The 57,128-nt window shown below is 61.3% G+C and carries 50 protein-coding genes (2 of these 50 cut by a window edge); 29 read left to right on the top strand and 21 right to left on the bottom strand.

Going from position 1 to position 57,128, the window contains the following annotated elements:
- The 3 genes from ctaD to HDF16_RS02355 all read right to left on the bottom strand — a co-directional run.
- Window positions 1-31: the 5' portion of a cytochrome c oxidase subunit I gene (gene ctaD, locus HDF16_RS02365; protein ID WP_184213555.1), read on the bottom strand. It extends 1,658 nt beyond the left edge of the window; only the first 31 of its 1,689 coding nucleotides appear in the window; the start codon lies at window positions 29-31; the stop codon falls past the left edge of the window.
- 37 nt (window positions 32-68) lie between these two features.
- Window positions 69-1,082 carry a cytochrome c oxidase subunit II gene (gene coxB, locus HDF16_RS02360; protein ID WP_184213554.1) on the bottom strand — a complete coding sequence of 338 codons (1,014 nt, stop codon included), beginning with the start codon at window positions 1,080-1,082 and terminating at the stop codon, window positions 69-71.
- A gap of 166 nt (window positions 1,083-1,248) precedes the next feature.
- Window positions 1,249-1,407: a hypothetical protein gene (locus HDF16_RS02355; RefSeq protein WP_184213553.1), complete on the bottom strand. Its 159-nt coding sequence runs from the start codon at window positions 1,405-1,407 to the stop codon at window positions 1,249-1,251.
- A gap of 380 nt (window positions 1,408-1,787) precedes the next feature.
- Between HDF16_RS02355 and HDF16_RS02350 the strand changes: the two genes are divergently transcribed.
- From HDF16_RS02350 to HDF16_RS02325, 6 genes are all read left to right on the top strand, one after another.
- Window positions 1,788-4,190 (top strand): HD domain-containing phosphohydrolase, encoded by a 2,403-nt coding sequence (locus HDF16_RS02350; RefSeq protein WP_184213552.1) that lies wholly within the window; start codon window positions 1,788-1,790, stop codon window positions 4,188-4,190.
- A 35-nt stretch (window positions 4,191-4,225) separates the two neighbouring features.
- Window positions 4,226-5,062 carry an ABC transporter permease subunit gene (locus tag HDF16_RS02345; protein ID WP_184213551.1) on the top strand — a complete coding sequence of 279 codons (837 nt, stop codon included), beginning with the start codon at window positions 4,226-4,228 and terminating at the stop codon, window positions 5,060-5,062.
- Window positions 5,059-5,847: an ABC transporter permease subunit gene (locus HDF16_RS02340; RefSeq protein ID WP_184213550.1), complete on the top strand. Its 789-nt coding sequence runs from the start codon at window positions 5,059-5,061 to the stop codon at window positions 5,845-5,847. Before HDF16_RS02345 ends, HDF16_RS02340 begins: the two co-directional genes overlap by 4 nt.
- Before the next feature lie 2 nt (window positions 5,848-5,849).
- The gene (locus HDF16_RS02335) at window positions 5,850-7,484 is read left to right on the top strand and encodes an ABC transporter substrate-binding protein (RefSeq protein ID WP_184213549.1); all 1,635 of its coding nucleotides are present in this window, start codon (window positions 5,850-5,852) and stop codon (window positions 7,482-7,484) included.
- Window positions 7,481-8,314 carry an ATP-binding cassette domain-containing protein gene (locus tag HDF16_RS02330; protein ID WP_184213548.1) on the top strand — a complete coding sequence of 278 codons (834 nt, stop codon included), beginning with the start codon at window positions 7,481-7,483 and terminating at the stop codon, window positions 8,312-8,314. The genes HDF16_RS02335 and HDF16_RS02330 overlap by 4 nt, the downstream gene beginning before the upstream one ends.
- A 296-nt stretch (window positions 8,315-8,610) precedes the next feature.
- Window positions 8,611-10,440 (top strand): S8 family peptidase, encoded by a 1,830-nt coding sequence (locus HDF16_RS02325; protein WP_184213547.1) that lies wholly within the window; start codon window positions 8,611-8,613, stop codon window positions 10,438-10,440.
- A 110-nt stretch (window positions 10,441-10,550) separates the two neighbouring features.
- Here the strand turns inward: HDF16_RS02325 and HDF16_RS02320 are convergent, their stop codons facing one another.
- Window positions 10,551-11,354: a hypothetical protein gene (locus HDF16_RS02320; protein WP_184213546.1), complete on the bottom strand. Its 804-nt coding sequence runs from the start codon at window positions 11,352-11,354 to the stop codon at window positions 10,551-10,553.
- A gap of 163 nt (window positions 11,355-11,517) precedes the next feature.
- Here HDF16_RS02320 and HDF16_RS02315 point away from each other — a divergent pair, with 163 nt between their 5' ends.
- The 4 genes from HDF16_RS02315 (at window position 11,518) to HDF16_RS02300 (ending at window position 17,426) form a co-directional block, all read left to right on the top strand.
- Window positions 11,518-12,873: an excinuclease ABC subunit C gene (locus tag HDF16_RS02315; protein ID WP_246408588.1), complete on the top strand. Its 1,356-nt coding sequence runs from the start codon at window positions 11,518-11,520 to the stop codon at window positions 12,871-12,873.
- 83 nt (window positions 12,874-12,956) lie between these two features.
- Window positions 12,957-14,441: a methyl-accepting chemotaxis protein gene (locus tag HDF16_RS31520; RefSeq protein WP_184213544.1), complete on the top strand. Its 1,485-nt coding sequence runs from the start codon at window positions 12,957-12,959 to the stop codon at window positions 14,439-14,441.
- Between the two features lie 231 nt (window positions 14,442-14,672).
- Window positions 14,673-15,380, top strand: a complete 708-nt coding sequence (rpe, locus tag HDF16_RS02305) for a ribulose-phosphate 3-epimerase (RefSeq protein WP_184213543.1) — start codon at window positions 14,673-14,675, stop codon at window positions 15,378-15,380.
- 264 nt (window positions 15,381-15,644) lie between these two features.
- Window positions 15,645-17,426 (top strand): outer membrane protein assembly factor BamD, encoded by a 1,782-nt coding sequence (locus tag HDF16_RS02300; protein WP_184213542.1) that lies wholly within the window; start codon window positions 15,645-15,647, stop codon window positions 17,424-17,426.
- 143 nt (window positions 17,427-17,569) lie between these two features.
- Here HDF16_RS02300 and HDF16_RS02295 read toward each other — a convergent pair whose 3' ends face one another.
- Genes HDF16_RS02295 through HDF16_RS02285 form a run of 3 tightly spaced genes read right to left on the bottom strand, consistent with a single transcriptional unit; the run spans window position 17,570 to window position 20,383 of the window.
- Window positions 17,570-18,748 (bottom strand): glycosyltransferase family 4 protein, encoded by a 1,179-nt coding sequence (locus HDF16_RS02295; protein ID WP_184213541.1) that lies wholly within the window; start codon window positions 18,746-18,748, stop codon window positions 17,570-17,572.
- On the bottom strand, window positions 18,745-20,145 hold the full coding sequence (locus HDF16_RS02290; RefSeq protein WP_184213540.1) for a DUF2252 domain-containing protein: 1,401 nt from the start codon (window positions 20,143-20,145) through the stop codon (window positions 18,745-18,747). The genes HDF16_RS02295 and HDF16_RS02290 overlap by 4 nt, the downstream gene beginning before the upstream one ends.
- Window positions 20,129-20,383 (bottom strand): hypothetical protein, encoded by a 255-nt coding sequence (locus HDF16_RS02285; RefSeq protein WP_184213539.1) that lies wholly within the window; start codon window positions 20,381-20,383, stop codon window positions 20,129-20,131. The genes HDF16_RS02290 and HDF16_RS02285 overlap by 17 nt, the downstream gene beginning before the upstream one ends.
- Window positions 20,384-20,679: 296 nt before the next feature.
- On the opposite strand from HDF16_RS02285, the gene HDF16_RS02280 reads away from it, so the two are divergent.
- The 3 genes from HDF16_RS02280 to HDF16_RS02270 all read left to right on the top strand — a co-directional run bounded on the left by HDF16_RS02280 (window position 20,680) and on the right by HDF16_RS02270 (window position 23,237).
- On the top strand, window positions 20,680-21,051 hold the full coding sequence (locus HDF16_RS02280) for a BlaI/MecI/CopY family transcriptional regulator (protein ID WP_184213538.1): 372 nt from the start codon (window positions 20,680-20,682) through the stop codon (window positions 21,049-21,051).
- Window positions 21,048-22,730: a M56 family metallopeptidase gene (locus tag HDF16_RS02275; RefSeq protein ID WP_184213537.1), complete on the top strand. Its 1,683-nt coding sequence runs from the start codon at window positions 21,048-21,050 to the stop codon at window positions 22,728-22,730. Before HDF16_RS02280 ends, HDF16_RS02275 begins: the two co-directional genes overlap by 4 nt.
- Before the next feature lie 120 nt (window positions 22,731-22,850).
- Window positions 22,851-23,237, top strand: coding sequence for a DUF3224 domain-containing protein (locus HDF16_RS02270; RefSeq protein WP_184213536.1), 387 nt, complete (start codon window positions 22,851-22,853; stop codon window positions 23,235-23,237).
- Window positions 23,238-23,316: 79 nt separating this feature from the next.
- Here the strand turns inward: HDF16_RS02270 and HDF16_RS02265 are convergent, their stop codons facing one another.
- From HDF16_RS02265 to HDF16_RS02255, 3 genes are all read right to left on the bottom strand, one after another.
- Window positions 23,317-24,594: a PQQ-dependent sugar dehydrogenase gene (locus tag HDF16_RS02265; protein WP_184213535.1), complete on the bottom strand. Its 1,278-nt coding sequence runs from the start codon at window positions 24,592-24,594 to the stop codon at window positions 23,317-23,319.
- A 245-nt stretch (window positions 24,595-24,839) separates the two neighbouring features.
- On the bottom strand, window positions 24,840-26,015 hold the full coding sequence (locus tag HDF16_RS02260; protein WP_184213534.1) for a lipase family alpha/beta hydrolase: 1,176 nt from the start codon (window positions 26,013-26,015) through the stop codon (window positions 24,840-24,842).
- A gap of 295 nt (window positions 26,016-26,310) precedes the next feature.
- Window positions 26,311-27,165 (bottom strand): hypothetical protein, encoded by an 855-nt coding sequence (locus HDF16_RS02255; RefSeq protein WP_184213533.1) that lies wholly within the window; start codon window positions 27,163-27,165, stop codon window positions 26,311-26,313.
- Window positions 27,166-27,289: 124 nt separating this feature from the next.
- On the opposite strand from HDF16_RS02255, the gene HDF16_RS02250 reads away from it, so the two are divergent.
- From HDF16_RS02250 to HDF16_RS02235, 4 genes are all read left to right on the top strand, one after another.
- On the top strand, window positions 27,290-28,270 hold the full coding sequence (locus tag HDF16_RS02250; RefSeq protein ID WP_184213532.1) for a 3'-5' exoribonuclease YhaM family protein: 981 nt from the start codon (window positions 27,290-27,292) through the stop codon (window positions 28,268-28,270).
- A 263-nt stretch (window positions 28,271-28,533) separates the two neighbouring features.
- Window positions 28,534-29,103: a TetR/AcrR family transcriptional regulator gene (locus HDF16_RS02245; RefSeq protein WP_184213531.1), complete on the top strand. Its 570-nt coding sequence runs from the start codon at window positions 28,534-28,536 to the stop codon at window positions 29,101-29,103.
- Window positions 29,104-29,183: 80 nt separating this feature from the next.
- The gene (locus HDF16_RS02240; RefSeq protein WP_184213530.1) at window positions 29,184-30,047 is read left to right on the top strand and encodes an SDR family NAD(P)-dependent oxidoreductase; all 864 of its coding nucleotides are present in this window, start codon (window positions 29,184-29,186) and stop codon (window positions 30,045-30,047) included.
- A gap of 55 nt (window positions 30,048-30,102) precedes the next feature.
- Window positions 30,103-30,579, top strand: a complete 477-nt coding sequence (locus HDF16_RS02235; protein WP_184213529.1) for a GNAT family N-acetyltransferase — start codon at window positions 30,103-30,105, stop codon at window positions 30,577-30,579.
- Window positions 30,580-30,585: 6 nt separating this feature from the next.
- Here HDF16_RS02235 and HDF16_RS02230 read toward each other — a convergent pair whose 3' ends face one another.
- A complete protein-coding gene (locus HDF16_RS02230) occupies window positions 30,586-31,128 on the bottom strand; it encodes a nuclear transport factor 2 family protein (protein ID WP_184213528.1) in 543 nt (180 codons plus the stop codon).
- A 74-nt stretch (window positions 31,129-31,202) separates the two neighbouring features.
- Between HDF16_RS02230 and HDF16_RS02225 the strand changes: the two genes are divergently transcribed.
- From HDF16_RS02225 to HDF16_RS02205, 5 genes are all read left to right on the top strand, one after another.
- The gene (locus HDF16_RS02225) at window positions 31,203-32,168 is read left to right on the top strand and encodes a polysaccharide deacetylase family protein (RefSeq protein WP_221312429.1); all 966 of its coding nucleotides are present in this window, start codon (window positions 31,203-31,205) and stop codon (window positions 32,166-32,168) included.
- A 198-nt stretch (window positions 32,169-32,366) separates the two neighbouring features.
- On the top strand, window positions 32,367-33,542 hold the full coding sequence (gene aroC / locus HDF16_RS02220) for a chorismate synthase (RefSeq protein ID WP_184213526.1): 1,176 nt from the start codon (window positions 32,367-32,369) through the stop codon (window positions 33,540-33,542).
- A gap of 16 nt (window positions 33,543-33,558) precedes the next feature.
- Entirely contained in the window at window positions 33,559-34,086 is a 528-nt protein-coding gene (gene def / locus HDF16_RS02215) for a peptide deformylase (RefSeq protein ID WP_184214180.1), read from the top strand.
- Window positions 34,087-34,138: 52 nt separating this feature from the next.
- Window positions 34,139-35,068, top strand: a complete 930-nt coding sequence (gene fmt / locus HDF16_RS02210; RefSeq protein ID WP_184213525.1) for a methionyl-tRNA formyltransferase — start codon at window positions 34,139-34,141, stop codon at window positions 35,066-35,068.
- Window positions 35,065-36,420, top strand: a complete 1,356-nt coding sequence (locus HDF16_RS02205) for a transcription antitermination factor NusB (RefSeq protein WP_184213524.1) — start codon at window positions 35,065-35,067, stop codon at window positions 36,418-36,420. Before fmt ends, HDF16_RS02205 begins: the two co-directional genes overlap by 4 nt.
- Here the strand turns inward: HDF16_RS02205 and HDF16_RS02200 are convergent.
- Entirely contained in the window at window positions 36,417-37,421 is a 1,005-nt protein-coding gene (locus tag HDF16_RS02200; RefSeq protein WP_184213523.1) for a PASTA domain-containing protein, read from the bottom strand. The two genes, HDF16_RS02205 and HDF16_RS02200, sit on opposite strands and share 4 nt — an antisense overlap.
- A gap of 49 nt (window positions 37,422-37,470) precedes the next feature.
- Window positions 37,471-38,994: a cation diffusion facilitator family transporter gene (locus tag HDF16_RS02195; protein WP_184213522.1), complete on the bottom strand. Its 1,524-nt coding sequence runs from the start codon at window positions 38,992-38,994 to the stop codon at window positions 37,471-37,473.
- Between the two features lie 233 nt (window positions 38,995-39,227).
- Between HDF16_RS02195 and glgP the strand changes: the two genes are divergently transcribed.
- The gene (glgP, locus tag HDF16_RS02190; RefSeq protein ID WP_184213521.1) at window positions 39,228-41,765 is read left to right on the top strand and encodes an alpha-glucan family phosphorylase; all 2,538 of its coding nucleotides are present in this window, start codon (window positions 39,228-39,230) and stop codon (window positions 41,763-41,765) included.
- Between the two features lie 67 nt (window positions 41,766-41,832).
- Here glgP and ubiE read toward each other — a convergent pair whose 3' ends face one another.
- Together ubiE and aroB are read right to left on the bottom strand one after the other, a co-directional pair.
- Window positions 41,833-42,603 (bottom strand): bifunctional demethylmenaquinone methyltransferase/2-methoxy-6-polyprenyl-1,4-benzoquinol methylase UbiE, encoded by a 771-nt coding sequence (ubiE, locus tag HDF16_RS02185; protein ID WP_184213520.1) that lies wholly within the window; start codon window positions 42,601-42,603, stop codon window positions 41,833-41,835.
- Window positions 42,600-43,721: a 3-dehydroquinate synthase gene (aroB, locus tag HDF16_RS02180; protein WP_348641219.1), complete on the bottom strand. Its 1,122-nt coding sequence runs from the start codon at window positions 43,719-43,721 to the stop codon at window positions 42,600-42,602. Before aroB ends, ubiE begins: the two co-directional genes overlap by 4 nt.
- Window positions 43,722-43,789: 68 nt before the next feature.
- On the opposite strand from aroB, the gene nadB reads away from it, so the two are divergent.
- Complete coding sequence (gene nadB / locus HDF16_RS02175) at window positions 43,790-45,346, top strand: L-aspartate oxidase (RefSeq protein ID WP_184213518.1); 1,557 nt, start codon at window positions 43,790-43,792, stop codon at window positions 45,344-45,346.
- Window positions 45,347-45,509: 163 nt separating this feature from the next.
- Here the strand turns inward: nadB and HDF16_RS02170 are convergent, their stop codons facing one another.
- Genes HDF16_RS02170 through HDF16_RS02160 form a run of 3 tightly spaced genes read right to left on the bottom strand, consistent with a single transcriptional unit; the run spans window position 45,510 to window position 48,641 of the window.
- A complete protein-coding gene (locus HDF16_RS02170) occupies window positions 45,510-47,186 on the bottom strand; it encodes a hypothetical protein (RefSeq protein ID WP_184213517.1) in 1,677 nt (558 codons plus the stop codon).
- Between the two features lie 30 nt (window positions 47,187-47,216).
- Window positions 47,217-47,708, bottom strand: coding sequence for a PepSY domain-containing protein (locus HDF16_RS02165; RefSeq protein WP_184213516.1), 492 nt, complete (start codon window positions 47,706-47,708; stop codon window positions 47,217-47,219).
- A gap of 6 nt (window positions 47,709-47,714) precedes the next feature.
- Entirely contained in the window at window positions 47,715-48,641 is a 927-nt protein-coding gene (locus HDF16_RS02160; protein ID WP_184213515.1) for a TerC/Alx family metal homeostasis membrane protein, read from the bottom strand.
- A gap of 182 nt (window positions 48,642-48,823) precedes the next feature.
- On the opposite strand from HDF16_RS02160, the gene HDF16_RS02155 reads away from it, so the two are divergent.
- Window positions 48,824-49,462, top strand: a complete 639-nt coding sequence (locus HDF16_RS02155; protein ID WP_184213514.1) for a DsbA family protein — start codon at window positions 48,824-48,826, stop codon at window positions 49,460-49,462.
- 44 nt (window positions 49,463-49,506) lie between these two features.
- On the opposite strand, the gene HDF16_RS02150 is transcribed toward HDF16_RS02155, so the two are convergent.
- Genes HDF16_RS02150 through HDF16_RS02140 form a run of 3 tightly spaced genes read right to left on the bottom strand, consistent with a single transcriptional unit; the run spans window position 49,507 to window position 51,849 of the window.
- Window positions 49,507-50,448: a M28 family peptidase gene (locus HDF16_RS02150; protein WP_184213513.1), complete on the bottom strand. Its 942-nt coding sequence runs from the start codon at window positions 50,446-50,448 to the stop codon at window positions 49,507-49,509.
- Window positions 50,445-51,227 carry a twin-arginine translocase subunit TatC gene (gene tatC, locus HDF16_RS02145; RefSeq protein WP_184213512.1) on the bottom strand — a complete coding sequence of 261 codons (783 nt, stop codon included), beginning with the start codon at window positions 51,225-51,227 and terminating at the stop codon, window positions 50,445-50,447. The genes HDF16_RS02150 and tatC overlap by 4 nt, the downstream gene beginning before the upstream one ends.
- Window positions 51,220-51,849, bottom strand: coding sequence for a twin-arginine translocase TatA/TatE family subunit (locus tag HDF16_RS02140; RefSeq protein WP_184213511.1), 630 nt, complete (start codon window positions 51,847-51,849; stop codon window positions 51,220-51,222). Before HDF16_RS02140 ends, tatC begins: the two co-directional genes overlap by 8 nt.
- Window positions 51,850-52,185: 336 nt before the next feature.
- Between HDF16_RS02140 and nadA the strand changes: the two genes are divergently transcribed.
- From nadA to HDF16_RS02120, 4 genes are all read left to right on the top strand, one after another.
- Complete coding sequence (nadA, locus tag HDF16_RS02135; RefSeq protein WP_246408586.1) at window positions 52,186-53,331, top strand: quinolinate synthase NadA; 1,146 nt, start codon at window positions 52,186-52,188, stop codon at window positions 53,329-53,331.
- Window positions 53,328-53,765, top strand: coding sequence for a DUF2203 domain-containing protein (locus HDF16_RS02130; protein WP_184213510.1), 438 nt, complete (start codon window positions 53,328-53,330; stop codon window positions 53,763-53,765). The genes nadA and HDF16_RS02130 overlap by 4 nt, the downstream gene beginning before the upstream one ends.
- 59 nt (window positions 53,766-53,824) lie before the next feature.
- Entirely contained in the window at window positions 53,825-55,828 is a 2,004-nt protein-coding gene (locus HDF16_RS02125) for a hypothetical protein (protein WP_184213509.1), read from the top strand.
- Between the two features lie 175 nt (window positions 55,829-56,003).
- Window positions 56,004-57,128, top strand: partial view of a lactonase family protein gene (locus HDF16_RS02120; protein WP_221312427.1) — the 5' portion only. It continues 141 nt past the right edge of the window; the window shows 1,125 of its 1,266 coding nt (coding positions 1-1,125); its start codon is at window positions 56,004-56,006; its stop codon lies off the right edge, out of view.

Raw genomic sequence — 57,128 nt, 5'->3', positions numbered from 1 at the left:
TCGCCGCGGGTACTGGAGTCTGCGTGGCCATGGGCTTCCTTTCTTCAACGTCTACTTCTCTTTAGCGACTATTTCAAGGTAACGAGGTACGAGGTCACAAGGTCAAGATCGTGTTCGTTCAGGTGCATCGGCGGCATCAGGACACCTGGCTTGAAGTGCGATGGGTCGTCGACAAACGTGCGAAGGTTCTCGCGCGAGAGGGGAACAGCGCCCGAGGCGAAGGTGTCGCGGCTGGCAAGGTGAGTCAGATCAGGGCCGAAGCGACCGTTCGCCACCGTGCCCGCGACCGTGTGGCAACTGATGCAGGCGTTATGCTCGAAGACTGCCTTGCCCTCGACGGCGTCAGGACTTTGCGAGGCGGTCTGCTGCTGGTGCGCGACCCACGCCGCGAACTGCTCCGGGGTATCCGCGTAGACCCGTAGCAGCATCTTGGCGTGCTGGGTGCCGCAGTACTGCGCGCATTGGCCAAGGTACAAACCTGCCGTCTCCGGATCGATCCACATGGTATTCACCTTGTTCGGGATCAGATCCATCTTCCCGGCCAGCCGCGGAATCCAGAAGCTGTGGTCGGTGTCGGCCGACGACATGGTCAAGTAGGTCGGTGTCGGGTGTTTCGGGTCGCTCACAGGCACGTGAAGCTCATTCGCGGTCACGATTCCGAGCTTGGGATAGCGATACTCCCACCAGAACTGGTGTCCGATTACCGTGACGTCGAGGGCCTCCGGAGGCTTGCCCGCGTGCTCCGTGCTGAAGATAACGCGCGTCGTGGCCAGGAAGAGCATGACCGTGATCAAAATGGGAATGACCGTCCACGAGAGCTCAATCTGGTTACTGCCGTACACCTGCGCTGGCTCCTGGTCAGCGTTCGGCGAAGAGGGGCGGTGCCGGAACCGGAACAAAGCGTAGACGAGAAGGCCGCCAACGACTAGGAAGATTCCGCCCGTGATGCCGTAGACCAGCCACGACAGACCAACGACGGAGTGCGCCGGAGTGCCTGCAGGCGCAAAGGTGCTGGTAGGGCTCTGCAGGAAGTCCGAGGTGACGGCGAACGCAAGGCCGGTCGACACTGGATGAATCGGCATATATCTCCACAAAGCCGGTTAGGGTGGAGGTCGCAACGAAGAAACGGACGAAGTTATGTCTACAGTCTAAACTCCTTCGCTGCCATCAGATGTGACTTGCGTCACATGCTGATTGAAAATCCCGAAAAGTTTACGATCAAACCGTCCTCAGCTGCGGGTTCCCGCGTCACCTTACCCCGAGGCCGTCATTAGGGTGATAGTTCGGCGTAGGCGGAATCGGGATCTCCGGCACGGGATGCTCCTTCAACTGGTCGAGCACCACAAGCACCGCCTTCTCCAACTGCGCGTCGTGGCCGGCGGCGACTTCCTTGGGACGCTCCTCCACGACGACGTCCGGCGCTCGCCCCAGGAAAATTAGAAGACCTGTTCCTGGAACAAGTTATGCAACAAGGATCCAGGCTGAATTGCGTTTTAATGCCTAAGTATAAGGTGCGGCGGCAGTTTGCGGTGAAGGAAGGTCTCGTCCGGCTCGCGTTTCGTTACCTGTCGGCCAGTCGCAGTCGCGACGCCCTACAACTAAAGGAACATTCGATTTCGCGGGTCCTTGTGTTCCTCTTGAGGGATATAAGGCTCCTTGCCTCTCCTCCATAGAGTCCCGCACGGAGAAGGCGGTTCGATAACGATCTCAGTCTCACGAACTCCCCGAGGTGTGACCTGCTGCTCCGCGCCAAGATTCTTCTGACCCTGATTGTCGCAAGCGGCGGCTTGAGCCTCTACTTGTTCCGTGGGGGCGCAAGCGGAGACTGGGTCTACTTCTCCGTCTATCTCGTGGCCGTCTTGCTCAGCTCCGGGATGAAGGTCGGCATGCCGAACTCCGACGGAACGATGTCCGTGAACTTCCCGTTCATCTTCCTAGGCATCATTCAACTCTCTCCCATGCAAGCCGTGATCCTAGCGATGATGAGCGTGCTTGCGCAGTGCCGGTTCAAGGTACTCAAGCCCTTTACCCTGATCCAGATCGTCTTCAACGTATCGAATGTCGTAACCGCCACTGCGCTGGCGCGACTCACCTACTCCGCGCTCTTCGCAAAACATATCGCCATCGCCCCATCGCTTACCTGCGCCGCAGTTGTCTACTTCCTTGCCAACACTATCCCGGTTGCGCTGATCATCGCGTGGGACCTCCGTGAAGCTCCCTACAAGATGTGGCGGAACAACTTCACCTGGTACCTGCCTTTTTATCTCGTAGGCGCGATGCTGGCCTTCGCGGTCGACATCATCGGCGAACACTTCGGCTGGCTCACCTCGCTTCTCCTGATCCCCATGGTCTACACCATCTTCCGCGCTTATAACGCGCAGATGGCGATCATCCGGGATCGTGAGCGGCACGCCGTGGAGACCGAGGAACTGCACCTCCGCACCATCGAAGGCCTAGCCATGGCCATCGAGGCCAAGGACCAGAACACGCATCGCCACCTGATGCGCGTCCGAATCTATGTCTCCGAGCTGGGCAAGATGTTGAAGCTTGACCACAACATGATGCAGGCCCTGCTCACCGCATCGTTCCTGCACGACATCGGCAAGCTCGCTGTTCCCGAGCACATCATCAACAAGCCCGGCAAGCTGACTCACGAAGAGTTCGAAAAGATGAAGATCCACCCCGTCGTGGGTGCGGACATCCTGGAGCGTGTGCGCTTTCCTTATCCCGTCGTGCCCATCGTCCGGTCGCACCATGAAGCGTGGGATGGAAGCGGTTATCCCGACGGCCTGAAGGGAACAGACATCCCCATCGGTGCGCGGCTGCTCTCTGTGGTCGACTGCTTCGACGCGCTTGCCTCCGAACGTCCCTACCGCAAGCCGCTGCCGCTGAACGAGGCCATGGACCTGGTTCGTAGTAAATCCGGTATCCACTACGATCCCGAGATCGTCGCCCTGCTCGATGCGAACTATCTACAGCTCGAAGAGCTTGCGCGGCAACAGATTAACGACATGGCCCCGCTGAACGTAGATCTCGTGATCTCACGCGGTCTGGCGCCTGGCGCAGGATTTGCCCCCACCCAGACAGAGAGCATCGCAGCCGAAAAGAACTCCAGGATCCGCGAAGCTGCCGGCAACCATCAGAACTCCCTCAACCTCATCGCCGCGGCCAGCCGCGAAGCCCGCACGATCTTCGAGCTGGGCCAGGTCCTGGGAAGCTCGCTGAGCGCGCGCGAGACCAGCGCCATGATGTCGACCCAACTGCGGCTGCTCATTCCGTTTAACTGCTTCGCCGTCTACATCCGGCAGGACGAAGTTCTGACCACGCAGTATATGGATGGCGAACTCGCTCGCGCCTTCACCTCCCAGCTCATTCCCATGGGAGAAGGTTTGTCCGGGTGGGTTGCAGAGAACCAGCGGCCCATTATCAACGGCAACCCGACCGTAGAGCCTCACTACATCGTCGAGACTGGTCTCTTTACCGCAACCAGCTCCGCCATCTCGATTCCGCTCTTCAATCTCGATGGATCAGTCCTCGGAGCTCTATCGCTCTACGCCGAAGGCAACGCCGCATTCCATAAGGACCATCTGCGCATTCTGCAGGCCACCGAGTCAAAGTTCTCGCTCTCGCTGCAGAACGCTCTGCGCTTCCGCTCGGCCGAGTCCGACGCGAACGTCGATCACCTCACCCAGCTTGGCAACATGCGCCACTTCTTCCAGCAGCTCGACACGCAGATCGAGATTGCGCAGCTCAGCATGCAGAGCTTCGCTCTCGTCGTCTGCGATCTCAACTCGTTCAAGGCAGTCAACGATCGCCACGGACATCTCGTGGGCAACGATCTGCTGAAGCTCGTCGCAAAGGAGTTCCGCCAGTGCTGCCGCGACCAGGACACGGTCGTCCGCATGGGCGGAGACGAGTTCGTCTTCCTGTTTCCGGCGATGGACAGCTCCTCCTCCAAAGCGTGCACCGAGATGCTGGAGAAGGCGGTGCAGCGCGCCTGCATCGATCTCAAGCTCTATAACGATGTCTCGGTCAGCATCGGCCTCGCCTCGTATCCTGCTGATGGCGAGAACGCGGAGCAACTGCTGGGTGTCGCCGACCGCAAGATGTATCGCAGTAAACGGGCCTTCCATGGGAGCCGCTCAGCAGACGAACGAAGTTCTGTGTTGGAGTCGGTCGCTGCAGTATGAACCTGTTGAGCTCCCTTTTCCGTCGGCTACTCCGGATGGCGACGGTAGTCCTGCTGGTGATCGTCGGATCCATCGTCCTGGTCCGCTTTGCCCCCGGCTACCTCAGTGACGCTCGTGAGATGGACGCGCGTTACGCGGAGGGTGCGCGCAATGAGCTCGCAACGGAGGCTGCCCGCAGCGGCTCGGTTGGAGGAATGCTCTGGTCTGAAGTGCGTGGCCTGCTGCGCCGCGACCTTGGCGTCTCTCGCCAGTATGAGGTCCCCGTGGTCGAACTGGTCCGGCCTTGCCTGGCGGTCACCGTAGGCCTGCTTCTTAAGTCGATGATGCTGGCGTGGATCATCGCCGGGTGTACCGCGACGATCTCCAACTGGGGCCGGTCGCCGGTATCGCTTCCGGGCCGGTTATGTCATCTCACATCCACCGTCCTACTCGCTGTCCCGATCGGCGCCATGGCGACGATGTGCCTGTTGGCAGATAGCGGCGGCCCGCTGCTAGTCTTGACCACGCTACTCGCGGCCCGCGACTTCAAGTTTCTCGACCGCATGCTGCGCAAAGCCTGGAACGATCCTCATCTGCTTCACGCGCGCGCTCAGGGAGTGTCCACGCCGGAGTTGATCCGCGTCCACCTGCTGCCGGGAATCATGCCGCAGCTTGGCTCGCTGGCGACGCTCTCGATTTTGACGGCGCTGGGCGCGATGGTCCCGGTAGAGGTAATCTTCAGTACGCCAGGTATCGGGCAATTGGCATGGAACGCAGCGATGAATCGTGACCTTCCGGTCCTGCTTGCAGTCACGGTGATGATGGCCATCGCGGTTACCGCCAGCGGATTTGGTACAGGATCGCGTCCCGCAACGGAGTGGCAGACCGCATGAGATTTCGTTCCATCGCCGGCTGGCTGCTTCTCGCCATGGTCTTGATTGCAACTGCAATCGTCACATCTTCGGGCAAGGCTATCTCAGAGCAGGACCGCAATGCTGTCCTCGAAGGAGCGTCGCATCGGCACCCTGCGGGCACCGACAGCTTGGGCCGGGACAGGATAGTCCGCGTCTCGGCAGCGTTTTTATTGAGCCTCACCGGCGCGGTCGCCGCATCGTTTATCTCGACCGCCGCAGCAGCAGGCGTGGGCTTGCTCGCAGCCTTCAGCACCGCAGGGGTTGGCACACTGACAATGCTCGTCTGCGATGTCTTCCTCGCGCTGCCGTGGCTCTTCCTGCTGATGATGGTGCGATCGATGCTGCCGCTGAGCACCTCGCCAGCGGACTCCGCGCTGATCACCTTCGTCGTGCTCGCGGCGCTGGGATGGCCGGCATGTGCTCGCGCGGTCTATCAAGGGGCGCTGCGGCTCAGGAACTCCGAATGGATGATCCATGCGCGCGCTGGCGGCATGCGTATCCGGCAGATTCCCCGGCAGGTTCTGCCCAACTTGTTGCCTCTGCTGCTGCCGCAGTTCCTCATCTGCGTGCCCGCTTTCGTGGTTGCGGAGGCGAACCTTGGCACGCTTGGCCTGGGAGTTGGCGAACCCCTTCCATCCTGGGGCGGCATGTTGCTTGAGCTCGGCAACTCCGCCATCCTGATGCAGACCGCCTGGGTCTATCTCCCCATCGCGGTTCTCGTCATGGCGTTGCTCCTTCTCGAATCCACCGCGAGGGAGGCGTAGGGATGCACACTCTTCATCTCACGAAGGTCTTCGCGATTCTGCTTTGCACGGCCGTCGTGGCGCAGGTTGCGAGTCCGCAGGCCGCGCCAAGGCTTCCTGGCGAATTGGCGTGGACCATTGGCTACGACCCCAAGTCCTTCGATCCCGCGAAGGTCGATGAAGAGGAGTCGGAGCATGTGCGCTATCTCACCGCCGGCGTCCTGCTTCGCTTCAACCGCTATAGCCAGCAGGTAGAAACTCAGCTTGCAAAGAGTTGGAGCCTATCACCGGACCGCATGACGATCACCTTCGTTCTTCGGCCCGGCCTGGCGTTCTCTGATGGCAGCAGACTCACCGCGAACGACGCCGCGTGGTCGATCCGCCGCGTGTTGCTGCCTGCGACCGCTGCTCCGGTGGCCGAGGAGTTTGTCGAGCCCGCTGGCGTCACAGTCGCGACGCCCAACGATCACACCGTCGTCGTTCATCTCCCCAAGCCCGTTGTCGGCATCGGTAAGGTCTTCGATGAGATCGCCATCGAACCCGCGGGCCGTCCCAGCGAAGGTCGCATCACCTCCGGCCCCTATTTCGTTGCCGACTATCACCGGTCGCAGTACATTCGCCTGCGCAGGAATGAGCACTTCCAAGGCAGGGAAGGCGATCGGCTTGCGCTTGCATCCGCGAACAGCATCCGCCTCGATGTGCTCGACAACGCAGAGAAAGAGATCCGTCTCTTTCAACGCGAAGAGTACGACGTCATCAACGGGCTTGCGCCGGACTACTACGGCCTTCTAAAGCAGAAGTCTCCATCCTCTGTTCGCGATCTTGGGCCGTCACTGAACACGGAGCAAATCTGGTTCAACCAGGCCGCAGCCTCGCCCATCCCCGCATGGGAGAAGACGTGGTTTCAAAGCCAAGCCTTCCGTGTCGCGATCTCGCAGACAATCAATCGCGCAGACCTCGCCCGAGTAGCTTATGAAGGCCACGCGACACCTGCGTATAACTTCATCTCGCCAGCGAACGTGGCCTGGTACAACCACAGCGTCTCCACGCCACACTTCGACGTTGCCGCGGCGAAGGCAGGTCTTGCCCATGCCGGATTCCGCATGAACGCTGGACATCTCGAGGATGCAGCCGGCCATGCTGTTGCCTTTTCGATCCTTACAAATTCAGGCAACGCCGCCCGCATGAAGATGGCGACGCTGATCCAGCAGGACCTTGCCGCCCTGGGCATTCGCGTGACCGTAGTGGCGCTGGACTTCCCCGCGCTGATCGAGCGCCTCATGCACACGCAGGACTACGAGGCCTGCCTGCTTGGCATCTCGAACGCCGATCCCGATCCGAACGCTGCGATGAATCTGTGGCTGAGCTCTTCTCCAAATCACCAGTGGAATCCGTCGGAGAAGACACCGGCAACGCCATGGGAGGCGGAGATCGATAGGGCCATGCAGCAGCAGGCGACCTCGCCGACCGAAGCTGGCCGCAAGCGCGCCATCGATCGCGTCCAACAGATCGTCGCAGACCAGCAGCCCTTCATCTATCTCGTCTATCCGAACGCGCTCTATGCGGTCTCGCCTAAGCTCGAAAACGTCAAGGCAGCGGTACTCAATCCCGGAGTAGTGTGGAACGTGGAAAGCCTCCATCTACAGGGGGCGCGATGAAGAGACACCTTTTGCTGAAGGTTGATCTACAGGCTCGTTACGGGGACCGCGCCGTGTTGAAGGACGTGCGGTTTGAACTCGAGCCGGGCGAAGCGCTCGCGTTGGTAGGCACCAGCGGCGCGGGCAAGAGCACCATCGTCCTCTCGCTGCTGGGGCTGCTGCCCTGGCGCGGTGGCACGGTCAAGGGTGAGGTGCTGCTCGACGGACTGAACCTGCTCACGCTCAAGGAGCGCGAATGGCGCAAGCGCCGTGGCTATCGCATAGCTCTTATCCCGCAAAGCCCCATGTCCGCGCTGAATCCCCCGCTAAGCCTGCTGACCCACTTTGCTCATGCCTGGAAGGCGCACAACAAGGGTGGGCAATCGGTCTTCAAAGAGCGCCTGAATACGGTGCTCACTGAAGTCCAGCTACCTATCGATCCGGAGTTTCTCGCGCGGCGTCCCTCTCAGATCAGCGTGGGACAGGCGCAACGCGTCCTCATAGCGCTTGCGCTGCTGCATCGACCGGCCATCATCATCGCCGATGAGCCCACCAGCGCTCTCGATCCGGTGACGCAGAACCAGATCGTCGAGCTTCTACGGCATCTCACGCGGCTGCACGGGACCGCGCTGCTTTACATCTCGCACGATCTCGTCTCCGTTGTTCAACTATGCGACCGGATGGCTGTGCTCGACGCTGGGGAGATCGTCGAGACACTTGCGGTAAAAGACCTTGGGCTGGCGCGTCATCCTATGACGCGCGCGCTCCTCGGCGCTCTTCCTGTGCCCGTCGATGTCCTGCTGGAATGCCAGAGACAGAGCGGCGTAAAAGAGTTCTCTAAGTCCGCATAAAATCTGCCGGCAATTTCCCAAACTACCTAGGACTTACATCTTTCGGGGCGGTGCTCCCACCTCGGAGCCATTGGTTGCACCAACAGGCATGCACTAGAGTGCAACAGGTAGGAGCAACTGCAAACGATTTCATTCGTTGCCTGGTGAATAGGTAAGTTGCGATCTCTAAGTATCGCCACGACGTGTAGCTGAACGCATCACTGGTCCTTCCAGTCCGCGCAGCAAGCAAACTTCAACGTGTCAGCACGACGAATCGGATATTCAAAGATATCCGGATCAGATATCCAGGAGTACTTATGAATCGCTTGCACCGCCTTCTACTTTCCATGACTGTATTGGTTTCTCTCCCGTCGACCGCCATCGCGTTCGGCCAGGACATCCAGGCATCGAAGCTCTCCCGTGATCTATCTTCGTCCGCGCCTTTTCAGAAGGTCCCGGTCATCATTCAGTACAAGCACGACACGACGCAGTCGCAGGCCGACAGCATTCGCCTGAACGGCGGCTTGGTCAAGCAGCAGATTCACCTCATCCACGGCATCACCGCCGACGTTCCGGTCTATATGCTCTCGTCCGTCGCGAACGATCCCGAGGTCAGCTACATCTCGATCGACCGCAAGGTCAGCGCCCGCGAAGTTCCCTTCGCCGCGCCCGAGTACACCATCGAGCCCATCAACGCACCTTCCGCATGGGCGAAGGGATACATCGGCACCGGCGTAGGTATCGCCGTCATCGACAGCGGCATCAACCCGGTCAACGACCTCTCGCTTAGCCCGCTCCTGCCGGCGTTCCTGAACAACCTGTTGGGCAGCCGGGTCGTCTACAACGAAAACTTTGTAGCAGGTGAGAAGACCACCGCCGACATGTACGGCCACGGTACGCACGTAGCTGGTCTGATCGCTGGTAACGGCTCGAACTCGCTCGGCCTTCGCTACTTCCGCACCTTCTTCGGCTCCGCTCCGAACGCTCATCTCGTCAACCTGCGCGCTCTCGACGCGAACGGCGAAGGCACCGACTCTTCGGTCATCGCCGCCATCGACCGCGCTATTGCTCTCAAGAACGTCTACAACATCCGCGTCATCAACCTTTCGCTGGGCCGCCCCATCTTCGAGAGCTACACGCAAGACCCTCTCTGCCAGGCTGTTGAGCAGGCGTGGAAGGCCGGCATCGTGGTCGTCGTCGCCGCCGGTAACGATGGCCGCGACCTGAACCTGAACTCCGAAGGCTACGGCACCATCAACGCTCCGGGTAACGATCCCTATGCGATCACCGTCGGCGCGATGCGCACCATGCAGACTCCCACCGTGCAGGACGACCAGATCGCCAGCTACAGCTCCAAAGGCCCGTCGTTCATGGACCAGGTAGTGAAGCCCGACATCGTCGCTCCGGGCAACCTGGTCATCAGCAGCAAGTTCCCCAACGATCCGCTCTCGATCGCGAATCCGACCTTCATCACGCCGCTCTCGTTCTACCAGCGCAATGGCAGCGCAACCACTCCGTCGACGACCTACTTCCCGCTGAGCGGAACCAGCATGGCCGCAGGCGTTACCAGCGGAGCTGTTGCCGACCTCATCCAGGCCGCGCCCAGCCTTGGTCCTGACCAGGTGAAGGCGCTGCTGATGCAGAATGCCGATCGCTCCTACTTCCCGCAGACCAGCAGCGTAACCGACAGCGGCATCCTCTACACGGCGAACTACGACATCTTCACCATCGGCGCCGGCTATCTCGACATCAACGCAGCCATCAACGCTGCACGTTTCCACAATGGTAACGTTCCCTCCGGCACCGCGATGTCTCCGATCGCCAGCTTCGATCCCAACACCGGCAACACCTACATCATCACCGACCAGACAGCACTGTGGGGCAAGACGGCACTGTGGGGCAAGGCGGACATCTGGAGCGCTTCGAGCGTCTACGGTGCCACTGCCTTCGAGACGGTCAACGGTCAGACGGCTCTCTGGGGCAAGACGGCACTGTGGGGCAAGGAAGATCCGAACGCCTTCACTGCACTCTGGGGCAAGACAGCCCTATGGGGCAAGGGAACGCCCGATGCGGCGACCGCTCTCTGGGGCAAGGACAGCTCCGGTCCGATCGATCCTTCGGCCTCCATCTCGCCGCTTCTCTACTAAACCGCTTCCATCAATCGCAGAGGCCGCCTTCAGGGCGGCTTCTGTGCGTTGAGACGCTATCGACAAGCCCATCTTCTGCCTTGAGTTATGCGAAGAACTGGAGACAAAAATCAGTCGGCCTTGCCTCGAACCCGCCTCCCAAAGATGAGGCCGACGGTAGTCCCCACGCTGGCGGAGTGGTCCGAAACGCCAAAGCGCATGCCGCCATCGATGCCGACGGTATCGCTGAACTGATGATAGAAACCGCCAAACACATAGGTGCCAGGCGGCGTGTTTGACGCGGAGTTGTTCTGTCCGTACGCCTCGGCGTAGAGACGGGACTTCTCGTTGAGGTGATAGCTCAAAGCAAACGACTGCTGCCCGCCATAGGTGCATCCGGTGGCGGTCTGGCAGTCCGCTTGGACCAGCGAGCTGTTGGCGATGACATCGAGAATACCGTCTTTGAAGTAGTGATGGTTGATCAGCACCGTGATCTGCTGGCCGTAGTTCTGCAGCGAGTGCTGCGAAGCGGTGGGCAACTCCGCCTCGTACTGGATCGCGAGGCCGGGTTTGGGCAGGTGATATTGCTCCTTGAAGAGCTCAACCTTGCCGCCGAGCGTGATGGTGCCGATACCGTTTGTATTGCTCACATCGTCCGACTGGTGGACGAATGGAGACCAGCCAAAGTCAAGACGTAGCCGGTCAAGCGCGGCGTAAGATAGCCCCGCCGCAACCGTCTGCTGATTCCCTGGAACGCGCTGCGGAAAGGCGTCGTAGCCGGTCTCAAACTGCAGCACTCCCTTGTTCTGGATGGACGCCCCGTTGGCGACCGTCGGGCGGGTGGGGCTCAGGCCAATGTCCTGCGCGTAGGCGTCGATGGAAGACGTGGCCGCAATTGCGATTGCAACTAGAAGAGTCTTGAAGCTGTGGCGCATCGGTTTCCTCGGAGTTGTCTGTGGCATGAGATGCGCGGGTTGATGCTGGAGGAGATTATCGCCGACGCCGATGAAATGGCACCGCGGCTACAATCTGTCTGTGGTAGCGAACTTTCAATTCGCGGTAGCGTCGTCGTTTGAACCCTCGCGGGCGGAAGAGATTTTGCGCGCTGTTCCTGCGGTGCCCGGTGTGTTTGCTCTGCGTGGCTTCAAGGAGACGGACGAGCCTTACCTGACGCGCACGGCGGACCTGCGGCGCAGGATGCGGCGGCTGCTCGATCCTCCGGAGTCGCAGTCAAAGCGGCTGAATCTGCGCGAACGCGTGGCGCGGATTGAGTACACCGTGACCGGGTCGGAGTTCGAGTCGTCCCTGGTGCTGTATGAGGCTGCGGCGGCGCTCTTCGGGTTGGCTGAGGCGCGGCGGAGGTTGAAGCTGCATACGCCTTACTTCCTCCGGTTCACGGCGGAGAATGCGTTTCCGCGAGTCTATGCGACGAATCGCTTGAGCAAGCGTGGGTTGGCGCAGATGTATGGACCGTTTCCTTCACGGGCGGCGGCCGAGCGGTACTGCGATGCGGTGCTTGATCTGTTCAAGATTCGCCGGTGCTATGAGGATCTACAGCCCTATCCGGAGCATCCGGGATGTGTGTATCAGGAGATGAAGAAGTGCCTCGCGCCATGCAACATCGCCTGCACGGTGGAGGAGTACAAAGCGGAGGCCGATGCTGTGGAGGCGTTCTTCGCGACGCGGGGCGAGAGCATGCTGGGTAAGATCGCTGCCGAGCGCGAGGTCGCCGCGGAGGCGATGGAGTTCGAACAGGCGGCGGCGCTGCATGAGAAGTATCAGAAAGTAAAGGCGGCCGCTGCGCTGGCAGACGAGCTCGTCAGGCCGGTGCTCGAGGTGCGGGCCGCTGTGGTGCAGAAGGTCGCTCCTGCTTCGGCAGAGGGTGAAGATTTGCAGGAGGCTGCGCTCTTCATGGTGCAGGCCGGATGCATCGCCGGGCCGGAGCGGATGTCGACGCTGGGCGTGCGGGCGGTGAAAGAGCAGACCAGCGTGGGGAGCTCCCTGTTTGCGCAACCGTTGATGCTGCAGGCGGTGCCGCTGGAGGGCTTGCAGGTTGAAGCTGCGGAGAGTCCGGAGATGCGGGCCAATGAGGTGCTGGCGCGGCTCGAGGCAAAGGCGAGTGTGCCGTCGGATATGGCGCTGCTGAGCGATCATCTCTCGCTGCTGCGGCGCTGGTACTACCGGCCGGAGAAGCAACGCGCCGGCGAGGTCTTCTTCCCCTATGCGGATGGTGGATGGCCGGTGCGAAGGATCCTCCGCGGTGCGGCGCGCATGGCCCTGGGCGAGCCTGCGACGATGGCCGATACCGACCGTGAAGGGGCGAAGAAGATCAAGGCGGGGGCGAAGGTTAGAGTGCTCCACGAGGGACGGCCGGATGTGGAGCGGGTGATCGAAGTCGCCGAACACGCCCAGTCGCCAGAGGCATTTACCAGCCGCAGGACAAGCGGAAGATAGAGTTCTCGTTGAATCGCCATGGCTGCTGAAGACTTCTGATGCTCCAGATTGAAAAATCCCGGCAGGAATGCCGATAGAGATGCGTGAAAAACTGGTCTATCTCGCTTCGCATCTCCGCTGGCTTCGCTCTGGTATTGGTCTTTATGGCGAACCTGTGCGGGTTGGCGATCCACACGATGCGCTCCGTGCTGGCCAGCGAGAATGCGCACTCGCGGAGCTACGTGCCCGCGACCCAGATGGCGACCGACTTTGAGCGCGACGTTCTGAACGCCCGCATCTTCTTCATCTACTTTGTGACGATTCAAAAGCCGGGTTCTCTGGACAAAGGCTGGGAGCGATATAACCAGGCAGAGAAGCAGCAGAAGGACTTACTGGCGTTCGTGAACGGCAGTGAAGACCTGCGTGAGCTGAGGCCCGGCGTCGAGCAACTGGGCAGAGATCTTGACGCCTATCGAGTCCCACTGGAAGCGACCCTGAAGATGGTTCAGGCTGGCACGCTGCACGGCGATGCGTACGACGCGCAGGTGAAGGAATGGGCGGCCAAAGGTGCGACGATGGTGGCCGATGCCGGCAAGCTCGAGGTGTTGTGTTCGACGGTAAGCGGCAACTCGACGAAGACAATTATCGGGAGCTTGAATAGCTCGATGACGAATAACCTGGTGATCTTCCTGGCCGGGTTCTGCGCCTCCTGCTTGATGGCGACCGTAATTGTCCGGCAGATCAATTCGAGCCTGCGCACCTTGACGAGCGAGTTGCGGGATGGATCAGAACAGGTCTCGGGTGCGGCGACCCAGGTGGCGGCGGTGAGCCAGGATGTGGCTCGGGACGCGTCGCAACAGGCGGCGATGATCGAGGAGACCTCGGCATCGGCGGTAGAGATTGGTGCAATGGCTACGCAGAGCGCGGAGAATGCGCGTGCGGCGACCGGGCTTGTGATCGACGCGGTAAAGAACACGGAGCATACCGGCCGGGCGGTGCAGGATTGCATCGCCGCGATGAACGCGATCGGACAATCTACCCACGACATTGCGAAGACTTTGCAGGTAATTACGCAGATTGCCTTCCAGACCAACATCCTTGCTCTGAACGCTTCGGTGGAAGCAGCACGCGCGGGCGAGGCGGGAATGGGATTCGCGGTGGTGGCGGACGAGGTGCGCAGCCTGGCACAGCGCTGCTCGGCGGCGTCGGAAGAGATCTCGGTGCTGATCGAGCAGTCGTTAGGAAATGCCGCTGATGGCAAGACAAAGATTAGCGTCCTGACGGATGCGAGCAGGGGAGTGAGTTCGGTCTTTGCGCAGTTGAAGCCGCTGGTCGAACAGGTTGTCGGCAACAGCCAGGAGCAGAGCCACGCGATCGATCAGATCGGTCGCGCTCTACTTAAGATGGAGCAGGCGACGCAGAAGAGCGCTGCTGCGGCAGAGGAGAGTGCTTCGGGTGCGGAAGAGTTGAATGCACAGTCGGAGCAACTAAGGATGTTGGCGGAGGGGCTGGGGCATCTGGTGGATGGATCGGGTTCGGAGAGCGCGCCGCGTGGGGGCGGGCGTGCTTATCGGATGGCAGTTTCGTAGTTCGCTGCAATCCCACATATGGCGATAAAGCTGCCAGATATGGGGCACCCTGCAGAACAGGCATAGAGTTCGTCCATGAGCTAACGAGAAGAAGCAGATCCTCCTCTGTGCGGAGGATGACAAAGGTTGGGGTGGGGGCAGACCGCTGTGGGAAGGGTTCATACGCCACTGGTACACTTCGGGAGTTGGTGGAGGAGTTGTTTTCCACGGAATTCCTGAGGAGTACGAACGATGGTTGAGCTGGCGTTTTCGATATTGGCGGCGGACTTTGCGCATCTGGCGGATGAGATTGCCGCAGCGGAGCGGGGCGGCGGGACGATCGTGCATGTGGACGTGATGGATGGGCACTTTGTGCCGAACATTACCTTTGGGCCGCCTGTCGTAAAGGCCGTGCGGAAGGTGACGAAACTGCCGCTCGACTGCCACCTGATGATCGAGAATCCGGACGCGTTCATTCCGGAGTTTGCGGCTGCGGGGGCGGACATGATCTCTGTACACCAGGAGGTCTGCAGGCACCTGCACCGGACACTGCAGTTGATCGCCGATCACGGCATGAAGCCTGGGGTGGTGATCAATCCGGGGACGCCGGTGGACTCGCTGATCGAGGTGCTGCCGATGGTGCATCACGTGTTGGTGATGAGCGTGAACCCGGGATTTGGCGGGCAGAAGTTCCTGCCGTTTTCGCTCGAAAAGATGGCGTATCTCGCCGAGTTGCGGCACGAGATGGAGCTGAACTTTCGCATAGAAGTAGATGGCGGAGTCGCTCACGATACGGTGGGTTCGGTCGTCGAAGCAGGAGCGGAGATGCTGGTGGCAGGGTCGGCGATCTTTGGGCCGGGCGGCGCGGAGGCGAACGGGAAGAGCTTTCTGGAGGCCGCGCGCGAGGCCGAGGCTCGGATGGACGAGGAAGAGGATGGGCACGATCACTCGCATGGGTGAGAGTTCGTGGCGGCCCACTCATCGCGATGAGGCGGCGATGAATGGGGCACAGCATTGGTGGTTCGACTCTCACATCTCAGAGCCGAGATGTGGAGCACCCGATGATGAAGCCGCCCGACGCTTCGCTCAGGATGACGGTTCTGTGGGATTGACGGTTTTACCGGAGTCGGGGTTTTCGGTTCAGCAGGCAGGCACGAGTTGCCTCGGAAGATTAGAATGGTGTCATGTTTCGCGCCGACGCGCGGGGCAGATGGAGTGGATTGGATGACGAGTTCCCGTACCTTTTTCCCTAGTTTGAGAGCAGCGGTCGCTGCAGGCTTTGTCGTGGCAGGAATGATCAGCGCTTCGGGCGTGTTGCGAGCGCAGGATGCGGCTCCGGCACCGGCCGCGACGACACAAGCTCCGGCTGCAGATGCCCCGCTGGCGCCGGTTTCGGCCCCGGGACAGATTGTCCCCAAGACCAAGGCCGACAAGAAGAAGGCCCAGGCAGAGAAGAAGGCGGAAAAGAAGGAAGAGAACAGCAAGGCAAACAAGGTTGTGCAGTCGAAGGATACGCGGGCTGCCTTCAAGAAGGGCAAGAAGATCGATCCGCTGGCGGGCAAAGACGCGTCGCTTCCGGACAAGCAGCTGTATGACAAGGCGGTCGATGCGACCAAGCATGGCCGATTCGACCTGTCACGGCTCGATCTGCAGACGCTGCTGAACACCTATCCTGACTCGCAGTACCAGATGCGCGCGAAGCTGGCGATTGCCGACTCCTGGTACAAGGAGGGCGGTACCGCAGCCTTGACTCAGGCCGAGCAGGAGTACAAGGACTTTATTACCTTCTTCCCGAACGCTCCTGAGGCCGCAGAAGCGCAAATGCGCGTAGGCGATATTTACTTCCGGCAGATGGACAAGCCCGACCGCGACTACGCGAAGGCTGTCCACGCGGAGCAGGAGTACCGGACGATGCTGCAGCAGTTCCCGGACTCGACTCTGGTGCCGGACGCGAAGCAGCGGCTGCGCGAGGTGCAGGAGGTCCTGGCGACGCGTGAGAGCACGATTGCGGAGTTCTACTCGACGCATTCGAACTGGCCGGCGACGATTGCGCGCTACCAGACGGTGGCGGACACGTATCCGCAGTACAGCCACATGGACGACGTGCTGTTGGGGCTGGGAGATGGATTCGAGGCCGAGGCGAAGTATGTGCGCAGTCTGAAGCTGCCCGAGGCTGGAAAGGCGCGGCTGGAGAAGGTGTACGACGACCAGGCGATCGCGGCCTACTCGAAGATTGTGACCGAGCACGCCGCTTCGCGCGGAGTGGAAGACGCGAAGGATCGTCTGATTGCGCTGCATGCCGACATTCCGAAGCCGACGGCGGAGCAGATTGCGCGGAGTGAAGAGATGGAAAACAGTCGCGCCCAGTACAAGATCACGGACCGCGCCCGGCTGTTGGTCATGCACCAGCCCGACGTGGTGACGGCAGCTAGAACGGGCGATCCTACGCTGGTCGATCCGAAGCCGACGGTGGCTCCGGATGTGACCCGGCAGATTGTGAAGGACTTCACGCTGGCGATGAATCCAAATGCGCGGCCGGCGACGGCTCCTGGTGGTGCGGCTACTGGCGACGCGGCGGCTCCGGTGACGGACGGATCGGGTACCCCGGCTCCCGCTGCAGACACTGCGGCTCCGCTGGCGTTCCAGGATGTCCCAGCGGCGGGGACCAGCACTGGCGCATCGGGATCGACGATGACTGTCGCGCCGGTAACGAATGGCGGCGGAGCCCCGGCGGCTTCGGCAGGCATCGAGATTGTGAGTCCCGGCTCGAGTGCTCCGATTGATGGGATGAAGGCGGTTGGGCCAGCGAATAACACGCCGCTGCCTGCGATCGAAAAGCCTGCGGACGCTCCGGACACCGTGAACGACATTCAACCCGGACAGGCTCCGCCTGCGGCAGCTGCTCCGGCGAACGGAAAGAAGGCGAAGCCGGAGTTCGATAAGAACGACGAGTCGTCGAACAAGCACAAGAAGAAGAAGGGATTGGGGAAGATCAATCCTTTCTAAGAGCAGGGTTTAGGGAAAAGGGTATAGTGAAGGGCCGATCCGGTATGGGTTGGCCCTTTTTATTTGGTTTCCGGTTCGATTTCTGGCTCGGAGACAGGATTGAAGCGTGGAGGGCGAAGCCGTCGCTCAGAGTCGAAGTTTATTTATAGGTGAGTGAGGGTGTGGAGGAGGGATTCCCAGAGGTCGCCGTAGTGGTCCCAACCGCCTAGTTGATGCACTCGTGCGAGGGCTGCGGAGCGCATTGCCAGTTGGAGGGCGGGGTCGTCGGCCAGATGCTGCATGCGGTCGGCGAGGGCCTGGGTGGGATTTTCGGTCCGCGGGAGAATGAAGCCTTCGATACCGTTGGTGAAGAGGTCTTCAGCGCCGGTGGCGGGGGTCGCGATGACGGGGCAGCCGCACGCCATGGCCTGACCCTGGACGAGAGCGAGTCCCTCCTCGATGGAAGGCAGGACGAGAGCGTGGCTGCGGGCCATGAGGCTGGCTAGCTCGGGCTGTGGAAGGGAGCCAGTGAAGGTGACGTCTTCTGTAGGGAGACGGGGGAGCAGGGGGCGGATCTCGTCTGAGATATGGCCGACTATGGTGAGGTGCTTATGCGGGTGGCGCAGGGCGGCGAAGGCATGCAGTAGGTACGGGATGCCTTTGCGGAGGCTGACGCCGCCGGCGAAGAGCAGGTGGAACTCTTCTTGTGACGGAGGCTCAGGGGCAGGGGTGAACTTGTCGAGGCGGACGCCGTAGGGGATGACGTGCACTTTCTCGGCGGGGACGCCCATCTGGATGAAGGATCGGCGGGCTACGGTCGAGGGGACGGTGATGGCGTTGGCCTGGGCGTAGATCGCCTCTTCGCGGACGAGGATGTGGGGCTTGGCGAGGGGCAGAGGGAGACCCCAGCGTTTGTACTCGGCGTGAACGACTTGATCCTGGAAGCGTTGGTGGGTGGAGCCGCGGTCGCAGATAAAGACCCCGCCGTGGCGCTGAACTTCGGCTCCGGTGAGGAGGCCCGCACCGGATATGGCGATGAAGGCATCGGGATAGCCCTGCGGGTCACGGGAGAGATGGAAGCGGGTGTAGCGGTCGAAGGTGAGGGCGTTCCAGGCGGCGAGTTTGGAGAGGAGCGCGGGAGGGGCGTGGCCGGTGCGGCCAAGGATGTACTCGGAGGTGTGGAACGGAGGAAATGTGCGGACGATGGAGTGGGGTAGGCCTTCACGCTTGAGGCGGGCCCAGGGCCAGGTGGAGTAGATGCGTTGAAGGTGGCCTCGGCGGCGGAGCTGGTGGGCGAGCTCGAAGTGGTGGAAGACACCGAAGACGGCCTGCACTACCTTCATGCTTTGGCCTTGAGGGACTTTACGAGCTGGGCGTGGTCCTTTTCGGTCTGGTCGGCGTAGGTGGAGGCGAACTGGAGGATGGCTTCGTCGAAGCGCTCGGAGTTGCCGATGTAGCCGGCGAGAAGAGCGCAGTCGCCGCCCCGGGCGTGGCCTCTCGCTAAGAGTTCTCCACACACAGAGGCATATTCCATGAGGCCGGCGGGCTTCAAGGTGGTCATGTCGAGCGAACCCTTGTGGTCGTTGAGTTGGCGGACCAAGTAGTCGCGGCCTTCGATTTTGGTCCAGCCTAAGAAGGGGTCGGACTGGAGCTGCATCGCGCGCTCGCCCTCTACTACCCGGCGTCCCTGGTGATAGGTCTTGAGAGCGTTTCGAGTGACGTAGGGTGCGTAGGCGGAGACGGCTTCTTCTTTGATCTGGATGAAGAGGGGATCTTTGCGGCCGTTGCCTTCGAGGTAGACGCAGAAGTCGCGGAGGCCTACGGAGCCGGTGCCGACGACCTTGAAGGCGACGTCGACGACACGGTACTGGGCGAGGAAGCGGCGGCGCTCGGGAAGGAGGGTCTCGGCGTAGGGAGTGAGCGAGGCGATGACCTTCTCCGCTTCCTTGCCGGTGACCCGTTCGAGGACGGGCGGATTGTGGCGGAAGATGCGCTGGCGGGGATGAGCGGGGATGGGTTCGGTGAGGTTCAGGAGGTTGGTAAGGGGGGTGCTGCGCTTGGCGGCGAGAAGGATGGCGGAGACAGGGCCAACTTCTCCAAGGCGATGGACCTGGAAGCGGGCGACCTCAAGCACGGGCATGGTGGAGAAGAGCTGCATCATGCGGCGGTAGCGGGCGAGGAAGGCGGTGGCGGCTTCGCGGCAGTGCTGGTTGGCGACGGCAGCTTCGCGCCCGGCGAGGATGAGCGAGGTGGCCATGCGCTTGACGTCCCACTCGAAGGGGGCCACGAGGGTCTCGTCGAAGTCGTTGATGTCGAAGACGAGGCGGCCGTCCGGGCCGGCGTAGGCTCCGAGATTGCGGACGTGAGCGTCGCCGCAGAGCTGGGTGAGCAGTCCGGTGTTGGGGATGAGTGATAGGTCGTAGGCCATGACCGGGACGGCTCCGCGAAAGTAGGCGAAGGGCGAGCAGGCCATGCGCTCGTTCTTCAACGCGATGAGTTTGGGGACGCGACCGCGAGTGGACTTCTTCAGGAGATCGAGGGGTTCGTGCTTGCGATCTTTAACGGACCAGGCGGCGTGGGCGATGCGCTTCATCTGCTTGCGGCGGGCCTGGCCGAGGGCGATGCGTTCGCGCACGGTCCGGTAGGTAGCGTGGCCTGGGAGTGCGGGTATCGGAGTGGAGTCCGGGGTGGCTGCGGGTGCCTCAATGTTCGCTTTAGCGGGCTTAGATTTCGTGGTCATGATTGCCTGATTTTCCGGCGCCCTTGTTGGGGCGGGACATGTTGGTTTCGACGCACTTCTCGGAGACGCGGACGGGATTAGCGCACTGGCCTACGGCGGCGCGGGTGAAGGCGCGGTAGAGGCGCTGGACGTCAACCTTCTGACCGGCGCGGACCTCGCGATCGACGGCGGCATGCATGGCCGAGAGGAGTTCGGGGCGGAGCTCATTGAGGATCTTGTCGATGTAGATGTAGGGCAAGGAAGCTCCGGGTGTTGCCTGTAAGAACGATACAGGGTTCGCGGGTAAGGGTTGGTGATGAAGGCGGTTCGTGCTTCGCACGAATGTCCCACCTTAGCGATAAGACTGCATGGATGGGCACCCGCAGCGGTGGCTGAAAGGCACGGAGGCTATGGAGGTATGGGTGGTGTGGCGGGTCCTTCGACTCCGCTGCGCTCCGCTCAGGATGACGGAGTGGTGGGAGGTGAGTCCTAAATTTTTAGTTGACATGGCGAGATGGCCGGGCGTAGTGTCCTAATCAGTTAGGAGAGCGGGCGATGGGTGACGAGGTTTTGACCAAACTAGAGCTGCAGATCATGCAGGTGATCTGGCGGCGGGGCGCAAGCCTGGTGGCGGATGTGCAGGAGGGGCTGGAGCAGGAGCTGGCCTATACGACGGTCCAGACAGTGCTGAACATCCTGGTGCGGAAGGGCAAGTTGAAGCGCGAGTTGGAGGGGCGAGCCTTTGCGTATAGCTCGGCGGTGAGCGAGGAGAAGGCGCTGGGGACGGCGGTGCGGGACCTGGTGGACCGGATGTTTGGCGGATCGAGCGAGGAGCTGGTGATGAGTCTGATCAAGAGCCGGCAGATCGATGCGAAGAAGATTGCGGAGTTGAGCAGGCGGCTGGAGACGGAAGGCGGCGGCAAATGATCGACTCATTGATAGGCTTGTTGCGGCAGGGCGAGTGGGTGGCGCTGGGGTATCTCGCGAATGCGGTTTGGCAGGTACCACTGGTATTTGCGGCGGCGTGGATCGCGGCAAAGTTGGCTCGACGGACCGGGTCGGCGTTAGAGCACCGGGTGTGGGTGCTGGCTCTGTTGCTGGAGGCATTGCTGCCCGCAGCGCATTTGGATTTGAGGGCAGGGTGGGAGTGGATGACTGCGCTGTTCTCGAGGCGATCCGGTGCTCATGAGGGCGCTGTGGGACTTGTGGTGGGAGCTGGCGCTGTTAATGGAGACGGGCTGCGACTGCCGAGTTTCTTACTGGTGGGTCTGGCTTCGATCTTTGCGGCGACGGTGGTTTACTTTGTGGCACGACTGGCTTGGGGTGCGTGGCGGACGGAGAGCATGCGGAGGCGGGCGTTGCCTTTGGTGTTGGAGGGCGAGGCGGCTCGGGCCTGGCGGAGGTGCGGCGGGTTAGCGCCGGTAGTGGAGTTAAGGGTTTCGGGAGTGGTGTCGGGGCCGGTGACGGTGGGAATCTCGCAGCCTGCGGTGTTGGTGCCGGTGGGGTTTCTGGAGAGCGTGGAATCGAGTGATCTGGAGGCGGTGCTGGCGCACGAATTGGCCCACGTGCGGCGGTGGGACTTTGCGAAGAACCTCCTGTACGAGGCAATTTCAGTGGCCGTGGCGTGGCATCCGGTGGTGTGGATGACTCGGGCTCGGGTGGCGGAGAGCCGCGAGATGGTCTGCGACGCGATGGCCGCAGAGGCGGTCGCGGGGAATGAGAACTATGCACGATCGCTGCTGAGGCTGGCCGCTATGGTCGCCGATGGAAGTCCGGCGAAGACACTTCACGCCATCGGGATCTTCGATGCCAACAGCTTTGAGAGGAGAGTTATGAACCTGACGAAGAAGCCTGTGGAGATGCGGATCATGCAGCGGGTAGGAACGGTTGCTGCGTGTGCGGTGATGGTGGTGGCTACTTGCGCTGCGGCGCTGGCGCTAAGGGTTGAGGTGGGGCCGGAGATGCAGGCGGTTGCGGCTGCGGGCGGAGCTGATCCGCTGAAGGTCGACCAAGGGAAGTTGACGCACACGAGTCAGAAAATGCCGGTATATCCGGCGGAGGCAAAGGCGAAGAAGGACACGATCAATGGGCCGGTGGTGCTGGCGGTGACTATCGGCAAGGACGGCGCGGTGGAGCAGATCAGTGTGAAGAAGAGCCTGCGTGCTGACTACGATCGGAGCGCTCTGGATGCGGTGAAGGACTGGCGGTGGCAGCCGTATCTGCTGAACGGAGAGCCGGTCGAGGTGGATACGACAGTGACGGTGACTTACTCTCTCGGGGATGACTCCGAGGGAGAGCCGCTGATCCAAAAAGTTACGGCTTCAGCTCAAGGAACACCGAACCATCTGCCGAAGATCATTGGGCAAGTGGACCCTGAGTATCCAGCGCAGGGAAGGGTCGACAAGGTGAATGGTACGGTCGTTGTCGGAGTGACCGTGGGCTCGGATGGCGCGGTGAAAGAGACGCATATTGTGGATAGCCTCCGTGATGATTTCGACGAGAGTGCTCAAAAGGCGGTGCGGCAATATCGTTTTGAGCCGGCGCTTGCGGATGGCAAGCCGGTGGAGGCGAAGGTCCAGGTCCAGGTGGACTTTCGCATCTACTGATCGCACAAGACCGCAGGTTTGGGTGATGTAGGATAAGGCTCCATGCGGAGCCTTATTTTATTTTTGGTGGCCTGTGCGATGTTGCCGATTGGAGTGGCCGCACAGGTGAAGGAGAGTGCAATGCATCATGCGCGAGGGACGTTTACGGTGAAGATTGTGCCGCTTACTCCAGCACCGGCGGAGGGGTTGGGGCGGTTCTCGATCGACAAGGAGATCCATGGTGACCTTGAGGCGACGACCAAGGGTGAGATGTTTTCGGGCGGTGATCCGAAGGCTGGTGCGGCAGGGTACGTGGCGATTGAAGTGGTGACCGGGACGCTTGGCGGGAAGCATGGGAGCTTTGCGCTGCAGCAGATGGCTACGATGAGTGCGGCGGGGATGGAGATGAAGGTGGTGGTGGTTCCGGGATCGGGGACCGGGGAGTTGAAGGGGATCTCCGGGACGTTCGTGATCACGATCGCGGAGGGGAAGCATTCGTTTGATCTGGAGTATGAGTTGCCGGGGTGAGGGGAGGGCGGTTCGTGCTTCGCGCGAATGTCCCACCCATGGCCAAAGGCGAGCCATGGATGGGGCACCCGTTTCTTCGCTACTGCGGGGTTAGGCGGAAGAGCTTGCCGTTGTCGCCGAGGACGTAGATGAAGCCTTCCGGGCCTTGTCTCACGTCGCGGATGCGGCTGTGCTGATCGAGGAGCAGCGGCTCTTCGGAGACGACTTTGGTTCCGTCCAGGACGATGCGATCGACCATCTCCGAACGCAGGCCGCCTACGAAGAGGTTGTTCTTCCACTGCGGGAACTTGTCGCCGGTGTAGAAGAGCAGACCGGATGGGGCGATGACGGGGTCCCAGTAGTAGAGGGGCTGCTCCATGCCGGCGTGCTCGGTGATGCCGGCGCCGATGATGTCGCCGGGGTAGTCGATGCCGTGGACGATGACGGGCCAGCCGTAGTTCTTGCCGGCCTGGGGCTGGTTGATCTCGTCGCCGCCACGGGGGCCGTGCTCGACCTCCCATAGCTCGCCGGTGGCGGGGTTGATGGTGAGGCCCTGCGGGGTGCGGTGGCCTCGCGACCAGATCTCCGGAAGCACGCCCGGTGTATGCAGGTACGGATTGTTCGGCGCGGGCTTGCCTGCGGGGGTGATGTGGATCATCTTGCCGAGATCGTTGTCGAGCTTCTGTGCGTAGTCCCATGGTGGGGACTGGGAGCGGTCGCCGATGCTGACGAAGAGATCGCCCTGGCGATCGATGGTGATGCGGCTGCCGGCGTTGACGGCGTGGTCGCGCGGCAGGGCGGGCTTGGCGCGGAAGATGACGTTGACGTCGGTGAGGGCGAGCTTGGCTTCGTCGAGCTTCGCTTTGCCTACGACGATGGCGCTGGTGTCGTGGTCTTCGGCCTCGTTGAAGGTGAAGTAGATCGTGTGGTTCGATGCGAACTTGGGATCGAGTTCGATGTCGAGGAGGCCGAGCTGCTTGATCATCAGGACTTCAGGGACGCCGCTGAGCGGAGCGGATAGGGCGCCATCCTGTGAGACGATGCGGATCTTGCCTTCCTTCTCGGTGACGATCATCTTGCCGTCGGGAAGGAAGCCGAGGCCCCAGGGGCTGTGGAGCTGGTCGGTGATGAGGGTGACCTTGGGAGCGGCGGTCTGGACGTAGGGCGCGCGGGTCTGGCCGGGAAATGCGGGCTTGTCGCCCTTCAATTCTGTGGAGCGGTGGTCGATGGGCTGGCCGGGGTTGAGGTCGGGCTTGGGGGAGGAGAAGTCGGTGAAGCCGGGGCGGGTTGGATCTGGTGGCTTCGCGGTAGGTTCCTGTGCGAGGGCGGTTCCGGCGAGGGCAGTTGCTGAGAGGCAGAGGATCAGGTGCTTGAGCATGAACTTCCTTTTACGACAGCGATTGAGGGTGATGAAGTGCGGGTTTTTGCTGACGGGAGATTTTAGCAATGCGTGGGTGGTGGCGTCGTGGTGCGACGAATTGCTGGGTTGAGGACGGGGTGAGGGGGGTACGTCCCACCTATGCGATGAGACCGCATGGATGGGGCACCCGGGCATTTTGCCGGAGTGAAGGGCAGACGAGGATTTTCTGCGTGAATGACAAACCAAGAGGCAAAGGCTAAGGGTTAGTTTTGGGGTTCGCGGAGGGGGACCTGGCGGTCGATGGAGAAGGAGACCTTGAGCGAGGCACGGCCGGTGCCGAGGCAGACGAGGAGCTTCTTGCTGGGGCCTTTGAAGCTGTAGTTGATGTGGGCGAGGCCGTTGGGGTCGATGTGGGTGACGACGGGCGGGCTGGGGCTGATGTCGTGGACGTCGACGGTGTCGATCAGCGTCGCGGTTGCCGAGACGACACGCTCGTGGAGGGTGGGGTCGAGGGCGACGGGGACCTGGAGGTCGGGGCTCTGGCTGGCCTGGGTGCAGGTGGCGGTCAGGCCGCCGACGATGATGTCGCGGGGGACGACCTGCTCGTCGAGGACGGGGTTGTCGCGGTAGACGCGGCGGAAGAAGTCGTAGGCGGCGGTGGCGCGGTTGATGGGGCGGACCATGGTGATGTGGTCGGCGGGGATCTCCTGGGGTGGGGTGGTGACGTCGCAGCCGTAGGTGGCGCTGAAGTAGCTGACGACGCGGGTGTGGGGCTTGAAGAAGCGGATGAAGCCCTCGTCGTCGACGGTGTCTTGCGCTTCATAGGCGCAGAAGCGGTGGATGGTGTTGACGGTGTCGTGGCTGCGCCAGTTGTGTTCGAGCTGGGTGAGGAAGTTGTTGCTGCTGGCGTCGCTGAGGTCGTTGAGCAGCGGGTCTTTGTCGTAGAGGGAGGCGATTCGCGCGACGGTAGACCCCTCGTGCGGGGTGCCGTAGGAGACGATGAAGCGGACCTTTGCGGCGTCGGCGGGGTGACGAAGCAGCATCTCTTCGACGAGGATGCCGCCGAGGCTGTGGGCGAGGAAGACGACCTCGCGATGGTCCCAGACGTGGTCTTTCTGAAGGTTGCTCCAGAGGAGGTCGGCGAGTTGGACGCTGGACATCTTGCCGTTCGAGGCCGGGGAGGGGTACTCGGCAACCTCGACGTCGGAGTAGGCGAAGCGGGGGTCGGAGCGGATGAGGTCGGGCCAGAACGTGCCGTTGGCGGCGCGGAAGCTGTTGCGGTCGCCGTGGATGCCGTGGACAAAGACGATGACTCGGGGATGAGGCTGGCCGGGGGGCGGTGGCGGAGGGGATTGGGCGAGCGCGACGATGGCGCTTGCAAGGAAGACGAGGATGAGAGCGAGTGAGCGTGCGGTGATGGAGCGGCGGTGTCGGTTCATTGGGGTGGTGGGTTAAGGATACAGCGAGGTGTGTTTGGTCGCATTCCCATATCTGGCAATGAGACCGCCAGATATGGGGCACCCGGCACCCACTCACGTGTCGACGTTGGTACCTAGTCCTACGGCACCTTCCTCAAACCTTTTCCCGTTGCGACAATCTCGAATGTTCCGTGCCCGAACTTCGCAGCGACATTTTCCTTGTGACGCAGGGCATACAGAATAAGAGAGAACCACGTCAGTCTTTCGATAGAGGATTTCATCCCGAGCCATATGGAAAGTGAAGAAATGAAGGCCATCATTTCTTCACCGCCGGTGCCGTTTTCGCAATCGGAGCTGAAGCAGCTTGCAGGTTGAATGATTGGAAGGCAAGAGTCAGCTCACTAATCTCATCAACCTTTGGTGATAGCTTCGCAATCATCGCCTCAGCCTCCCCTGAGAGTTGATCAAGCAATTTGGGGATGTGTTCGACAGCCCGGATTCTCAGTTGGCGCGGAGCATCCGCGAATGCGGAAAATGTTTCATCTGGCTCGCCGGGATCGCCCCGCATCCCGGAGGAAGACCGCAGGGCTACACCCCATCTGCTTCCAATTCTTACGTAGCCTAGTTGTTCCCGCGACCAATTGCCATCCTCGTCTTCAATTTCAGAAATCGTGACCCACGTAGCAACGCCAAGGTTTAGTCGCTTGAGAGCGGCGTCAATCTGTTCTATTTGGGTGGTGAGTTGGTCGCTGACCTTGTTTAGTCTGGCCGCACTCTCTGCAAGTCTTAGTAGGGCGGGAGAAGGCGTTGCTACTTTTGCAGCTTCCGACTCTACTTTGTCGGCTATCGCAGGTAAGAGCTTGATGGTTATATTGCCCCCACCCCTCTCTTTGAGTGCAGACTGCATTAATTGCATGGCTTGGGCATTGAATAGTAGACGGAGCATAGCCGCTGAAAGCTCGGTCTGGATTTCGAGCGTGCTTCCAACTAGAGAGAGGGCCGCATTCTGAAGCATATCGGATGCTTGCTGGTGGCCTGTCGCAACAGCGAGCGCGCCGACGAGTAAATCCTTCGCGGATTGCGGAGCTATGGGTTTTGCAATTGAACGAATCGGCAGCTTGGCGACACTGCCAGCCACACCTGCAACTTTCCCATCATAAATAAGAGACATAAAAAACCTCTGGGCACGCCTTCACTACTGGAGGCAAACTTCCGTCTACCTCTACTGATCCAATCAGAGCACCTTACTCCGAGGGTGTCAACGAACATTTGCGAACGTACTATCCTGTCTATCTATGAAAGATTTTTTTATTGCGGATGCGGCGAAGTTCGATAACGAGTCGGTGACGAGCTACTTTGTGCTGTCGTCGCTGCAGGTGAGAGAGAAGAAGCAGGGTGGGCAGTTTCTGGCGCTGATGCTGGCCGACAAGACCGGCACGATGGAAGCGCGGATGTGGGACGAGTTTGCCGACTCGCTGGCTAGCTGCGCCGAGGGCTGCTATGTGAAGGTGCAGGGGCAGATCTCGAAGTACCAGGGGAAGTACCAGATCACGCTGAGCAAGATGCGGTTTGCGGCGGAGTCGGAGATCGATGCGGGGGATTATCAGCCTTCGACGCGGTATGACGTGGACGAGATGTGGGCGGAGCTGCGTGGGTATGTCTCGGCGTTCGCGAATGAGGATTTGAAGCGGCTGGTGTTTGCGTTTCTCGACGATGAGGAGATTGGTGGGGCGTATCGCGTGGCTCCGGCGGCGAAGTCGCTGCATCATGCGTGGCTGGGTGGGTTGCTGGAGCATGTGTTGACGCTGGTTCGCGTGTGCCGCGCTACAGTCCCGTTTTATCCCGAGGTGGATGGAGAACTGCTGGTGACGGGGGCGATTCTGCATGACATTGGGAAGATCAAGGAGCTGGCGTGGAAGAGCAGTTTCTCCTACACGCTTGAAGGACAGATGATCGGGCACATTTCGATTGCGCAGGGGATGCTACGGGAGAAGCTGATTGGGCTTGAGCCGTTTCCGGCGAAGCTGCGGGTGTTGGTGGAGCACATGATCCTGAGCCACCATGGGAAGTATGAGTTTGGATCGCCCAAGCTGCCGATGACGCCTGAGGCGATTCTGCTGAGCGCGCTCGATGACCTTGAGGCGAAGATGCAGAACATGCGCGCGGAGTTCGCGAAGGAGCTGGCGAATGGTAAGAGCGGCTCGGGGATGACGGAGTGGGTGAGGAGTATGGATCGGCCGCTGCTAAATTCGAAGGCGTTTTTGGCGGACGAGTAAGGGGCTGTGGCCGACCCACCCATGGCCGAAGGCGAGCCATGGATGGGGCACCCAGTGCTGAGGTGGGGGAAGAAATGCGGGGGTCTCTCCACTGCGCTTCGCTTCGGTCGAGATCACTTTTCTTTGAAGCGGAGAGCTGTGGCGAGACCCACTCATCGCTCTGCCACCCCGGGGAACAAAGAACGTTCGCCGGGGACCCCGGACGCCGCGATGAATGGGGCACAGAAGTGAGTACAGGGTGACGGCTGGGATAGCATCGGGATATGGCTAGGGCTAAGAGTCCGGAGAAGCGGCAGGCGATTCTGCAGGCGGCGGCGCGAGAGATTGCGGCGTCGGGACTGGGTGCTTCGACGGCAAAGATCGCGAAGGGTGCGGATGTCGCTGAAGGGACGCTGTTCACTTACTTCGCCAGCAAAGACGAATTGTTCAATGAGCTCTACCTCGAACTGAAAGGCGAGGTATACCGACGGATCAACGCTGAATTTCCTTACAAGGCAACGCTGCAAGTACGCGCTCGACATGTGTGGACGGAGTCTTTGAACTGGTCTATCGAGAGGCCGGAGGAGCGCAAGGCGTCCGTGCAGTTGGGCGTTTCGGATGTGGTTACCGTCGCGACGAGGGAACGGATCGGGTCGCAACAACGCGGGGCGGTGGAAGAGACGTTGGGCGAGATTGCGGCTCGCGGCGTCTTCAAGGATCTGCCGCCGGGGTTTGCCGCGTCGGCGATGGGTGCGATGCAGGATGCCGTGATCGACACGGTCGCCAGGAAGCCGCGGCAGAAGGCGGTCCTCGTCGAAAAGGGGTTCGACGCCTTTTGGCGGATGGCAAAGTGATTTTTAGCCCTGAATGTTCTGCCTGAATAAATGAGCAACCACTCGCTCATTTATGAATCTGATCTTCAGGGGGCCAAACAATGGCTAAGGTCTGGTTGATTACGGGAAGTGGAAATGGGTTGGGACGCGATATCGCGGAGGCTGCGCTGGCGGCGGGAGACAGTGTGGTTGCGGGCGCGCGGCGGCTGGAAGAGTTGGACCCGCTGGTAAAGCAGTACGGCGAGCGCATCAAGCCGGTGAAGCTCGATGTGCGTGAGGAAGATGCCGCGAAGGCTGCGGTGCAGGCGGCTGTGGACACGTATGGCCGCCTGGATGTGCTGGTGAACAATGCTGGCTATGGCCACATGGCTCCGTTTGAACAGATGACGTCGGAGGAGTTTCGCGACGTGGTGGAGACATGCTTGTTCGGCGTGGTGTACACGACGCGTGCGGCGGTGCCGGTGATGCGTAAGCAGAAGAGCGGACATATCTTCCAGGTGTCGTCGATCGGCGGTCGGCTTGGGATGCCGGGAAACTCGCCGTATCACGCGGCGAAATGGGCTGTCGGGGGTTTCAGTGACTCAGTAGCGATGGAGGTCGCGCCGTTCGGCGTGAAGGTATGCACGTTGGAGCCGGGCGGCATCCGCACGAACTGGGCGCAGAGGGCAGGCGAGAGGTCGCCGGAGCTGCTGCCGGAGTATGAGCCTTCGGTGGGCGCGATTTATAAGCTGTTGGCGGAGGTTCGCGACCATACGGAGGGTGATCCGAAGAAGATTGCCGAGGTTGTGGTGAAGCTGGCGAGTTCGGAGGATGTTCCGAAGCGGTTGATCCTGGGCAGCGATGCTGAGACCTGGGTGAAGGGTGCCGAAACCGCGCGCGCGGAAGAGGCGGCGAAGTTTCGGGAGTTGACGCTGTCGACGGTCTTTCCGGATGCTCGAAAGTTTGAGGGCCTGCACAATCAATAGAGAATGGAGCCGGGCGCTGGGCGTCCGGCTCCATTGCTGGAGGAGGTAGTAGAAGATGATTCAGGATCTGCACGGGCTGGATTTTGGTCCGATTCTGGCGCTGAACAACGAACATGCGATGGAGACTTCGGAGCTTGATGCGTCGAGGCTGAAGGCGCTTCTTGATATGGCTTGTTATGCGCGTGGCGTGGATGGAGGCGCGACTGCGCTCTTGATCGCGCTCGACCAGGAAGCAGGGTATGAGAATCCGAACTTTGCGTGGTTCAAGGCGGCATACGAGAGGTTTGTGTATATCGATCGCGTGATTGTGGCCGATGCCGCGCGTGGGAGGGGCATCGCCAGAGCGCTCTATGAGGATCTGTTCTTCTTCGCGAAGGATTCGGGGCAGGAGCGTGTCGTCTGCGAGGTGAATCTTGATCCGCCGAATGCTGCGTCCGATGCGTTTCATGCAGCAATGGGCTTTGAGGCGGTCGGGCAGAACACGATTCACGGCGGAGCCAAGACGGTTCGGTACTTTGCGAAGGTTTTGTAAGGGCCGCTACTTCGCGGGATGGGGTTTTACGCCGGACCAGGTCCAGCCCTGCATCTTCCAGCCGGTTGGTTCGAGGTGGAGGACTACGGTGATCTGGCCCTCCTCTTGGAGTGGCTGGCCGTGTTCCTTGTAGTAGTAGACGGTGGGCATGATGACGTAGGCGAGTGTGCCTTCGACCTCGATACGGGAGGGGTCGCCGGCGGTGACCTTGCCTTCGGTGACGCCGGTGGCGGTGGCGTGCTTGTCGTAGTCGGCGGCCCAGTCTTGGACGGCGTGGGGGCCGGACCAGCGGTGCGGGGCGAACTCGTCGACGATGGTGATGACGCCGGGCGCGTAGGCGGCGAAGGCGGACTTGGTGTCGCCGGTGTTGAAGCCGTCGATGAACTGGTGGACGGGCTTGGTGAGTTCGGCGGGGGTGGCGGCGAAGGAGGTGGCGGGGATGAGGATCAGCGAGAGCAGGATGAGGATGGTCTTTTTGATGGGGTGCTCCTTCAAGGATGGTGCGGGCTGATTCTGGAGAAGAGTTTCATAGGTGTTGGGTCGCGTCAATCTTTTGGCCTGTCCGCGCGGCGGTGGCTGCTTCCCACGTTGCGAATGCTGCCGCCTACAATGGCAGGATGCGGGTGCTCGTTGGATGTTGGCTTCTTGCTGGGGTTGTCGCGGCGCAGGGACAGATGCGTTCGGTTGCGATAACGGTGGACGATCTTCCATGCGCCAACTGTGCGCCGATGAACGCGGATGGGACGCCCCGGCACGGCGTTCTTGTGGAGACGAATCGGAAGCTTGTGGCGGGATTGGTGAAGGCGGGTGCTCCCGTGACAGGTTTTGTCATTACGCGGACCGCGGAGGAGGCTGGCAAGTCGGGACATGAGGCGCTGGATCTCTGGCTGGACGCTGGTTTCGATCTCGGAAGTCATAGCTATTCACATCCAAACTTTTCCGAAATTTCGGCGGAGGAGATGGAGACGGAGATCGCCCGTGCTGACTCGTACCTCTATCCTCTTCTCGCTGCGAAGGGGAAAAAGGTCAGATTCTTTCGTTTTCCCTACAACAGCACGGGAGACACGCAGGCCAAGCACGACTCCGTCGCGGAGTTTTTGAAAGTGAGCAACTACGGCCACCAGGTAGCGGCCTGCACGATTGATAATTCGGACTACGTATTTGCTGGAGCGTATGCCGTGGCCGTAGGGAAGAACGATATGGCGACGGCCGAGAAGATTCGGCGTGAGTATCTTGCTTATAGCGCGACGAAGATTGATTTCTATGCAGCGTTGAACCGTCGCGTGCTTGGCTATGAGCCGCCTGAGGTGATGTTGTTGCACGATAGTCTGCTGAACGCGGACAGCGTTCGGGATGTGCTCGAACTATTCCGCAAGCGTGGCTATAAGTTTGTATCGCTCTCTGAGGCGCAGAGCGATCCTGCTTATGCGATTCCGGATACCTACGTCACGAAGTATGGCCCGATGTGGGGATATCGGTGGGCGCAGGAGAAAAAGCTTGGGCAGCTCTGGATAAAAGAAGAGGAGCCGGAGGAGTGGGTTGAGAAGTATGCGAATGGGGATGCGACGGGTGTGCCGGGCAAGCCTTGATGGCGACCGAAGACTTACCCCAAGGGCTAAAGCCCGCTCTCTTCGCTCGTTGAAATGCCAAGGCTAAAGCCTTGGCTTACCTGGAAGCAAAAGGAATCTTGCCTGCGAGCAAACGACTTCGTGTGCAGAAATTATCGTTACAATTGAAGTTTGGGGTTGGCTTGCCGGCACGGCTGGCGGGCGGGATAAGAGAGATTGATGCTTCGTTTTTCGACTGCGGGAGAGAGCCACGGGGAGAGCCTGGTGGCGTTGGTGAGTGGGCTGCCGGCTGGGATTCCGGTGGCGCAGGAGTTTGTGGACCGCGAGCTTTGGCGGCGGCAGCAGGGGTATGGGCGCGGCGGAAGGATGCGGATCGAGCGGGACTCGGCGCACATTTTGAGCGGCGTACGGCATGGCAAGACGATCGGGTCGCCGGTGGCGATGACGCTTGCCAATAACGACTGGAAGAACTGGACGGAGATTCTGCCGGTCGAGACGGGCGACGCGGAGAAGCATAAGGCCGTGGCTTCGCCGAGGCCGGGACACGCGGACCTTGCGGGGGCTCTGAAGTACGACTTCAAGGATGCGCGGTATGTGCTGGAGCGGGCTTCGGCTCGGGAGAGCGCGGCCCGGGTCGCCTGCGGGGCGCTGGCGAAACTCTTGCTGAAATCGCTGGGGATTGAGGTTGGGTCGCATGTGATCCGCGTGGGTAAGGCGGAGTTAGGCCGCGATGCTTCGTGGGCGGAGATTGCGGCGGCAAATGCGAAGGAAGAGGTCTTCTTGAACTGCGTTGACGCCGAGGCTGAAGCTCGGATGAAGGCCGAGGTGGATGTCGCGCTGCGGACGGGCGATACGGTTGGCGGCGTGTTTGAGGTTGTTGTGCATGGGCTGGCTCCCGGTGTCGGAACGCACGTCAATTGGGACGAGCGTATGGATGGGTTGCTGGCGCAGGCGGTGATGAGTCTGCAGGCGGTGAAGGCTGTGGAGCTTGGCCGCGGAGTGACGGCGGCGGAGTCGATGGGGTCGACCGTGCATGATGCGATTGCGTATGAGGGGGCGGATGAGGCGTTCACCAAGTTCTCGCGGGAGAAGAACAATGCTGGCGGGATCGAAGGTGGGATCTCGAATGGCGAGGATGTTGTGGTGCGTGGATATCTGAAGCCGATCTCGACGCTGCGGCGGCCGCTGGCTTCGGTGAGCTTCGAGACGCGCGAGGCGACCAAGGCGGCGTATGAACGCAGCGATGTTTGTGTGGTGCCGGCGGCGGGAGTGGCGGCGGAGGCGATGGTTGCGCTGACGATTGCTCGGCTGGTGATTGATAAGTTTGGTGGGGATTCGCTGCGGGAGTTGAAGCGGAACTACGACGGGTATTGCGAACAGATACGGAATTTCTAAAGTGACGACGAAGAAGATGGCGAAGAATCCGGTGAAGATTCATGAGGTGGTGAAGTATCCCGACCCCGTGCTGGCGAAGCGCGGCGAAGAGGTGACGGTCTTCGACGCTGCGTTGAAGACACTGGTCAACGAGATGTTCGAGTCGATGTACATCGCGCAAGGGATTGGGCTGGCTGCACCGCAGATCAATATCTCGAAGCGGATTACCGTGATCGACGTCAGCTTCAAGAAGAACCCGAAGGACAAGATCGTGTTGATCAATCCGGAGATCGTCGATCGCACGGGCAAGCAGCTTGAAGAAGAGGGATGCCTGAGCCTGCCCGATATTCGCGAGAAGGTGAGTCGCGCCGAGTGGGTGAAAGTAAGAGCTCAGGATGCGGATGGGAAGACCTTCGAGATTGAAGGGACGGAGCTGCTGGGGCGGTGTATGCAGCATGAGATCGACCATTTGAATGGGGTCTTGTTTATCGACCATCTGAGTCGGTTGAAGCGCGAGTTGGTACTGCGGAAGATCAAGAAGATGCAGAAGAATGGCGAGTGGTAGTGGGGCAAGGTTTAGGGTGTAGGGTTCAGGGTGTAGAGAGAGCGGTGAGACCTTGAAGCTCGTATTTTGTGGGACGCCGGCGTTCGCGGTACCGGTGCTGGAGGCGGTGATCGCCGCCGGCCACGAGGTTGCGCTGGTGGTGACGCAGCCGGATCGCGCGGCAGGGCGTGGGCTGGAGGTGCATCTTTCGCCGGTCAAGCAGACGGCGCTTGCGCTCGGGATCGCGGTGACTCAGCCGGACAAGATTAAGAACAATTTGGAGCTTCGAGAGCGGCTGGAATCGATTGCTCCGGACGCGATTCTTGTCGTGGCCTATGGCCGGATCATTCCGCAGTGGATGCTGGAACTGCCGCGGTTCGGGAACATCAATCTGCATGGGTCTTTGTTGCCGAAGTACAGAGGTGCCGCCCCGATTCAGTGGGCGGTGGCGAACGGCGAGTTGGTGACGGGCGTGACGACGATGGTGCTGGAGGCGGGGCTCGATACCGGGCCGATGCTGCTGGCGCGGACGGTGCCGGTGGCTGAGGAAGAGACTTCGGAAGACTTGTTTGTCTCGCTGGCGGCGATCGGGGCGGAGTTGATGGTCGAGACGCTGGCGGGGTTGGAGGATGGCAGCGTGACGCCGGTGGAGCAGGACCACTCGTTGGCGACGCTTGCACCGATATTGACGCGCGAGGATGGACTGATCGATTTCTCGCGGACGGCGAGGCAGAGTTACGATCGGTGGCGTGGATTTCAGCCGTGGCCGGGAGCGCATACGACTTTGCGGGGAAAGAAATTGATTGTGCATAAGATGAAGGTCTTTGAAGGCGGCGGTACTGCGGCGGGGGAGCTGCTTGTGGATGGTGATCGGTTGATGGTTGGATGCGGCGAAGGCTCGGCGCTGGAGCTGGTCGAGGTGCAGATGGAAGGCAAGAAACGGATGGCGGCGGCGGAGTTTCTGCGCGGATACCAGGTGAAGAGTGGCGAGCGGCTGGGATGAAAGAACAGGTAAAAGGGATTAGGGATAAGGGAGTGGGGAAGCCAAAACCGCCGGTGAGGGGAAGACCGGCTAGTGCTGGGCCTACGCTTTCGGCTGAGGAGGCGCTGGCTAAGGTAACGCCGGCGCGGCGGGCGGCGTTCGAGATTTTGACCCTGGTGGGACAGAACAAGGGACATAGCGATGAGCTGCTGCACTCGGCGCTGACGGATGGGTTGTCGGGCGAGGATAGGAACCTTGCGACCGCGCTGGTGATGGGCGTGCTTCGGTGGCAGATTGCGCTCGATGCTCGGATCAAGACGCTGCTTCAGCGTCCCGATCAGAAGCTGGCGGAGCCGGTGGCTCTGGCGCTGCGCATGGGCGCGTTTCAGTTGCTGCACATGGATAGGATTCCGGCCCATGCGGCTTTGAGCGAGAGTGTCGAGCTTTGCCGCGCGGCGGGTGAGCCGCATGCGACAGGAATGGTGAATGCGATCCTGCGTAAGGTGGCTTCTGCACAGAAGCCGAGTGCCCGGATATTTGAATCGACGGCTGCGTTTGCGGAGCGTCTCGGGCATCCGAAGTGGCTGGTGGACCGGTGGGTCGCGGCGTATGGGCGTGAGGCGGCGTTGAAGATCTGCGAGGCGGATCAGTTGGAGCATCCGGCGGGATCGATGTTTGCGCAGGTTGGCGGCGAGATTCCGCTGATGGATGATGGGTCGCGGCTTGTGGCGGAGCTTGCGGCGGCGGCTGTGCCGGGGGCGAAGCGGGTTTGGGACTGCTGCGCTGCTCCGGGAGGGAAGACGCTGATTCTGGCGCTGCGGGAGCCAGAGGCGGAGATCTTTGCGACCGACGTGAGCACCAAGCGGACGGCGCAGATGCAGAGCCGGATGAAGCGATCGAGCGTGGCGGAGAAGGTGAAGTGCTTCGTGCTCGATGCGGCGGTTCCTGTGCTGAAGAATGACGAGAAGTTCGATCTGATCCTGTGCGATGTGCCTTGCAGCGGGACGGGGACGCTGGCCGAGAATCCGGAGATTCGGCATCGGCTCAAGCCTGAGGAGTTTCTAAGACAATCCGACCGGCAGAAGCTGATTCTGAAGGGGGCCTTGTCGCGGCTGGCTGAGGGTGGGCGGCTGGTGTATTCGACTTGCTCGCTGGAGCCGGAGGAGAACGAGCGCGTAGTGGAGGCGGTGCTCGCTGATAGCGGATTTAGGCGGGTGGCGGTGGAGGGGTTGGTAAGTTCATTGCTTGATTCGGGTGTGGTTTCGGGAGAATTAGGGTCGGTGGTGCGGGATGGGGCTTTGAGGACTCTGCCTGGGGTGCATGGGTGCGATGGGTTCTATGCAGTGGTGGTGGAGCGTTCTGGAGCCATCTAATGGCTTAGGGTGACTTGGATCTTGTCGTTGACGGTGACGCGGGCACCGGCGGCGGGCTTTTGCGCGATCACGGTGTCGATGGGCGTGATAGGAGCTATCGGCGCGATCGGGCGGATGGGGGCTGGCTGACCGTTCAGAGTGGGAGCCGCAGGTGAAAAGCCGCCAATAGGTGCGACGGATTTTACCTTGCCCTGGACGACATTCATGCTGTAGATCTTGAGGCCCATGGAAGAGACGCGGGCCGAGGCTGCGGTGAGGGTGAGGCCGATGAGGTCGGGCATCACGTAGGCGTCGGCGTTGGGCTCTAATGCGGCCAAAGCCGAGGAGCTGGCGTCAGCGTCGCTGGAGGCAGGCTGGGTGGAGCTGGTTGTGCCGGGGGCGTCGTCGAAGGTGGCTACGCGGGGTTTAGGAGTGGGGATTGCCTCGCTGACTAGCAGGCTGATGCGGGGGCCGTCCACGCCGGCGGCGTCGGGCGTGGGGGATTGCGAGACGACGATTCCGGGAGGGCCGGGCGATGGGACGTAGGCGATGGTGCCGAGGTTGAGGGAGAGGCGGCGGATGGTGACGGAGGCCTCGCGTTCGGTCTGGCCGACTACGTTGGGGATGGAGACCTTTTGTGGGCCGATGCTCTCGGCAACGCGCAGAACCCAATCGCGGCGGACCTTGGTGCCGGGCGTGGGGGACTGCGAGAGGATGTGGCCGGAGGGAATCGTGGTCGAGTAGAACTGGCTCTCGAGGTCCATGTTGAGGCCTAGGCCTTCGGCGAGCGCACGGGCTTCGTCCACGGTGAGGCCTGAGACGCTGGGAACCTCTACCTCGCGACCGTGGATGGCGAGGCGCATGGTGATGAAGGCCGAGATCATGGCGACGGCAATCATGGCGAGAGCGCCGAGAGCGATGTTGAAGAAGCGACGCATGGTCGGGATCAGGATATCGTGCCGGGTGAGGCGGTGGAGGGAAGATCGTGAAGCGGTGATTGTGGGACCGGTTTGGATTCTCACATCTCAGAGTCGAGATATGGGGCACAGATTGTGACTGCGCGAGGCAGTGTCAACGCTGGTTGTCGGTGGCGGGTTCGGGGTGGATCAGGAGGCGGCTGACCTCAGGGGAGTCGAGTTTGAAGGCGTTTTCGAGCGCGGTGATGATGGTGTGGACACGGGACATAGGGAGGTCGTCCGGGAGGGTGCAGTGGCAGGTGACCTGAAGGCGGCCGGGATGGGGGCTCGCTGAGTCAGCATGGCTCGAGTTATCGCTTAGGCGGGTGACGATCACGTCGTGAACGTCGAGGATCTCGGGGAACTCGGTGGCGACGTTGCGGAGGCGGTTCTCGAGCAGGCGGTCGCGGTCGAGCGAGGCGGGCCGCTCGATGGTGGCGGGCTCGCTTTCGATGTGGGTGAGGATGGTGGCGATCGCTGGGATCTCCTTGCGCATCTCGGCTTCCAGTTGGGTGACGAGGGCGTGGGCGGCGGAGAGGGTCATGGTCTCGTCGACTTCGAGGTGCTGTTCGACGCGGAGTGCGCCGTCGTATTGCTGTACGCTGACGTCGTGGATGTTCAGATTGGCACGGGCGGCGACCGCGCGGATGCGATCGTGGACGCTCTCTGCGAGCGAGGCGGTGGGGACGGAGTGAACGACGACGTCAGCACCGGGAAGGACGCGCTGGACGGCTTCGGTCGCGGCCATGGTGATCTGCTCCGACCGCTGGAAGGTGAGGTTGCGGGGCATGCCAAGAGTGAGGTCGGCGAAGTAGCTGGAGCCGGAGCGGCGGGTGCGGACACGGTCGACGGTGAGGACGCCGTCGATGGCGGCGAGGTCGCGGATGAGTCCGTCGCGGACCTCGCGGCGGGTCTGTCCGCTGGCATCGGCGGGGGTGGCGTCGAGCAGGGCATCGACGGTTTGCGTCGCCAGGTGCCAGCAGACCTTGGCGATGATGACGGAGACGACGAGGGCGGCGATGGGGTCGGCGAACTCGAGCCAGGGGAGGTGATAGTGCTCACCGGCTGCGGTTGCGGCGAGGCCTAGCAGGACGGCAAAGGAGGACCAGATATCGGTGCCGAAGTGGAGCGCGTCAGCTTCGAGGGCCTCGCTGCCGTACTGGCGGGCGACCTTGCGTAGGTTGCGGGAGCGGGTGAAGTCGACCGCGATGGAGAGGATGAGGACCAGGAAGGGCCAGATGGAGAGGGTTACGGCGAGATGCTCGCGGGCGATGATGCGGCGGAGGGCCTCGGCGATGATCCAGAGGCAGGAGGCGAGCATGAGGCCGGTCTCGACGAAGGCGGAGAGGCTTTCGACCTTGCCGTGGCCGTAGTTGTGGTCGGCGTCGGCGGGGCGGTCGGAGACCTGGACGGAGAAGAGGGTGAGCGCGGCGGCGACGCAGTCGATGCCGGAGTGGGCGGCTTCGGACAACATGCCGAGCGAGCCGGTTAGCAGGCCGGTGACGAGCTTGAGGATGGTGATGCCGAGGGCGGCGATGACCGAGGCCAGGGCGGCGGAGCGCTTGTGGGACGCGCGTTCGGAGTCCGGCGAAGTTGCCGGGGGCTTCGGCGCGAGTTTGTCCGGCGCAGCCACTTCCATAGCTCGATGTTACAGGGTCAAAAGTTCCGGGCAGAAGTCGGCGTCCGGTCTGTATTGTTATTTACCGGACCGAATCGGCCGTAGTATCGGTCATGTGCGAGGCGAGAGACAAGGTGAGGCCATAGAGTCGCGCGAAGTACAAAGGCTAAATCCACTACGCCGCGCGATGGGCCCGCGCGGCTCCGGTCGAGATGACGGGTTTTGGGTTCCAACTGTAGCGATTGTGAGGGTGTGTGAAGACGAACGAAGGCGTGAACGGGGATTTGGAACGCAAGGGATTTGGGGATCTAAAGGACTTGGCGCTGAACCTGCACTGGTCGTGGAGTCGGGCGTCGGACGAGCTTTGGGAGCGGTTGGACGCGGAGTTGTGGGAGACGACGCAAGATCCATGGGTGATCCTGCAGACGGTTTCGAAGGAGACGATTACGGCGGCTCTTGGCGAGCCGGAGTTCTCGGGGCGGCTGGCCGAGGTGCTGGCGGGCACCCGGGCAGCGTATGCGGGAGATGCCTGGTTTCAGAAGACGCATAAAGATTCGGGGTTGAAGGCGGTAGCGTACTTCAGCATGGAGTTCATGTTGAGTGAGGCTCTGCCCATTTATTCAGGCGGCCTGGGCAATGTCGCAGGCGACCAGATGAAGGCGGCCAGCGACCTTGGTGTTCCCGTAGTAGGAGTAGGCCTGCTATATGGGCAGGGATACTTTCGTCAGCAGTTCGACAGCGCGGGGCGGCAGCGGGCGCTGTACCCGGTGAACGATCCGGGGCAGTTGCCGATTCGGCCACTGCGGCGAGCGAATGGCGAGTGGCTGAGGCTGAAGGTGCCGATTCCAGGGGTGACGATCTGGCTGCGCTGCTGGGAGGTCTCGGTGGGTCGGGGGAAGCTGTACCTGCTGGACAGCAACGACTTTGCGAATGCTCCTGAGCACCGCTGCGTTACTAGCCAGTTGTACGGCGGCGACGCGGAGATGCGGCTAAAGCAGGAGCTGGTGTTGGGGATTGGTGGATGGCGGCTGCTGCGGGCGATTGGCATCCAGCCCGAGGTGTGTCATCTGAACGAGGGTCATGCGGCGTTTGCGGTGCTGGAGCGGGCGCGGAGTTATATGCAGGATCACGGCGTGGGGTTTGACGTGGCGCTGAGTGTGACGCGGGCGGGGAACCTGTTTACGACGCATACGGCGGTGGCGGCGGGGTTCGATCGCTTCGACCCGGAGCTGATTCGGCGCTATATGACGACGTATGCTTCGCGGCTGGGGATCTCGATCAACGAGTTGCTGGAGATGGGTAGGGCAGACACCGGGGCTCCGGAGCCGCCGAACTCGAAGGAGCCGTTCAACATGGCGTACCTGGCGATGCACGGGAGCGGCCAGGTGAACGCGGTAAGCAAGCTGCATGGCGAGGTGAGCCGGGAGATCTTTGGGCCGCTGTTTCTGCGCTGGCCGAAGGAGGAGGTGCCGATTGGCTCGGTGACGAACGGAGTGCATGTGCCGACGTGGGAGTCTGAGGCGGCGGACAAGTTGTGGAGCGGAGCGTGCGGTCAGGGCAGATGGCTGGGGACCCCGTGCAGTGCGGATGATGTACGCGGCATGAGCGACGAGGCCCTGTGGTCGATGCGGACGGAGTGCCGCAAGGGGCTGGTGGCATGGCTGCGGGAACGGTATGCCCGGCAGCTTGCGCTGGACGGCGAAGATCCGGCTATGGCGGCGTTCATCTTCCGCGAGGACGTGCTGACGATCGGATTTGCTCGGAGATTCGCGACGTACAAGCGGCCGGACTTGCTGCTGCATGATCCGGAACGCCTGCTGCGGCTGCTGACGAATCCAGAGCGGCCGATGCAGCTTGTGCTGGCGGGCAAGGCGCATCCGGCGGACATGGCGGGGCAGGCGCTGATCGAGAAGTGGAACAAGTTTCTGAAGCGCGAGGACGCGCGGACGAAGATCGTGTTTCTGAGTGACTACGACATGCGCGTGGCCAAGGAGATGGTTCAGGGGATCGACCTGTGGGTCAACACGCCGAGACGGCCGTGGGAGGCTTCGGGCACAAGCGGGATGAAGATCCTGGTGAACGGCGGGTTGAATCTATCGGAGCTTGATGGCTGGTGGGCGGAGGCGTATGACTCCGCAGTTGGTTGGGCGCTGGGCGATGGCAAGGAGCACTCCCAGGATCCGGCGGTGATCGCAGAGCAGGACGCGATTGAGGCGGACGCGATGTACCGGACGCTGGAGACGGAGGTTGCGGCGGACTTTTATGCGAGAGAGGGCATCGCGCCGCCTGCTCGGTGGGTGGCCCGGATGCGGGAGAGCATGGCGCAGATGACGGAGCGGTTCTCGGCAGCGAGGACGATTCGCGAGTATGCGGAGGAGCATTACATTCCGGCGGCGAAGGCTTATGCGTCGCGGTCGGCGGATGGCTCGGCGATTGGGGTGGGGATGGCGGCGTGGCGGAGTGAGATCGATAAGAAGTGGGCGGGCCTGCGGTTTGGGGCTTTTGAGATGACGGCTGTGGGTACTCGGTACGACTTCAAGATCGAGGTGTTTGCCGGGGAGTTGAGCTCGGATGCGTTCAAGGTGGAGGTGTATGTAGCACGGGGGTGGGCGGTAACGGTGCAGCCAGTATTGCTGGCGCGGAGTGAGGAAACGGGAAGCGTTGGGGCGACGGTGTTTACCGGATCGGTGGCGGCGGATCTGCCGGTAGAGGCCTATATTCCCCGGGTCGTGCCGTATTTTGCGGGGGCTTCGGTGCCGTTGGAGGCGGGGGAGATTTTGTGGCAGCGATGAACTTGTGGCGGACCCACCCATGGCCAAAGGCGAGCCATGGATGGGGCACCCGGTTGTGAGGCGAGGCTTAGGGCTTGGTGGCGCGGTAGAGGCCGGCGGTGCCGAAGGTGTAGCCGGTCCATTGCGCGTCTTTGAAGCCGGCTGCGGCGATCAGTTGTTTCATGCGCGGCGGGCGGGGAAAGCGGGCTACGGACTCGGGCAAGTAGGTGTAGGCGTTGCGGTCGCCGGAGATCATGCCGCCTAATTGGGGCAGGACTTTTCTGAAGTAGAGGGAGTAGAGCGCGCCAGTGAGGCCTTCGGGCTGGTTGCACTCGAGGATGCCGATCTGGCCGCCGGGGCGGAGGACGCGATGGAGTTCGGCCAGGCCCTCTTCGTAGTTGGCGAGGTTGCGGAAGCCGAAGGCGGCGGTGACGAGGTCTACGGAGTTGTCGGCGAGCGGAAGGTGGAGAGCGTCGGCTTCTATGGGGATGATGTTGTGGGGGGCGAACTTCTGCGCGCCGCGCGAGAGCATCTGGTGGGAGAAGTCGAGCGCGAGAATAGGCGCGTCTTGTGTTGACTTGGGCCGGTGTTTGTAGAGGGCCATGGTCATGTCGCCGGTGCCGCAGCATAGATCGAGGACGATGGCTTCGGGGCGGGCGAGGATACTGCGGAAGTTGCGGGCCGCACGCCACCACCACCACCGGTCGATGCCGACGGAGAGGATGTGGTTCAGCTTGTCGTAGCTGGGTGCGATGGTGTCGAACATCTGCTGGACTGATTGCGCAGCGAGTTGATCGGTCGAAGTGCCGGTGGGGCGGGCGCCGGTGGAGAGTTCATGTTCGGGCTTTGCGGCAATCATGTGGTTTGGGACTTCATCAGGGAGAGCATCTCGTTGGCTGCGGTGAGGAGTTCAGCGTCGGTGACATCGAAGGCGATCTCGGTTGCGCCGATGCCCTTGGCGAGGACGAAGGCGCGTTTGCCGCTGCGGGTCTTCTTGTCGCTGGATGTAAGGGCGACTAGCTTTTCGGCCTTCGCAGTGAAGCGTGGGAGCGGGCCGTACATCAGGATGGTGGCGATGATGCGGTCGGCTTCTTTTTGCGTGACCGTGCCGCGATGGAGCGAGACGTAGGTGGCGGCGATCGAGCCCCAGCCTACGGCTTCGCCGTGCAGGAGCTTTTTGTAGCCGGTAGCGGCCTCGATGGCGTGGCCGAGAGTATGGCCGAAGTTGAGGATCATGCGCAGGCCGGACTCGCGCTCATCTTTGCTCACTACGTCGGCTTTGACGCGGACGGAGGCGGTGACTACGCGGGTTAGAGCGGCGGGGTCACCGGAGAGGATGGCTTCGGAGTTCTGCTCCATGTAGCGAAAGAGCTTGGCGTCGTAGATGATGCCGGACTTGATGGACTCCTGCAGTCCCGCCCGCAGCTCCGCAGGGGGCAACGTTGCCAGGGTGTTGGTGTCTGCGAGGACGGCTAGCGGGTGGTGGAAGCTGCCGATGAGGTTCTTGCCGGCGAGGAGATTGACGCCGGTCTTGCCGCCGAGCGCGGAGTCGACCTGGGCGAGCAGCGTGCTTGGGAGCTGCACGTAACGGATGCCGCGCATATAGATGGCGGCGAGGAAGCCTGTGATGTCACCGATGACGCCGCCGCCGAGGGCGAGCAGGAGCGAGTCGCGGTCGGCGCCGGATTCGGCTAGCTGCTGGGCGAGCGATTCCACACTGGCCATGCGCTTGTGGCGCTCGCCGGGCGGAAGGAAGAGGACGGTCGGCGACTCTTTGAAGGACGACAGGACGGTCTTCGACCAGAGGCCCCAGATTTCGGGAGAGGTGACGATGAAGACCTTCGGGAGCTTGCCGTTGGTCAACTTCAACAGGCGCTTTTCGAGAGTGTTGAGGAGGCCTGCGGCTATGACGATCTCGTAGCTGGCGGAGGGTGTTGTGAGTGATACCGAGGTCGAGCATGATGTTTGTTGCGGCACAGTATCTTCCATCTTAACCCAGCGGCTTGGATGGGGCCCACATCTTCGAAGCAGAGTAGCATCTTGGTATGGAAGAGGTTGGGTTTCTAGTGATAGGTGGCGGGATCGCGGGGCTTAGCGCGGCAGTCCGGCTGGCGGCGGTGGATACGGTGCTGGTGGTGACCAAGGAAGAGCTGGCGGAGTCGAATACGGCTTATGCGCAGGGTGGGATCGCGGTGGCGATGGGCGGCGGCGGGGATGTCGCCGAGCACCTGGAAGACACGGTGAATGCGGGCGATGGGCTGGTGAATCGCGAGGCCGCGGCAGTGCTTGTAGAGCAGGGTCCGAGGCGTGTCGAGGAGCTGCTGGCGTGGGGGACGGAGTTCGATCGGGCGAGCGCTGCTGAAGGTGGCGGACTGCTGCGGACGCGTGAGGGAGCGCATAGCCGATCGCGGATTCTTCATGCGAACGGCGACGCTACAGGTCGTGAGATTGCCGTTTCGCTGCTGCGCCATGCGCGGGAGACGAAGGGCATCACGCTGATGGAGTTCACGACGACGGTGGATCTGATCACGGAGGTGATCGACGGCGTGAAGACGGTGGTGGGAGCGGTGCTGCTCGACCGCGAGGGCAAGCTGCACAACGTGTATGCGCGGGCTGTGTTGATTGCTAGCGGAGGAGCGGGGCAGGTCTATAGCGATACGACGAATCCGGCGGTGGCGACGGGTGATGGTATCGCCATGGCGTACCGTGCGGGGGCGGCGCTGAGTGATATGGAGTTCTATCAATTCCATCCGACGGCGTTTGCGAAGGAAGGCGCGCCGAGGTTTTTGTTGAGCGAAGCTCTGCGTGGCGAAGGGGCATGGCTGCGCAATACGAAGGGCGATTGCTTCATGCACAAGTATCACGAGATGCTCGAGCTTGCGCCGCGCGATGTCGTGGCAAGGGCGATCACGCGCGAGGCACTGGATGGGCCGGTGTATCTCGACATGCGGCATATCAAGCGGGACATGAAGGCGCGATTTCCGGGGATCTCGAAGTTCCTTGAGGGCTATGGTCTGGAGCTTGCGAAGGACCTGATTCCGGTGCGGCCTGCGGCGCATTATTTGATGGGTGGGATCAAGACCGACGTGGATGGAAGGACATCGTTGCCCGGTTTATTTGCGGCGGGTGAGGCGGCTTGCACGGGAGTGCATGGAGCGAATCGGCTGGCTAGCAACTCTCTGTTGGAGGGGCTGGTGTTTGGGGCTTTGGCGGCGGAGGCGATGATGCAGGAAGAGGGGATCAGGGATCAGGGAGAAGTGGCGCTGGCTGAGCCGTTGGTTGAGCTGGACACTGCGAAGGTGGAGGCCTGGATTTCTGACGTGCGGAAGATTATGTGGGAGGATGCCGGTCTGCTGCGCGAAGCCGAAGGCTTGAAGCGGGCGGAGACGCGACTCGATGCGCTGGTGCGAGGGATTCCTCGAGGGTACTCGCGACGGGCGGTGGAGGCTCGGAGTTTATTCACGGTGGCGTTTGTGATTGTGGCTTCGGCGCTGGGACGCGAAGAGAGCCGGGGGGCGCATTATCGGAACGACTTTCCGCAGAGGGATGCTGTGGGGCTGCATTCTGTTATGGAGAAGGGGAAGTTGTCGTTTGTGGCGTAGAAAGATCGGGTGGCGAGATCCCACTCATCGCGATGGTGCTGCGATGAATGGGGCACATGGGATTCGTGGCTGAAAGGGTCTAAAAGTGGTGGCTGGCGAGCAGTGTGGCGGGTCCTTCGCTTCGCTCAGGATGACGGCTCCTGAGTGTGCTCGAATCCAGAAACTAGACGGAATAGGGGAAGGTGCCTTCGGTCGGCGACCACTTGTAGGAGCGCATAGAGCCGTCCTGGACAGACTTCCATGTTTGGGGCGTGGTTGAGTCGATGACGTTGGCGGGCTGGGCTTGAGAGGTTCCAGCGGCGGCGATGGCGAAGGCTTCCGCGATGGCATTGCGTTGTTCGTTGCCGATGGCGTTGGGGCTGGGTGAGATGAAGAGACCGGTGCCACTGCGGGCGAGAAGATCCATCCATTGCTTGTTGAGCTGCCACGGGATGTCGTTGGTGATGCCGACGCAGTCCGCGTCGACGGAGAAGAAGGTGCGGTCCTGGGCGACACGGTAGGCGAGGGTGTTGATGCCCATGCGGCGGGTGCGCTCCCAGTCTTTGCCGCTGGTGTCGTCGCCGGTGCGCTGCATCTCGAAGATGCCCGCGGAGAGGTGGCCGACGGTGTTGCAACCTAGCAGGATGGTGTGGTCGCCTGCGGCGGTGCGAAGGGCCTTGTAGTAGTCGAGGAGGATCTCGGCGTTGGTGCGGGTGCGATCGTTGAAGTGCCAGCCCGGGATGGTGGGTGATGGGCCCATCTGGGAGCCCCACTGGCCGAGGAGATCGTAGGTGGAGAAGTCGTGCTTGACCAGTTCGTACTTCCAGTCGACGACTTCTTTCATGATGGCGATGGCCTTCGCGTGCGCTTCGGGGATGGTGATGTCGTAGGCGAGCTCGTCGCCTGGGGAATGGAAGTGTTTCTGTGGCAGTAGCAGTCTGGAGTTGGCGGCTGCGGGGGCGATGGTGGGCCTGATCCAGATGCCGGGGCGGACGTTGTGGGAGCGGATCTTTTCGGCGAGCTTCGCCATGTCGGGGAAGGCCGGATTGCTGCGCCAGCCGTCGTCGATGACGGAGAAGGGGCGTGGTCCTGTGCGCGGCGCTAGATCTGCGACCAGGGCGGTGTCGCGGAGGATGCCCGCTTCCGTGTTCTTGCCATAGGCGTAGTACCAGTCGTTTGTTCCGTAGATCGGGCCGCTGGGCAGACGTGGCTTCGGACACATCTGGCGGCAGAGAGCGGCGATGGACTCCGTTGGGGGTTCGCCGGGGATGCCGAAGCGGGAGACGATGGTGGCGGCGTGGAGTTTGCGCTGGCCGAGCAGAACGCCGGAGCCGCCGTTGCTTACGTCGAGCCAGAGTGAGACGCCGGATGGGTCGACCTGCCAGAAGCAGAAGGCGCTTGCGCCGGTGCGGACGCCATAGGTGTGGGTCGTCTTTGCAGCGGGATCGTGCGTGGCGAAGTACCACGGGAGCACTCGTTCCGGGACCATGGTGCGGAAGGCGAGGTCGCCGTAGCTGCGTTCCCATGCGTCGCCTAGGTAGAGAAGGTCGGGGGCGACTTTGAAGTTCCAGCGGAGATGAATGCGGGTAAGCAGAGTGGTAGGGGCGGTAATGGAGATGGCCAAATCGTGGGATGAGGCTTCGGTGCGGAGTTCGATGCCGGGCGCCTGCCAGAGCGCGGCGTTTCGGGTGAGGGGAGTCGCGCTCGTTGACGATTCGGCGTAGACGGCGGCGTAGTCAGGGATGCGGAGAATGTTGAAGAAGGATGGCGGCGCGGCTTTGATAGTGGTCGCGGATGCGAGGGGAGTTGCGGCTGCGGCTGCCGCTGCCCCGAAGAAGGTGCGTCGCGAGATGGGGTTCAAGGGCACACCCTCGTTTCTGGTGGTGGGTCGTTAGAAGAGTAAGAGGAGCAGCGGGACTGCGATTCCAGTGACGAGCAGGGCGGTGACCCATGACTTGCTTCGGTTGTACTTGTAGGCCATGTAGATGCCGGTGAAAGTGGAGATGACGAGGCCGATGGAGACGAGCAGGAAGAAGAGCTTCATGGGGAGAAGGTTCTTCGGCTTGGGGGCGGCTGCATCGGGCTGCGATGCCGGCTTCGACGCGGATGGCGATGATAAATCAGCGGGTTTCGCGGGTGCTGCTGCGGGAGCGGGTGGCTGGGGCCTGCGAACGGGGACGACGAGCGTCTGCTTCTTGTGCAACTGGCCGAGCTTTACCAGCCATGCAGGCGGCTTGTAGTCACTGCCTTTGGTGGTCTCGTGCAGGCTGAAGGTCTGGAGCGCGCCGGTGATCGCGAAGAAGAGGATCGCGGGAGAGATGAACACGCCGAAGTAGAGATGGATCTGGCGAAAGAGTTTCAGGGTAGAGGCTTTGGATGGCATGTCTCACTAGATTTTAGCTTCGGCATGAGGCTTTGCGGGCATTAAGAGCGAGAGGGCGATGCAGACGCCGAGGAGACCTACGATGACACCGAGCGAGATCATGGGGCCAATCTCGAACCATGCTGAGCCGAGCATCTTGATAGCAGCGAAGGCGAGGACGGCGGCGAGGCCGTAGTGCAGGAAGCGGAGTTTTTCAAGCATGTTCGCGAGCAGGAAGTAGAGCGATCGCAGCCCCATGACCGCCATGATGTTTGACGTATAGGCGATGAAAGGGTGGCGAGTGATGGAGAGCACGGCGGGGATAGAGTCGAGGGCGAAGACGACGTCGGTGAACTCGATGGCGATGAGGGCGAGGAAGAGCATGGTCATCATGCGCTGGCCGTTCTCGCGCACGAAGAAGTGGTCCTGCCGCAGACTGACGGGGTGAAGCTTTGCGACCCACTTGATCCAGACGGGCGTGGTCTCTTCCTCTTTTTCGTGAGGGAGGACGAGGCGGACGGCGGCGACGAGCAGGATCGCGCCGAAGATGTAGCCGATCCAGTGGAAGTGATCGAGCAGACCTACGCCTGCGGAGATGAAGGCTCCGCGCATGACGATGGCGCCGAGGACTCCCCAGAAAAGGACTTTGGGCTGGCGGTGCGGCTCGATCTGGAAGACGCGGAAGAGGAGGAGGAAGACGAAGAGGTTGTCGATCGATAGGGCTTCTTCAATGGCGTAGCTGGCGAGGTATTCGACGCCGCTGGCGGAGTCGATGGTGTGGAAGATGAAGGCGGCGAAGCCGAGGGCGGCGGCGACCCAGAGGATGGTCGCGGCGACAGAGGTGGACTGGACTTTGGATGGGCCTCGCCAGCGCGAGTAGACGAGCTCGAGCGCCAGCAACGCGAGGATGAGGAGGTGAAAGCCGATCCAGTGGCTTAGCGGGGTCGCGACCATGTGTCTTTGATGGTATCGCGTGGGGTTCGTTGCTATGGAAATGCGAAATGCGGGGTCTCTCCACTGCGCATTGCGATGAGTCGCAATGCTTTGGTCGAGATGACGATTCTTGGGTTGGCAATTTTCCGCAGAAGCCTGCTCTTCGCCTTGATGTATGTCTTCGCAGAGATAGAATGGTCGCTATGTATCGTGCCCTCATCGCCTTCGCCGCCATCTTCTGCACGCTGCCCCTTGCCGCGCAGACTTCGATGGGTTCGTTGCCTCCGACACACTTCAAGGACACTTCCCTCCTCAAGCCACCAGCCGGAGCGAAGATCGCCATTGTCGAGTTCGAAGACCTTGAATGCTCCGCTTGCGCTCACGCTTCGCCTATCGTCAAGACCGCCATGGATCGCTATAGGATTCCGCGCGTGCACCACGACTTCCTTATCCCGAGCCATAGTTGGTCGCGGACCGCCGCCATCGACGCGCGGTACCTCGAAGACAAAGTCTCGCCCGCAGCTGCGGAGAGCTTCCGCCGCGACGTCTTCGCCAACCAACAACTAATCGCGGGCGTAGATGATTTGCAGCAGTTCACGCGCAAATGGTTTCAATCGCACGGCCAGCAACTGCCCTTCGTTGTTGACCCCTCAGGCCGCTGTGCCGCCGAGGTTCAGGCAGACTGTACGTTCGGGGTACGCGTCGGTGTTTTCCGTACACCTACCATCGTGGTGGTCACGGCCAAACGATGGATTGAAGTCACCGACCCGACTCAATTAGACGCAGCCGTCGACCGCCTTCAGGCAGACATGAAATCGCCCGCGAGATTTGATCGTAACTAAGAGAATTTTCGCTTCGCGCGTAGTGACGGCATCTCGAGAGCAAATTACTTGCGCTGGTCGATGAGGTGGATCATCTCAAGGAATAAGTCAGCGGAGGTTTGCAGGGACTTCGCGCTGATCTTGTCCATTGTGTCCTGGGCGGTGTGATGGTAGCCGTCGGGGAGTTGAGCGGTGTGGGGGCCATAGTCGAAGTCGCCGATGTCGAGGACGGGGACGTTGCGCTGCTTGAAGGGCAAGTGATCGTCTAGCTCGGTGGTCGAGGACTTGAAGACGTTGCTGCTGTGGCCGGTGTTCTTCGCGGCGGTGGCTAACAGATCGCTGAGCCACGGGGTGGAGTTGCCCTCGCGAGGGATGTTGAGGTCCTTGTCGCCGATCATGTCGGCCAGGAGGAAGGACTTGATCTTGGTGATGGTCCCGTCTTTTGACCACTTGGCGGCCAGGTGGCGCGTGCCGTAGAGCGAGTCAGAGTCTGACCACTCCTTGATAGCCTCTTCGCCGTCGTCGAAGACGATCCAGACGCTATAGCCCTCGGGTGGGTGGGCGCGGAGGTAGTGGGCGATCTCGATGAGCAGGGCGGAGGTGCAGGCACCGTCGTTGGCGCCGACGAAGTTGATGTCCCTGAGCGGGTAGTTGGTCTCGTAGTGCGAGGCGAGGACGATGACGCCGTCCTTCTTACCCGGGTAGCGCGCGATGTAGTTGCGCATGGGCACCATGCCGATGGGCGTGGAGGCGACGAAGCTGTCGGTTTCGAAGGTGCCCTTGGCGATCTCGGGTGCAAACTGGCTTTTGATGAAGGCCTCGGCGGCGGCGTGGTCGGGTGAGCCTACATAGCGATGCGGCGCGGCGTTCACATACTGCTGGGTGAGGTTATAGATGGCCTGGCCGCTGATTGCGCCGGTAATCTTCGACTTCTGGGCGGAGCAGGCTAGGGTCGAGAGGACGCAGAGGGAGATGGCTAGCTGGCGGAGTCTGACGGCGAGAATCATGCGGCCTTAGGTGTTTCTTTCTTCTTGGTCGGATTGACGATGAAGGCTGCGACTACGCCGACCATGTAGAGCACCAGCATCGGCAGGGCGAAGAGGCACATGTAGATTGGATCGGGCGACGGGCAGATGATGGCCGCTACTAAGAAGATCAGCAGGATGGCGTAGCGGATGTGCTTGAGCAGGAACTTGCCGTCGACGATGCCGAAGAGGGCAAGGAAGAACATCAGCACGGGAAGCTCAAACGTCACGCCGAGTGCGAGGACGATGGCGAGGAAGAAGCCGGTGTAGTCCTCGATGGTGATGATGGGGTTGAACTTTCGGCCGAAGTCCACGATGAGGACCTTGAGCATGCCGGGCAGGACGAAGTGGTAGCCGAACCATGCTCCGCCGAGGAAGAGGGTGACGGTGGTGCCCATGAAGGGGACAATATACTTCTGCTCGTGGCGGTAGAGGCCGGGGGAGATGAAGAGCCAGAGCTGATAGAGGATGAAGGGGCTGGCGAGGATCGCGCCACCGTACATCGAGGTCTTCAGGTAGAGGTTCAGGCCGTCGGTGGGGTGGGTGAAGTTGAGCTTGATGTGGAGCTGGTCGAGCGGGGCCTGGACGATTCCGTAGAGGCGCTCATGAAAGGCATACGCGATGCAGAAGCCGATGAGCAGATAGATGACGGAGTGAATGATGCGCTTGCGGAGCTCGTCGAGATGCTCCATGAGGGTCATGCCGGGAAGGTCGACGCGGTCGGTGACGGCGGTGCGGGCCTTGTCGATGAGGTCAGCCATGGAGGGACTCCTCGGCGGTGTTTTCGCTGGTCGTAAGGCCGGCGGTGTCGGTGTGGCCGTTGGTGTAGCGGTTCGGGCGTTGCTCAGAATGCTCATGCTCTGCGGCTGCCGCGGGCTCTTCGTGTGGGATGGAGTCGACAAGCGGTGCGATGGAAGATGAGGCGAGCGTTGTGGTCCGCGGCTGCGGCAGGCCCGTGGCGGGCGGCATAATCTTCAGGTCACCCGAGACGGCAATGGGGAGCGGTTCCACTTCGCCGATGGGGACTTCGGGTGTGGCTTCGATGGACGCTGCTTCGGGGCTGTCTGTAGGAATAGAGCGGAGCTGCGGGTTGTCTTCGGGGCAGTCGTAGGCTGTCGTACCAGGCTCTGGCGTTACAGGATCGGTTCCGAGGACGGGTGCCGGCGGCGGTGCAGCTGCCTCAATCTTGGCGATCTCTTTCTGGCGGTCGGCCTGCTCGGAGAGACGCAGTTCTTCTTCCATCTGCATGCGAAATTCGTTCGAGGCGCGGCGGAACTCGCCCATGAGCTTGCCTAGCTGGCGAGCGATCTGGGCAAGGCCCTTGGGACCGAAGAGCAGAAGACCTAAGAGGATGATGACGGCGCTGTCGCCGAGACTCGGCATAATCTTCCTATGATACGGGTTCGAAAGGGACTCAACAAATGTGGCAGGAGTGTTGCCAGAAGATTATGCGATGATGAAAGTGGGCGTGCTGGCAATGCCAGATTCGTGCATCGTTTCGGTGGCGACCTCGTCTAAAGTGTACGTTCGGCAGAGGTCATCGGACTTCTGACGGACGAGTAAAGGGTTGCAACATCCCCGTGGGTTGGGTGCTTCGTGTTCGGACTTCGAGCATGGGTACAGCGAATCCACTGCAACCGCGCAGTGAATGCTTTCAACATCCCCGTTCTCGAGCGGCTGCAGCTATGCAGGGCTCGCTGGACTGAAGGCGGAGTTACTTTGATCGATCTACTGGAAGAAGCCCCGGCAATAGCCGAAGGCGCAGCTACAGGGGAGAATTGTTCCCTCGACCACTATCTTTCCCAACCCGACCACACGATGGACGCGCGGATTGCTGCGGCGCGAGCGAAGCTTGGAACCGATGTCGTTTTGCTGGGACACCACTATCAGCGCGACGAGGTGATCCGGTTCGCGGACTTTACCGGCGACAGCTATAAGCTCTCGAAGATTGCTGCTGAGACTCAGGCGAAGTATATGCTGTTCTGCGGCGTTCACTTCATGGCGGAGACGGCGGACATTCTGGGCAAGCCTTGGCAACAAGTGATCCTGCCTGACTTAAACGCGGGATGTTCGATGGCGGACATGGCAGAGATTGGTCAGGTTGAGGACTGTTGGGACTCGCTGGAGCGGGTTGGGCTGACGCATGAAGGCGGATTGATCCCGCTGACGTATATGAACTCGGCTGCGAATATTAAGGCGTTCTGCGGCGAGCGTGGCGGGCTGGTGTGTACTTCGTCCAACGCGCGAGGAGCTTTTGAGTGGGCGTTTGCTCGCGGGGAGAAGATTTTGTTTCTTCCGGACCAGCATCTTGGGCGGAATACCGCCTTCGCGATGGGGATTCCGATGAGCGAGATGGTTGTCTGGGACCCGTATCAGATCAACGGCGGTGTGATGCCGGACCGTCTGAAAGCGGCGAAGGTGATCTTGTGGAAGGGACACTGCTCTGTCCACCAGAGGTTTCTGCCGGAGCATGCCGATCGCGTGCGTCGCGAAGAGCCGGGGATGCAGGTGATCGTGCATCCGGAGTGCCGCTGGGAGGTCTGCCAGAAGGCGGATGCGATTGGATCGACGGAGCGGATTATCGATGTGATCGATAAGGCGCCGGAGGGTTCGAGCTTCGCCGTCGGCACGGAGATTCATCTTGTGAACCGGTTGGCTAAGCGGTTTGCGCCGCTGGGCAAGAAGGTCATCACGCTGGACGATTCCGGATGCCTGTGCACGACGATGTACAGGATCTCGCCGCAGCATCTGGCGTGGACGCTCGAGAACCTCGTCGAGGGCCGGGTGGTGAACCGTATCAAGGTGGATGACGATGTAAAGGAATGGGCGAAGGTCGCGCTCGACAGGATGTTGGAGGTCAAATGAGTAAGACGTTCACGTTGTCCGAGGCGCAGACGCTGCTGCCGGTGCTGGAGTCGCTGCTGCGTGGCGCGCAGAAGATGGCGGGGAGGGTGAGTGAGCTGGAGAGCGAGATGCAGGAGTTGAATCAGCGAATCTTTCTCTCGGGTGGGATGCACGTCGATGTCGTTGCCGCCGCAAAACGCCGTGGGGAACGGGAGAAGGCGATCGAGTCGACGAAGGAGACTTTGGCGGAGATCGACTCGATTGGTGTGCAGGTGCAGTCGCTTGAAGATGGGCTGCTGGACTTTCCCTGCATGGTGAGTGGGGATGTGGTGATGCTGTGCTGGAAGATCGGCGAGCCGGGCATCAGCCACTGGCATGGGCTGGAAGAAGAGTTCAGCGAGCGGAAGCCGCTGGACGCGCGCTTCGACAAGAGTGAGCGGGAGCGGCTGAACTGAATCGACCGTGATAGGCTTCGGCTGGGTTCCCTTACTCCAGTTTGCCGAGGTGTGCACCGATGAAGCTCTCACTCGCGCTCGTTTGCCTGCTCTGCCTTGTTCCAACATTGGCTCGGAGCCAGAAACAGACGCAGGAGGCCGCGCAGAGCAAAGCGAGCGATCCGTCTGCCGCTCTACGAAACAAGAGGGACTTCGTCTTCATCCTGGAAGACGATGCGACGCACCAGCCGCTTGCGGATACCCAGGTGGATCTTGAGGCCACAAGTAGCGATGGAGCTGTTGCGCCGATTCCGGGCACTACGGATTCTGCGGGGACGATCTCCGCGTCGCTGAACCCTAAGCTCACCTATTCCATCACTGTTCACGCGGTTGGCTATGACGACGTGACCGAGAATTGGAGCGCTTCGGGATTATCCCTGGAGATTCCACTGCACGCCAATCCGAATGCGGTGCGCAGCCCGTACCTGCAACCGCAGCAGGAGCCGGAAGTCTCTGACAGCGGCCAGGCTCCTCAGCCTCAGCCTCCGGATATCAAGGCGCAGATTCGCACCTTCCTGGTGGGGCTTTTCTTTGTAGTGCTTCCGGTTGCGGGCTTCTTTGTGTTGCGCGAGCTTGCGGTGCGAACGGTTCACTTCTTCATGATGCGGCGTGGGGCTCCGAAGCTGGCCACAGCGCCGGTTGAAGAGCCGGGGCCGACGCCGGAGGTGATGCCCGGCTTCCTGGAGATGAATACGCTGAACGGGATTCTGCTGAGTGGTCCGGCGGAGGCGCGGGTGCTGCGCGCTGAAGGAACAAGCGGACGCAAGCTGAAGATCTTTGAGTTGTCGCTGCTGGTGCAGGTGTGCGGGCTGGCGTGTGCGGTAGGTTTGATCGCGTGGCTGATGCCCACGGTCTTTGCGGCCGACATCATGCAGATCGGAATAGGGTCGGCGGCGCTGCTGGTCATCGACGCCCTGCTGGCCTTCTATGCGTGGACTACGTGGCTGCAGGGTGCGCGGCTGGTGGAACTGCTGGCGGGGCTCTCCGTGGTGGCGACGATTGCGATCACCGTGGTTGGGCTGCGCGAAAAGATTCCAGTGTTTCTCGTGATTCCAGCGGTGGTCCAGATTGCTTGCCTGGTTCAGGGGTTCCGCAAGCTGCGCGGGGATGCGCGGAAGGATGGCAACAGAAAACTGGTGATCCTTCGGGTCTTTGGGTCGGACAAGAATACTGCGTTTACGTTTGGCAAGCTGATGGAGCAGTGGCGGTTCATCGGGTCGTTTCTGACGATCGTGGACCCGGCTTATATACGGCATCGGTTCTCGGTATTGGCCAGGGGGAGTGAGGGCCGGTCGCTGGGTGTGACGCTGACGGTGGGTACGCTGGCGGCACTGGCCGACCAGGGGGCACGTTTTGCGCCGCTGATGCTTCCGCAGGTGATTCCGACGGCTTGGGCTTCACTGCCTCCGGATCAGCTCCTGACTCGCGTCCGAGCTGTCCTGTACCTGGTCCTGGCGGTCATCGCCGTGATTCCGATGCTGGTCTATATCTGGCGTCACTTTTTGAAGTCGCCGGCGCAGGCGGTTGCGGGCGTGGAGCGGGTGAGTCGATCGACGCTCAGTCTGGAGACGGATTATCACGGGTCGCCGTTCTTCTGCTACGACGATGTGTGGCAACCAGCGGTGCGGAATATGCTGTCGGTTGCGGATGTGGTGCTGATGGATCTGCGCGGATTTTCGGCCGAGCGGCAGGGTTGCGCGTATGAGCTTGGCGAACTGGTGGACCACTATCCAGTAGACCGACTGTTGTTCCTGGTCGATGCGTTGACTCCGCGGGATCTATTGCACAAGCTGATGTTGGAGCGATGGGCGAAGATGCGTGGTGATTCGCCGAACCGCGCGATTGCGGAGCCGATTATCCAGCTCTATGAGACGGCGGACCGGTCTGCCAGCGACATTCAACATATTGCGAGCTTGCTGTCGGCGTCGCTGGATGGACGGGTGCAGGCGCGGGCGCAGCTGATGTATTGGGGAACGGGGGAGCGGGAGGCGGGAGACTTGTGGCCGACCCACTCATCGCAATGAATGGGGCACAGCGTCGTGGGTCCCAGAGCGATGACAGCCTCCTGGATGAGGGAAGTTGCGAGCTTTTCACATGCTTTCCGTGTGCCATTTTTTGACGGCGGGAGTCGAACATGGCGTCCGTCAAATACCTGTGTCTTCGTCTGGGGACTTCCCGGAAGCGGCTGTGGTTGAGAAGATGGATAGGCAAGTTCAGGAGTGTGGGCCGGTGGCAAAGGGATTGACTGCTCAGATGAGTTCCAAAGCGAGTTTCCTCAGGATGTACGGCGCCCTTGCGGTTCTGGCCGGCTTGGCTTGCATGACGGGATGTTCCGGGTTTTTCCCGCCGCTGAGCAGCGGGAGCGGGAGTGGATCCGGCACGACGACGGGCAACTTCGTATACGTGGCGAGCTCTTTCACCAGTACGTCGAGCGGGACGAGTTCCGTGTACTCGATTACTGGATTCGCGATTGGCTCGGCCGCGTTGACGGCGATCTCCGGAGCGACCGAGTCGCTGCTGTTTGCTCCGCAGACGCTGGCGGTGACGCCGACGAACAGCTACCTCTACGTTGCCGGGTCGGGAGTGATCTATGGCTATGCGATCAACGCAACTACCGGAGCGCTGACGCAGGTACTGACGGCGACGAGCGGACAGGCTCTGGCGAATGCGAACATGGTCTCGATGGTGGTGTCGCCGGACGGTAAGTGGCTGCTGGGGCTGGACGTCAATCAGAGCGCGGTGGTGATCGACGAGTTCGGGATCGATACCTCGACGGGACTTCTGACGCTGGAGGCGGGAGCCACGCAAGCGCTGACGAGCGGGGCGACGATTGTGGCATCGAACCTGGCTATATCTCCGAAGGGCGACTATCTTGCTGCTTCGTTGGGAACGGGCGGGCTGGTGGATTTCACCTTTGCGACGGGAACGGGCCTGGTGACGCCGGCGGGTCAGCTTACGGCTTTGACATCTTCGAGCGCGGACCAGGCAGCGGTCTTCGATTCGACGAGTTCGACGCTGTACGTTGCTGTGAGTGGAACGAACGCTGGCGTGTATCCCTACACGATCGGCAGTGGAGGGGCCCTGACCCAGGTGAGCGGAGCACCGTTTTCGCTTGGGACTGGGGATACGATTCCGGGACCGGCGTCGATCCTGATCGACAAGACAGGGAAGTATCTCTACGTGGGCAATCGGACTGCGGGGTCGATCTCCGGTTTTTCGATCGCAACGGGAGGCGTGCTAACGGCGTTGAGCGGGTCTCCTTATGTTGCGGGAACGACCGTGACTGCGCTGGGGTACGACAGCACGGGCGACTACCTGCTTTCG

The organism is Granulicella aggregans (genome assembly GCF_014203275.1).
Taxonomy (GTDB): domain Bacteria; phylum Acidobacteriota; class Terriglobia; order Terriglobales; family Acidobacteriaceae; genus Edaphobacter.
This window is presented reverse-complemented; position numbering and strand designations above follow the sequence as displayed.

Bases quoted from the DNA above. Each gene is read 5' to 3' on its own strand.
- coxB (WP_184213554.1), bottom strand. From the start codon at position 1,082: ATGCCGATTCATCCAGTGTCGACCGGCCTTGCGTTCGCCGTCACCTCG.
- HDF16_RS02345 (WP_184213551.1), top strand. From the start codon at position 4,226: ATGGCGACGGTAGTCCTGCTGGTGATCGTCGGATCCATCGTCCTGGTC.
- HDF16_RS02340 (WP_184213550.1), top strand. From the start codon at position 5,059: ATGAGATTTCGTTCCATCGCCGGCTGGCTGCTTCTCGCCATGGTCTTG.
- HDF16_RS02335 (WP_184213549.1), top strand. From the start codon at position 5,850: ATGCACACTCTTCATCTCACGAAGGTCTTCGCGATTCTGCTTTGCACG.
- HDF16_RS02330 (WP_184213548.1), top strand. From the start codon at position 7,481: ATGAAGAGACACCTTTTGCTGAAGGTTGATCTACAGGCTCGTTACGGG.
- HDF16_RS02325 (WP_184213547.1), top strand. From the start codon at position 8,611: ATGAATCGCTTGCACCGCCTTCTACTTTCCATGACTGTATTGGTTTCT.
- HDF16_RS02320 (WP_184213546.1), bottom strand. From the start codon at position 11,354: ATGCGCCACAGCTTCAAGACTCTTCTAGTTGCAATCGCAATTGCGGCC.
- rpe (WP_184213543.1), top strand. From the start codon at position 14,673: ATGGTTGAGCTGGCGTTTTCGATATTGGCGGCGGACTTTGCGCATCTG.
- HDF16_RS02300 (WP_184213542.1), top strand. From the start codon at position 15,645: ATGACGAGTTCCCGTACCTTTTTCCCTAGTTTGAGAGCAGCGGTCGCT.
- HDF16_RS02295 (WP_184213541.1), bottom strand. From the start codon at position 18,748: ATGAAGGTAGTGCAGGCCGTCTTCGGTGTCTTCCACCACTTCGAGCTC.
- HDF16_RS02290 (WP_184213540.1), bottom strand. From the start codon at position 20,145: ATGACCACGAAATCTAAGCCCGCTAAAGCGAACATTGAGGCACCCGCA.
- HDF16_RS02280 (WP_184213538.1), top strand. From the start codon at position 20,680: ATGGGTGACGAGGTTTTGACCAAACTAGAGCTGCAGATCATGCAGGTG.
- HDF16_RS02275 (WP_184213537.1), top strand. From the start codon at position 21,048: ATGATCGACTCATTGATAGGCTTGTTGCGGCAGGGCGAGTGGGTGGCG.
- HDF16_RS02270 (WP_184213536.1), top strand. From the start codon at position 22,851: ATGCATCATGCGCGAGGGACGTTTACGGTGAAGATTGTGCCGCTTACT.
- HDF16_RS02265 (WP_184213535.1), bottom strand. From the start codon at position 24,594: ATGCTCAAGCACCTGATCCTCTGCCTCTCAGCAACTGCCCTCGCCGGA.
- HDF16_RS02260 (WP_184213534.1), bottom strand. From the start codon at position 26,015: ATGAACCGACACCGCCGCTCCATCACCGCACGCTCACTCGCTCTCATC.
- HDF16_RS02255 (WP_184213533.1), bottom strand. From the start codon at position 27,165: ATGTCTCTTATTTATGATGGGAAAGTTGCAGGTGTGGCTGGCAGTGTC.
- HDF16_RS02250 (WP_184213532.1), top strand. From the start codon at position 27,290: ATGAAAGATTTTTTTATTGCGGATGCGGCGAAGTTCGATAACGAGTCG.
- HDF16_RS02245 (WP_184213531.1), top strand. From the start codon at position 28,534: ATGGCTAGGGCTAAGAGTCCGGAGAAGCGGCAGGCGATTCTGCAGGCG.
- HDF16_RS02240 (WP_184213530.1), top strand. From the start codon at position 29,184: ATGGCTAAGGTCTGGTTGATTACGGGAAGTGGAAATGGGTTGGGACGC.
- HDF16_RS02235 (WP_184213529.1), top strand. From the start codon at position 30,103: ATGATTCAGGATCTGCACGGGCTGGATTTTGGTCCGATTCTGGCGCTG.
- aroC (WP_184213526.1), top strand. From the start codon at position 32,367: ATGCTTCGTTTTTCGACTGCGGGAGAGAGCCACGGGGAGAGCCTGGTG.
- def (WP_184214180.1), top strand. From the start codon at position 33,559: ATGGCGAAGAATCCGGTGAAGATTCATGAGGTGGTGAAGTATCCCGAC.
- HDF16_RS02205 (WP_184213524.1), top strand. From the start codon at position 35,065: ATGAAAGAACAGGTAAAAGGGATTAGGGATAAGGGAGTGGGGAAGCCA.
- HDF16_RS02195 (WP_184213522.1), bottom strand. From the start codon at position 38,994: ATGGAAGTGGCTGCGCCGGACAAACTCGCGCCGAAGCCCCCGGCAACT.
- ubiE (WP_184213520.1), bottom strand. From the start codon at position 42,603: ATGATTGCCGCAAAGCCCGAACATGAACTCTCCACCGGCGCCCGCCCC.
- nadB (WP_184213518.1), top strand. From the start codon at position 43,790: ATGGAAGAGGTTGGGTTTCTAGTGATAGGTGGCGGGATCGCGGGGCTT.
- HDF16_RS02165 (WP_184213516.1), bottom strand. From the start codon at position 47,708: ATGCCATCCAAAGCCTCTACCCTGAAACTCTTTCGCCAGATCCATCTC.
- HDF16_RS02160 (WP_184213515.1), bottom strand. From the start codon at position 48,641: ATGGTCGCGACCCCGCTAAGCCACTGGATCGGCTTTCACCTCCTCATC.
- HDF16_RS02155 (WP_184213514.1), top strand. From the start codon at position 48,824: ATGTATCGTGCCCTCATCGCCTTCGCCGCCATCTTCTGCACGCTGCCC.
- HDF16_RS02150 (WP_184213513.1), bottom strand. From the start codon at position 50,448: ATGATTCTCGCCGTCAGACTCCGCCAGCTAGCCATCTCCCTCTGCGTC.
- tatC (WP_184213512.1), bottom strand. From the start codon at position 51,227: ATGGCTGACCTCATCGACAAGGCCCGCACCGCCGTCACCGACCGCGTC.
- HDF16_RS02140 (WP_184213511.1), bottom strand. From the start codon at position 51,849: ATGCCGAGTCTCGGCGACAGCGCCGTCATCATCCTCTTAGGTCTTCTG.
- HDF16_RS02130 (WP_184213510.1), top strand. From the start codon at position 53,328: ATGAGTAAGACGTTCACGTTGTCCGAGGCGCAGACGCTGCTGCCGGTG.
- HDF16_RS02125 (WP_184213509.1), top strand. From the start codon at position 53,825: ATGAAGCTCTCACTCGCGCTCGTTTGCCTGCTCTGCCTTGTTCCAACA.